This window comes from Bacillus sp. UMB0893 (assembly GCF_002858905.1).
In the GTDB taxonomy this organism is placed as follows: domain Bacteria; phylum Bacillota; class Bacilli; order Bacillales; family Bacillaceae; genus Bacillus_P.
On the sequence record NZ_PKLB01000016.1, the window covers coordinates 1 to 41,613 of the forward strand.

A 41,613-nucleotide genomic window follows, 5' to 3' on the forward strand; every position below is an offset into this window, starting at 1 on the left:
ACACGGAAGTTAAGCTCTTTAGCGCCGATGGTAGTTGGGGGTTTCCCCCTGTGAGAGTAGGACGTTGCCAGGCAGTATCAATTATTTATTACTATCGCGGGGTGGAGCACGATCGAATAATCTTCTTCGAATCAGCTTCAGCGTACCGATTGAGCCGCATCTTGGCTAAGCTTCCTGAAATCGGGACGGAAAACGCAAGCAATGAGCATAGAAAGTCAGTATAATTTATTATTATCGCGGGGTGGAGCAGTCTGGTAGCTCGTCGGGCTCATAACCCGAAGGTCGCAGGTTCAAATCCTGTCCCCGCAACCAAATGGTCCCGTGGTGTAGCGGTTAACATGCCTGCCTGTCACGCAGGAGATCGCCGGTTCGATCCCGGTCGGGACCGCCATTTACATATAAACGATAACGAAACTCGAGGTTTCGTTTTTTTTATGCATTTTTTAGGGTAGACTGATAAAGAAACTTGGACATACTAGGCAGATAAGATACACTTAATGACAAGGAACTCTCCTTAGAACCGCACTGTTCTAAGGATTTTTTATAATTCTTTAAGTGCTTTCGGCACTTCAATTACAATACTGCAGACAGACGGGTTCAATACCTCACTAGCAGATCTGCTTTTAAGGTTAAAAACCTTGCAGTCAGTATGCTGCTGCAGGAAAAAGTTACAAAATCAGCTTTCTGAAATCGGCAAAGGCGGTGTAGAGTGTGACCATTCAAGATGAATTTCATTTTATTGATAAAATTAAACAGAAAAGCAACCGCCACACTCTTTTAGTTGAAGGTATAGGTGACGATGCCGCTGTTTATCAAACTAAAAACGATTATCTTGAGATTGTTTGCGCTGATACAATGGTGGAAGGCGTTCATTTTCTAAAAGATGCTTCTTCACCTAAAGATATTGGATTTAAGGCAGTGGCTGTGAATATTAGTGATGTAGCCGCAATGGGAGGTACACCAAAGTATTATCTCGTCACGATTGCGGTGCCAAAATCATGGTCTGAAGAAGAATTAGTGGAACTGTATACAGGTATGGATGAGATTGCTGAAGTGTATCACATGGATTTAATAGGCGGAGATACAGTTTCGACATCTGATAAGCTGGTTATTACGGTTACCGTAATCGGTGAGGTAAAAAAGAACAGGCAGCGTTTGCGGAGAGATGCGCGCCCAGGTGATATTGTTTTTGTAACAGGAACGATTGGAGATTCTGCAGCAGGGCTACAGATTCTTTTAGGAAATCTTTCGGTAAATGATGAGAAGGATCGCTCTTTTCTTGTTAACCGTCATAAACGTCCCTCTCCTCAAGTTAAAGCTGGACAGATCCTATCCAGCATCAATCGTGTTTCATTAAACGATATTAGTGATGGACTTGCAAGTGAACTAAATGAATTGTGCGAAGCAAGCTGTGTTAAAATGGTTATTGAAAAAGATAAGATTCCACTCAGTAACTCTATTCGTTCATTGAATTCTAATCAGCTTGATGAATGGATTTTATATGGCGGAGAGGATTTTGAACTGGTTGGCACGGTTTCTCCATCATTATTTGAACAGCTTCAAAAACAGTGCATTGAAGAAGGCATTTATCTAACGGTAATTGGACACGTTGAAGCTGGTCACTCTGAAGTGTTTCTTTTGGATGATGGAAATGAAACGAAGCTGCATAAATCAGGATTCAATCATTTTAGATAAGGTGAGAAAATGACTAAACATGTAATAAAAACAAATAGCTCGGAAGAAACAACGAATATTGCAATCAGACTTGGTGAACTAGTGAAGCCCGGTGACGTACTTACATTAGAAGGAGATCTTGGAGCAGGGAAAACGACGTTCACAAAGGGTTTAGCAAAAGGGATGGGCATCCGGAAAAACGTAAATAGCCCTACTTTCACGATTATGAAAGAGTACCGTGACGGAAGATTGCCGCTCTATCATATGGACGTTTACCGAATGGAAAATAGCGATGAGGATTTAGGATTTGATGAATTTTTTGAAGGCGAAGGTGTCACTGTTGTTGAATGGGCACATCTCATTGAAGAACAGCTGCCAAAACAGCGTTTGGACATTCGCATTTATCGCACCGAAGATGATGCACGAAAAATAACATTTGAACCTATTGGCGATAAATATATTGGTTTATGTAAGGAGCTCATTTTAAATGAAAGCAATAGCGATTGATACATCCAATCTCACGTTAGGTATTGCCCTTTTAGATGAAACGAAAGTAATTGGGGAATATGTAACAAATCTTAAGAAAAATCATTCTGTCCGTGCGATGCCGGCTGTTGAATGGCTCATGCAAGAGTGCGATACCAAACCGGAGGAACTTGAAAGGGTCATCGTTGCAAAAGGACCTGGATCCTATACAGGCCTGAGAATTGGTGTAAGCATTGCTAAAACGCTTGCTTGGACTTTGAATATTCCGCTTGTCGGTGTCTCAAGTCTTGAGGTGCTTGCGGCCGGCGGAACTTTTTTTAATGGCTTTCTCTGCCCGCTCTTTGATGCGAGACGAGGTCAAGTGTATACAGGCTTGTATGAGTATGGAGAAAATGGCGTTTTTATGAATTGCAGAAAAGATCAAAATGTCTTGCTTTCTGACTGGCTTGAGGAATTAAAAAAGGAAGATAAAAAGATACTTTTCTTAGGGAATGATGTAAGCATGCATCATGAGGTAATTTTGGAAACATTAAAGAGTCAGGCAGTTATTGCAAGCATGACCGAGCATAACCCAAGACCAGCGATGCTTGGGAAAATCGGTTTAACGAAAGAACCAGAGGACATACATACATTTGTGCCGAACTATATCCGTTTAGCAGAGGCAGAAGTAAAATGGTTGGAACAACAGAAATAAGTGGGTGAGAAGGTTGGAGCAGAATACAATCATGATTCGGCTTATGAATGTAAATGATATCGATGCTGTTTACGAAATTGAAACTCAGTCCTTTGCGACTCCGTGGCTGAAGGAATCATTTCATAATGAATTAACGCAAAATCACTTTGCGAAGTACCTTGTCGTTGAATTCGATCAACAAATTATTGGGTACTGCGGTTTGTGGATTATTATGGATGAAGCTCAAGTTACGAATATTGCGGTTCTGCCAGGATTCAGGGGAAATAAGATTGGTGAAACATTGCTTAAACAGGCAATCGGAATGGCAAAAGAGTATGGAGCCGGTAAAATCTCTCTAGAAGTAAGGGTTTCAAATCATGTTGCACAATCTTTATACCGAAAGCTGGGTTTTCAGCCCGGGGGAGTTAGAAAAAGGTATTACACGGATAATGGAGAAGATGCTTTAGTAATGTGGGTGAAATTAAAATGACGAAAAAAGATCAATTTATATTAGGGATTGAGACAAGCTGTGATGAAACAGCTGTATCTATTGTGAAAAATGGACGGGAAATCATTTCAAATGTTGTTGCTTCTCAAATTGAGAGCCATAAACGCTTCGGCGGTGTTGTTCCTGAAATCGCTTCGAGGCATCATGTTGAACAGCTGACACTTGTGCTGGAAGAGGCAATGCAGCAGGCAGATATGACATTTAAAGATTTGGACGCGATTGCTGTTACCGAAGGGCCTGGACTTGTAGGTGCACTGCTGATTGGGGTAAATGCAGCAAAGGCACTCGCTTTTGCCCATCAGCTTCCATTAATAGGCGTACACCATATAGCTGGACATATATATGCCAATCAGCTAATTTCTGAAATGGAGTTTCCTTTGCTTTCGCTTGTTGTTTCAGGCGGGCATACTGAGCTTGTTTATATGAAAGAACACGGATCGTTTGAAGTCATTGGAGAAACATTGGATGATGCAGCAGGAGAAGCCTATGACAAAGTAGCAAGAACACTCCAGCTCCCATATCCGGGAGGGCCTCATATTGACCGAATGGCAATGGAGGGATCACCTGTCTTAAACTTACCGAGAGCCTGGCTTGAGCCTGACTCCTATAACTTTAGTTTCAGCGGTTTAAAATCGGCTGTTATAAACACACTTCATAATGCAGAGCAGCGCGGCGAAGTGATTGATCCAAACGATTTAGCTGCAAGCTTTCAAGCAAGCGTCATTGATGTATTAGTAACAAAAACAGCTTCAGCAGCTGAAAAATACCATGTAAAGCAAGTCCTGCTTGCGGGTGGAGTAGCAGCGAATCGCGGCTTGAGGGCAGCTCTGGAAAGTAAATTCAAAGAATTTCCGACTGTAGAATTGCTGATTCCGCCACTATCGCTTTGTACTGATAATGCGGCAATGATTGCAGCAGCAGGAAGTGTTTTTTATGATAAAGGGATTTCAGGAAATTTGAGAATGAATGCAAATCCAGGTTTGGAATTGCCAAGCTAATATGAGATATTAACACCTTATCCACATGCGTTCTAATAACATGAAGAAGCTTTAAAAAAAGCTTGATGTTTAAGCTCTGAATAACATGTGGATAATGTGGATAAAAGAGTGATATTTTGTGGATAATGTGAATAATAGAGTAGAAACCTTTTATAATAACATTTTTACGTGTGGATAACTAAAAAACAGTGCCAAATTTGGCACTGTTTTTTTGATCTTGCATCTAACTTACAGATTTTATTGATTGTGGATAATGAAATAAGGCTATTTATGATTTGCGCTTTTCGTCTATTTTCAGAATAATAATAATTTCCAGCATCAATGTCTAGCGCAAGCGCCTAACTCCTCGGTCAGAACGGCTCCGCCAAAAAAGTCAAAACCGGACTTTTCCGGCAGATCCTTATCTGCCTGTCGGAGCTGACCAAGGCGCTTACGCTTTTTTTATCAATCCTCTTGAAGCAATTCCCATTCGTTCATAAGGTTTTCTAATTCTGCTTGATAGCCGTCATTTTCAGAATTAATTTCCTGAACCTTTGTATGGTCTTGGTAGATGGCTGGATCACATAATAATTCTTCATTTTTTTCAATCTGCAATTCAATAATAGAGATTCGTTCTTCTACTTCCTGAAGTCTTCTCTGTTTTTGTCTCTCCAACTTTTTGGCTTCTTTATCTTGTTCGTATGATCGTTTATTCTGATTATCTTTAGGTTTGATATCTGGGACCGAATCAAGGTTTGCAAGCTCAAGCTGCTCTGCTTTTTTTGTTTGATAATAATCATAGTCACCTAAAAATTCATATATTCCGCCTGATGATAATTCATAAACTTTTGTAGCGATGCGGTTAATGAAATATCTGTCGTGCGATACGAAAAGAATCGTGCCAGGATAATCAATCAAAGCATTTTCAAGGACTTCTTTGCTGTCAAGGTCGAGATGGTTTGTCGGCTCATCAAGTATTAGCAAATTAGCCTTTTGAAGCATGAGCTTTGCAAGAGCCAATCTTGCTTTTTGACCGCCGCTTAAAGTAGAAACGTTCTTAAGAACATCATCACCTGAAAATAGGAAATTTCCAAGAACGGTCCGAATTTCTTTTTCAGGCAACAACGGATATTCATCCCAAAGCTCATCAAGCACACGTTTATTCGATGTTAAATTAGCCTGTTCCTGGTCATAGTAGCCAATTTTTACACCAGAACCAATTTCAAAAGCCCCACGAAAGGGAGTCATTTTTTGAATGATGGTTTTTAAAAGTGTTGATTTTCCAATACCATTTGGCCCTACAAGAGCAATGCTGTCTCCTCTATTGATTGAAAACGAGACGTTTGAAATGATGGGTGATTCCCCATCATACGAAACGGCAATGTCCTTTGCTTTCAAAACATCATTGCCGCTCTGCCTTTCAATATCAAACCTGAAATGAGCAGACTTTTCATCGCCTAATGGCCTGTCCATCAATTCCATTCGGTCAAGTTTTTTTCTGCGGCTTTGAGCACGCTTTGTTGTTGAGGCCCTCGCCATATTTTTTTGAATAAAGTCTTTCAGTTTCGCTACTTCATCCTGCTGTTTTTCGTATAGCTTTAATTCGCGCTCATAATTGTCAGCGCTTTGCTGCAGGTAGCTGCTGTAGTTTCCAGTATATTTGATGCTTGTCGTCCGGGAAATTTCATACACTTGACTGACCACTTTATCAAGAAAGTAGCGGTCGTGCGAGACGATTAAAATAGCGCCGGGATAACTTTGCAAATATTGCTCAAGCCAAGACAGTGTCTCAATGTCAAGATGGTTTGTCGGCTCATCAAGGACTAATAAATCCGGACTGGTTAAGAGTAATTTTCCGAGTGCCAATCGCGTTTTCTGTCCGCCGCTTAACGATTGAATCGGGGCAGAGACATCAAACTTGGAAAATCCGAGTCCGTGAAGGACAGAGCGGATATCTGCTTCGTATTGGTAGCCGCCTTTTTCCTTAAAATCAATCTGAAGACGATCGTACTCTTTCAGATATTGTTCAAACTCCCGTTCAGATGGATCTGTATTTGCCATCTTTTGTTCGAGATCACGCATCTTCATTTCCATATCTTTTAAAAATTGAAAAACAGACAGCATTTCATCCCAAATGGAAAGATTAGACTCAAGACCTGTATCCTGTGCAAGATATCCAATCGAAACGCCTTTAGGTTTAATAATCTCTCCGGATTCATAAGAAAGCTGGCCTGCTATAATCTTCAGCAATGTTGATTTGCCGGCGCCATTGCGTCCTACTAGTGCAATTTTGTCGCGTGTTTGAATTTCCAGCTTAATATTCGATAATATGAGATCAGCAGCAAAATATTTTGACAGCTGGTTTATTTGTAGCAAAATCATGTATTTTCACCTCAGGCTATGATAGTTTAAGTGTAGCTCATCAAAGAGGGAGCCGCAATGATTGTACCTCTTGCAGGGCAAACATTTGTAACAATAAGTAAAAAGACAGATTTGATAAAATAGTGTATAGTCTAGTATGAGGGGCGTAAAAGATGTCAAATTTTACTCATTTTAACCAGCAGGGCAGAGCCAAAATGGTTGATATATCGAATAAGCAAGATTCTGTACGTACAGCTGTTGCAAGGTCCAGCGTCGTAATGAAGAAACATGTATATGAACAAATCGTAAATCAAAAGCTTAAGAAGGGTGATGTGCTTGCTGTTGCCCAGGTAGCTGGTATAATGGCAGCAAAGAACACCTGGAATATCGTTCCGATGTGCCATCCAATTCCACTAAAAGGAATCAATTTAGAATATCAGTGGAAAATAGAAGGTGAACTCTATCATCTGGAGATTGCTTCGACTGTAAAAACAACAGGGAGTACAGGTGTTGAAATGGAAGCGCTAACTTCTGTTTCTGTCTGCGCACTGACTGTATATGATATGTGTAAAGCACTAGATAAAGGGTTAATAATCGGTCCTGCCTATCTGTCTGAGAAAACAGGAGGAAAAAGCGGGGATTATAAACGAGAGGAACCTGTAGCTTTGAATGTGGGGGATAGAATGTGAACAACATTGAACAATCGAAGATTCCGCAAGCTACTGCCAAGCGCTTGCCATTATACTATCGTTTTTTAAAAAACTTGCATGCATCCGGCAAGCAGCGTGTTTCATCTGCTGAGTTAAGTGATGCGGTCAAAGTAGATTCTGCAACGATCCGCAGGGATTTTTCCTACTTTGGAGCTCTTGGGAAAAAAGGATATGGGTATAATGTAAATTATCTTCTTTCTTTTTTCAGAAAAACGCTCGACCAGGATGAGGTTACGAAAGTTACGTTAATTGGAGTAGGTAATTTAGGCACAGCCTTTTTGCACTATAACTTCACTAAGAATAACAATACGGTAATCTCACTTGCATTTGATGTGGATGAAGAAAAAATCGGCACTGAAATTGGCGATGTTCCAATTTTAAATTTAAACGATTTAGAGGAAAAGCTTCCTAAAGACGTGACAGTCGCTATTTTGACGGTTCCTGCACACGTGGCCCAATCGATTACAGACAGGCTGATTGCAAAAGGAATAAAAGGAATACTTAATTTTACACCTGCCAGATTGAATGTTCCTGAAGAAATCAGGATTCATCATATTGATTTAGCTGTTGAGCTGCAATCGCTCGTTTACTTTTTGAAGCATTATCCAAACGCTTAAGAACAGGGGTGAATGAAATGCCGAATATCGGCTTTGGAAGTTTGTTGTTAATTGTTTTTGCAGCACTCTTAATTTTTGGTCCAAAGAAGCTGCCTGAGCTTGGAAAAGCAGTGGGCAACTCATTGCGCGAGTTTAAACAAGCGACGAAAAATCTAGCGGACGACGATGATGATAAAAAGAATGAAGAGAAGTAAGATAGGATGAAAGCTATCATGAAACAAAACGAAATGTCGGTTTACGATCACATTGCCGAATTGAGGAAAAGGCTGATCATAACGGTCTTTTTCCTGTTCCTTTCTGTGATTGCCGGCTTTTTAGTAGCAAAGCCAATTATTATCTATTTGCAGCATACGAATGAGGCTCAGAATTTAACGCTGAATTCCTTTCGTATGACAGATCCGCTTATGGTTTATATGCAATTCTCATTTATTATTGCTTTTATTATTACATCACCGATCATACTCTATCAGCTGTGGGCTTTTGTGAGTCCTGGTCTTTACGAAAAGGAAAGAAGAGTTACGCTAAGCTATATTCCGATTTCGATCGGATTGTTTCTTGCAGGCATTAGCTTTTCTTATTTTCTATTATTCCCCTTCATCGTAGACTTTATGGAAGAATTCTCCAACGATTTGGAGATTCAGCAGGTGATTGGGATTAATGAGTATTTTCAGTTTTTAATTCAATTAACCGTTCCGTTTGGTTTGCTGTTTCAGCTTCCGGTAGTTATCATGTTTTTAACGAGGCTCGGCATTGTAACGCCGATGTTTCTAGCGAAAATCAGGAAATATGCTTATTTTGCTCTGCTCGTAATTGCAGCATTAATAACACCGCCTGAGCTTGTCTCGCATCTGATGGTATCGGTGCCGTTGTTTATCCTTTATGAAATAAGCATAGTTGTATCAAGATTTGCTTATCGAAAGGCACAGAAGGTACAGTTTGAAGAAGCAAATAAAGAAGGGTGATCCAATTGGCTGCATTCAGCATGCCTTGGACCACCCTGTTTTTACTACTTGGCTGTTTTCGCATAGATTGTTGTTTCTATTAGTAAGATTTATTCACGTTTATCATGAGAATTTCGTACTCTTTTCTACTAATATTACTAGAAGCTATTCCTTAATTAACGATTGAATACACTAAATACGAAAGAACAGCAATAAACCCTTAGCAAAGAGCCTATTTCTTTTTCTTTTTAAAAGAGAGATTAAACATTCTAAGCGCTACTCCCAGATCAAACGTAGCGATGAGCATAAGCAGGATTGTCGGGAACGACCATAGTCCTTCACCTGAACTGTTAACCGCAAGATAGGTAAACAGAATGCCCATTGATAAGTAAAAAATCCCCATTGAAATTGGGCTTGTTCTCATTCTTACATGCCTCCAAAAATAAATTGCATTTGTTCCGCCTGCTTCAGCATCTCCTCAAGCTGTTCCCTGTTAGTTTGCAGAATGACGACAAACGTATTCATCGCAACATGCGCAAAAATAGGAACTAAGATTCGTTTCGTTTTTACATATAGAAAGGCAAACACAAACCCCATAGATCCGTATAGCAGAACGTGCTGAGGTTCACCATGGACCAGTGCAAACACAAGTGAACTGATTAGTGCGGATAAAAAGAAATTAATCCGCTGATACAAGACCCCGAATAAGATCTTTCTGAAAATAATTTCTTCCAAAATCGGCCCAATGATGGATGTGACGAGAATCAATAGAGGTGTAACCTGCAAAACCTCCATGATGACCTTCGTGTTTTCCGACTCGCCTTCAATTCCAAAAACCTGAATTTCGATATTTGCTGCCAGGACCTGAACGAACAGTGCCATAAAAACCCCGCCGACTGCCCACAAGACTGAAGTGCTGACAGGTGAGGCATCTCCTCTGAATTCATTGCTTTTAAAATGATTGCGAAGAAGGAGCAGAACAATGGCGAATGCAACCGCAAAGCTTGCAACCGTCCAGTAGCCTGATGCCGTAATCTGAGCCATCCGCTGTGATTCGCCTTCACCTATCCCCATCCGAAGCAATAAAGGAATGCCCAAAATGCCTGAAAACTGCATCACTATGTATGTCAAAATAATCAACCAATATTCTTTCTTCAAACTAACGACTCCTTTACTGGCTTTCAGTCAAAACATTAAAAAGAAGCAATTTCACTAGGCACTATTGTATCATAAATCATTAAAGGTGTAGGTAGATAACGATGTTAGAGTTTTCATAACAAGTATATAACATGTTAATTCAGCCATAATGATTGAATGGTAAAGGATTATAATTTTTTTAACTTATCACTTGAAATTGAATGAGAGATTATATAATATAGTACTTGTGTTAGCACTCGGGACTTCTGAGTGCTAATAAAAAGAATATTACAAAATCAATGAAAATTTGAGGAGGTTGTTTCACTTGTTAAAGCCATTAGGTGATCGTGTCGTAATTGAGCTTGTACAATCCGAAGAAAAAACTGCTAGCGGTATCGTACTGCCGGATAGTGCGAAAGAAAAACCGCAAGAAGGTAAAGTAGTGGCAGTAGGTACTGGTCGAGTGCTTGACAACGGTGAGCGTGTTGCTCTTGAAGTTGCAGAAGGCGATCGTATTATCTTCTCAAAATACTCTGGTACTGAAGTGAAGTATGAGGGTGCTGAATACTTAATTTTACGCGAAAGCGACATTTTAGCAGTTATCGGCTAAATAATAAATTCCAATATCATAGAACACTATTCTTAGGAGGTAATGGAAAATGGCTAAAGACATTAAATTCAGTGAAGACGCTCGCCGCGCTATGCTGCGCGGAGTTGATGCACTTGCTAATGCAGTAAAAGTAACACTTGGACCAAAAGGACGCAACGTGGTTCTTGAAAAGAAATTCGGATCTCCGTTAATTACAAATGACGGTGTAACAATCGCAAAAGAAATTGAACTTGAAGATGCATTCGAAAACATGGGTGCAAAGCTTGTTGCTGAAGTTGCAAGCAAAACAAACGACGTTGCCGGTGACGGAACTACTACTGCAACAGTTCTTGCTCAAGCGATGATCCGTGAAGGTCTTAAAAACGTAACAGCTGGTGCTAACCCAATGGGTATCCGCAAAGGAATCGAAAAAGCTGTTATTGTTGCAACTGAAGAATTAAAAGCTATCTCTAAACCAATCGAAAGCAAAGAGTCAATTGCTCAAGTAGCTGCAATCTCTTCTGCTGACGAAGAAGTAGGCCAATTGATTGCTGAAGCAATGGAGCGCGTTGGAAACGACGGCGTTATCACAATCGAAGAGTCAAAAGGCTTCACTACTGAGCTTGAAGTGGTTGAAGGTATGCAATTCGACCGTGGATATGCATCTCCTTACATGGTAACTGATTCAGATAAAATGGAAGCTGTCCTTGACAACCCATACATCTTAATCACTGACAAAAAAATCACAAACATTCAAGAGATCCTGCCTGTATTAGAACAAGTTGTACAACAAGGCAAGCCTCTATTATTAATTGCTGAAGATGTTGAAGGTGAAGCACTTGCTACATTAGTAGTTAACAAACTTCGCGGAACATTCAATGCAGTAGCTGTTAAAGCTCCTGGATTCGGTGACCGCCGCAAAGCAATGCTTGAAGATATCTCAGTTCTTACTGGCGGAGAAGTGATCACTGAAGATCTAGGCTTAGATCTTAAATCAGCGAACATCTCTCAACTGGGCCGCGCTTCTAAAGTGGTTGTAACAAAAGAAAACACAACAATCGTTGAAGGTGCTGGAGAGTCTGACAAAATTGCTGGACGCGTAAAACAAATCCGAGCTCAATTAGAAGAAACAACTTCTGAATTCGATAAAGAAAAATTACAAGAGCGCTTAGCGAAATTAGCTGGCGGTGTAGCAGTCATCAAAGTTGGTGCTGCAACTGAAACAGAATTAAAAGAGCGCAAACTACGCATTGAAGATGCATTGAACTCTACTCGCGCTGCAGTAGAAGAAGGCATCGTATCAGGCGGTGGTACTGCCCTTGTAAATGTATACAACAAAGTTGCATCAGTAGAAGGCGAAGGCGATTTCTCAACAGGCGTAAACATCGTATTACGCGCTCTTGAAGAGCCAATTCGTCAAATCGCACACAACGCAGGTCTTGAAGGCTCAGTTATCGTTGAGCGTCTAAAGCAAGCTGAAGTAGGAACTGGCTTCAACGCTGCAACTGGCGCTTGGGTGAACATGATCGATGCGGGTATCGTAGATCCTACGAAAGTAACTCGTTCAGCTCTTCAAAACGCTGCATCTGTAGCGGCTATGTTCTTGACTACTGAAGCAGTAGTTGCTGACAAGCCAGAACCAGCTGGTGCTGCAATGCCTGATATGTCAGGAATGGGCGGCATGGGTGGAATGGGCGGCATGATGTAATAATTAATTTAATCCATTGATATCAGTGGTTTGATTGTGTTGAAATTTGCTAATGCTCATAATTTGCTCATAATGGATTAATAATGATGAAATCTAAAAAGGTCTTTCATAAGTTCAATGAACTTGTGAAAGGCCTTATTTGTTGGTTTATAAAAAAGTTTGATTATTTTCTACCTGTGTTGCTCAGCAATCGCGCCCGATAGTGGAAAAGTGAAGAACGCGAAGGAGTTACATTAATAATCCTCAATTATTTTACTAAGCTACCGTGAACCCAAAAAGAAAAACGTCCACACATCTTGCAGGAACGCATAATAAACAGTTACTCTGCTGAGATTATTAAGAACATAGGTCTACGAAGTTCTTCTTTCATTTCGGGAATACTCTTTAACATTTCTTCGGAAGGAATTGGTCACTGGAAGCAGGAGTAAACCTCATTGTTTTCACACCAGAGAAACCGGGAACCTACATGTACAGCTGCTGGATGGGAATGATCCGCGGTGTAATCATTTTGAAAGAAGCATAGGAGGAGGTAAAAGCTCCATAAAGAAAATCGGCTGTATCCAATGGGGATAGCTGGGTTTTAAAAATATTTAGAAAATCCAGTTGACAGCACACCTACTACGTGTTACGATATACCTGTAGTAGGTCACACTGGATACCGACACCACTGAATAGTGAGGTTGTAAAATATTTTTAAGGAAAATAGTTGACACCCCCTGCTACTCGGTGATACAATGTACATGTAATAAGCAATACTTAATAGCTTGATTTCCCAAAAGCTATTAAGTAAAAAAATTTCCCTTAGTACTAAGTTATACTGAATATAAGTCAGACGAAATAGAGGAGGCTCTGAACATGGAAAATTTAACTGAAATGCTGAAGGGTTCGCTGGAAGGCTGCGTGCTGGAAATCATCAGCCGCCAAGAAACCTATGGCTACGAGATCACCCGCCGCCTGAACGAGCTTGGGTTTACCGAAGTCGTGGAAGGGACGGTCTACACCATCCTCGTGCGATTAGAAAAGAAAAAACTGGTGGACATAGAAAAGAAACCGTCAGATATGGGGCCGCCCCGCAAGTTTTACTCACTTAATGAGGCTGGCCGCCAGGAACTTGAATTGTTTTGGAAAAAATGGGATTTTGTCTCATCGAAAATCAACGTCTTGAAGTCAATCTAGCTTCATAAGATATTCCGTCCGATATTTTTGGAGTGTCTTGTTCAGCTTTATAAAAAAAGGAGGAAAAATAAAATGATGGAAATGTTCAAAAAAATGATTGGTGATAAAAAAGAGTACAAAATGATGATGGCACGGGTTGAAGCTCTGCCAGAGGACTACCAGTTTGTATTTAAGAAAATTCAAAACTACATGTGGAATTTCTCAGCGGGCAACGGGATGGATATGCTGCACATTCAGTATGAATTAATCGAGTTGTTCGAAGCCGGTGCGGCAGAAGGCAGACAAGTGCTTGAAATCACTGGGGACGACGTGGCGTCCTTTGCCGACGAACTAGTGGCAAACGCTAAAACCTATGTCGCCAAATATCGTGAAGATTTGAATCAGAGTATCAGGAAGCGATTGGGAAAAAAGTAAATTCAATAGAAAATACCGACTGAATAGCTGGTTACAAATGTAAATTACCACCTTCGCTATTCAGTTATATTTTCAACCTGGTAATAAGTTATACAGATTATCAGTCAGACTAAATAGAAGTATAAGGAGGAAAAAAGTATGAGCAATGCAGCGATTTCTGTAAAAGGGTTAAAAAAATCCTTTAAAGACAAGGAAGTCTTAAAGGGGGTGGATTTTGAGGTGCGGCGTGGCGAAATTTTCGCACTGCTGGGCTCAAATGGAGCGGGCAAGACGACGACGGTCAACATCCTCTCGACGCTGATGAAGGCCGATGGCGGCGAAGTAGGTATTTGCGGCTTTGACGTCCAGCGTCAACCGGATCATGTTCGCCAGAGCATCAGCCTGACAGGGCAGTTCGCAGCTTTAGACGGCATGCTCACCGGGCAGGAAAACCTGATGATGATCGCCAAGTTGCGGGGAGTTTCCAATCCCGCTCAAGTCGCCGACAATCTGCTGGCAAGATTCAGCCTGACCGATGCGGCCAACCGCCGGGCGGACAAATATTCCGGCGGGATGAAGCGCCGGCTTGACATCGCCATGAGCCTGATCGGGACGCCAGCAGTCATTTTTCTCGACGAACCGACGACAGGGCTTGACCCCGAAGCGCGGATTGAAGTCTGGGATACCGTCAAGGAGCTTGCCGGCGGCGGCACGACCATCTTGCTGACGACCCAGTACCTGGAGGAAGCTGAACAACTGGCGGACCGTATCGCCATCCTGCATGGCGGAAAAATCATCACAACCGGTACCCTTACCGAACTTAAAGAGATGTTCCCGCCAGCGAAAAAGGAGTACATCGAGAAGCAGCCGACATTGGAGGAAATTTTCCTCGCGATCATCGGCAAAAAGGAGGAGATGTAAATGAAAAGCAAAACAGGGGTATTACTAGGGCGTTTAATGCGCAACATCATGCGCAGCCCGGATACGATTATCACGGTTGCGATAACGCCGATTATGATGATGCTGCTGTTTGTCTACGTATTTGGCGGCGCCATAGAGACAGGAACGGACATCTACGTCAATTATTTATTGCCGGGAATCTTGGTGATGGCTATCGCATCCGGCGTCGCTTACACTTCACTGCGGCTGTTTACGGATGTAAAGAGCGGGCTGATGGCGCGTTTCATTACCATGCCGATCAAGCGCACGTCGGTATTGTGGGCTCACGTGCTGACCTCGCTTGTTTCCAATGCGCTTACTGTCGTGGTGGTTATCCTCGTCGCGCTCTTGATGGGCTTCCGTTCCAGCGCTGATATCCTTGATTGGCTCGCGGTAGCTGGGATACTCGGATTGTTTACGCTGGCGCTGACATGGCTGGCGGTCATTCCCGGATTGACAGCGAGGTCTATGGAAGGGGCGACAGCTTACTCGTACCCGCTGATTTTCCTGCCGTTTATCAGTTCGGCCTTTGTCCCCACCGAAACCATGCCTAAAATTGTCCGTGTGTTCGCTGAGAACCAGCCCGTGACTTCAATCGTGAATACGATTCGTGCCCTCTTGTATGAAGGGTCTGTTGGCAACGGTATCTGGATCGCGCTTGCCTGGTGCCTCGGCATTATGGTCATCGCTTACTTCTTCGCCAATAAACAATTTAAACGCCAGTTAGGGTAAGTACACCATTATAGGATTAGCCATATCAATTGTCAGCCGCTGCGATGAATGCATTTGCTATCATATTGTATATCATCGCAGTGCTGTTGTAATTTTGGTTGTAAATTTTGTGCAACCGGAGATATAGGTTTAAAACGCAACTTAACGTCAGATGAAATTACTAACCAAATTTTGTACTTTCACTTACAAGGGCATTCAATTGACAGTATTTCTTTTATGGGAATGAGAGAAGCATAAGCGAATAGGTCTTAAAAACCTTTGATTTATAGAAGTTTCTCATTTATTTGAAAATAAATGCTCACCTATTTTCTCACCTAACAAGTAAATAGCTTTAAAGTTGAAGGTCTTCCATCAGTTTCTGTACTTATGGGAGGCCTTTTCTTCCATGTTGTCAGTCATATGCTCATAGATGTTCATTGTATCTGTATGTCCTAATCGTTGTTGAATTTCTTTCAACCCCACCCCTTCATCGATCAGTAACGCAGTGTGAGTATGCTGAACGAATGCAACGTAATTTCCTTGTTGATAAAAGGTAACTTCTTAAGAAGACGTTGTTAAACGTATTGCAGCCAGTTTTTGCACTAAAGGATAGCCCTCTGGTGAAAGTGAAGACAAAGTTTTCATCCTTATAATGATGTCTGTTTTGAATTTTTATTTCAATTTGCTTGAGAAGATGATTTTTAAATAACTTCATGACCTGATCGTCCATTTTGATTGTACGCATAGAACCTTTTGTTTTCGGCGTAAGCAATGTATACTTCACCTTATTGTTGACGGGATAATATAAAGTTTTGGATATTTTTATAGATCCTCGTTTAAAATCGACATCCGGCCATTTTAGAGCTAACGATTCACCTATCCGAATTCCTGAACAAGCTAAAGCGAAAAAGCAGCTTAAATTTCCAAAAGATATATCATTTGATATTAGTAAAATGAGCTGGGTTGAACCTGAAATTTATTTTAAAGGTGACGAAGTATTGAAAAAGACCTTTGATGGTACTCGAACTTGGTATGAAGGACAACCCCGTATAAACCCACGTAACAAAGACAATACCATTGAACCGATAGAATTCATCATCCAATCGAGAACAGAATTCACATCTACTTTTGGAGATTTTGATGGATATTAAATATCAAGAAGGAAAATTGGTGGCGATTCCTATTTTAAGCTATCTTGGTTTCGAGTCTTCAAGATAAGGGGGAGTATGCTGAAAATAACAATCAGTCTTTGGGAAGCCTTTTTTTCATCTCTTTTGTTAGATGTAATCTTGTACTAATGAAAAGAACTACACAGAAAAATGATGGGATCTTAGAATGACCGACGAAAATAATAGGGAATAAAAATTGGATGACTGTAATAAATGTTTCTATAGTACCTCTATATTAATCTGCATTATTCACCTATGTTTAGGAGGGTTTATCTTGAAAGGTAATAATGGATATTCACAGCAATATTCTGAGATGGTGAGAACATGTCCAAATCCAGATTGTAATAATCCACATTGTCAATGTGGAGATCAATGCCGATGTACACCAGAACGGCAATGCGGAAATCAAACAATGGGTTCATTCCAATCGATTTGTGAACAGTTCGCACAAACACTGGGTGGGAAAGCAGAAATAAAACAAGGTGTTTGTTCTGTTTCCTTGAAACGAAGATTCAATGCTAGCGTGCAAGGTAAACACAGTAAGACCGTTACACCAGTCGGAATTGAATTTGAATCATTGGATCAAAATGGAAATGCCTTGAACATCTTGGAGATCGCCATTTTACAAGAAGAGATACCATCATTCATGTGGGCAGTCACACAGCAAGGCCTGATTGTCAGTGCTTTGCATAATCACTGGATTTTTATAGAGCCTATGATACTATATATGCACGTTCAATCTGTTGAACCGCCATTACAATTTGCGATAAAGGTTGAAAGAGCTTTCTCCTACTTAAGCACCCGCCCGATTCCATCATAATAAACAATTGAAGAATTAGCATCACCATTTTAATTTTGGGTAATTGGTTTTTTTATCAGTAATTTTAAAAAACTGGATTTACCACCATATATAACTCTTTATTACATCCTATTTCTTTCTATTTTCCTAGCCTGCAAGTAGCTGCCTACCCCTGAAAATTGATAACTAGTTGATCTATTCAATCCGTTAAAAAAGAGGGTTATCCACCTTTTTTTATGTTGTTTCATGTTTTTCGGTGGCGCAAATATCCTTCAGTGTTGAGTATGAATGGTCCTTTCTATTATAGGTTTCATTAAAAGAGAGCGTAGTAGATCATTTTTTTTCTGCTGATACAGTCACTTATCTAAAATGGGCGAATATCCTGCTGATGGAAAGAACAATAAAGGGGGCTGAATTTTTTGATTCCTAAGTATCCCTATTTCGGATATGAGACCCATTGCAAGCAGGTGCCGATTACATTTCCGCCGCAGCATCAGAAGGTTCAACCCGGGTTAGAGTATTTAATGAAACCAATACCAATTTCAGACAATCCAGAGTATAAAGGAAGCGGAAAATTGAAGGGGAAAGTTGCCATCATCACTGGGGGTGACAGTGGTATCGGCCGTGCAATAGCAATCGGTTTTGCTAAAGAAGGTGCGGATATTGCAATTACTTACATGCCGCACGAACACGTTGATGCAGAAGCCACTAAGCAGATGGTGGAGTCTTACGGGCAAAGAGTTCTGCTGATTCAAGGCGATTTGAGGCAACCTGACTTTTCGAAAGAAGTTGTAAGAAAAACGATAGAATACTATGGAAAACTTAATATTTTGATTTTGAACCAAGCTGTCCAATTCCCTCAGGAAAGCATAATGGACATTACGGAAGAACAGCTCGAGAATACTTACCGAACAAATATTTTGCCTCATTTCTACATGACCAAAGCAGGGCTTCCTTACCTAAAGCAAGGAAGTTCCATTATTTCCACGGCATCCGTCACTGCTTACGCTGGGGCCCCTCTACTTGTCGATTATTCTTCGACAAAAGGTGCGATTGTATCGTTCACTCGTTCATTATCACTGCAATTGGCCAGCAGGGGAATTAGGGTCAATGCGGTGGCCCCGGGACCAATATGGACCCCGCTTATTGTATCTAGTTATTCAGCTGAATATGTGAAAACGTTTGGGCTAGAAACGCCCATGAAGCGTGCTGGACAGCCGTTTGAGCTTGCTCCCGTCTACATTTATTTGGCGTCAGACGATTCCTCCTTCGTTTCTGGGCAGGTCATTCACGTTAATGGCGGTATTATGAAAGAAACATAAGACAATTATTTTCGAATGACGTTTCACTAGCTAGAAATGGAAACAGGTAGAAGAAAAACATTCATTTATTTCAAAACGATTTCTGTATTTAATGACTTGGGGATATATCTGAATTTAAACCAGACTTTTTCGTCATACCAAGGCTATACTTCTTAGTGGTAAAGCCTATTCTTCTTAACTAAGGTTTTAATTGAACAAGGAACCAAGACACATTAATGAAAAAAACTCGCCAATTATGCGGCGAGTTTTTGCATTTTATATACTAAAGTCCTGTTTCTAGAATTTATTGGGTATTATCCTGAAAATGAACGTTTTTCATATAAGACATCAGAGAAATTTACAATTGATTATTAATTCTCGTTTGCAGCATGAGTTGGTGCTAAGCATGCTGGCACCTGAAGGGTTTTTTATGATCTGCTATTTGGAAAATAATAACAGTCCCATTAAACAACATCTGCGGCAGAGCTGGATTGATCAAATGACAGCAGTAACTGCGTATATTAATTCTAATCCGATTTAGTTTTGATTGATTTCTAGGATTAGGCCAAATAGATAAAAATTAAAAACTCGCCATAATGAGCGAGTTTTTTGTGTATTTAGATACCATTGATCGTACCAAACCGGCATTCTCTAACACAAAACGATTATTCTATAAGGGGTGGTTTGAGCGGGAATACTTTTAGTGGCAGGTCCATAAATAACAATTAGATCCCGGTTCGCCGGGTTTCGTGTAAATGATTGCCCATTTGTTAATAACAATTGAGTATATGGAGATAGATTTACTTGTAATTGTCCATCACTGCTCACCAACTGACTATTAAAATAGTCTACTTTTACATTCTGATTTGGGCTTTCTTTTACCATAACCAGTGCTTGATATTGCGGGGGGTATATAAGGGGAACAGGTGCATTCCCATCATAATATCCAGTTACGCGGTTTCCAGCTGCCACCATTGCTTGGTCTACAAAGTAAGTAGCAGGTGACACGACAAAATTTACTGATGCGCCTATTTCGTTTTCTACAGATATTAATTTATAACAGCCGTCACCATTTTGCCCTGTATTGAAATCACTGATCCTAGTAACGATTCCTTGAAAAGAATAAAAATTTGTCATACACATACCTCCATTGATATAAAAAGCATGCTTTTCTTATAAAGCGAGCTTAAAAGAAACATCCTCAAGGATAGCTTAGGATTGTATTCTGCATTATTTTTAAATTGCCTGCTCAAAAAAACAAACCAGCAAACACCTATGTACAATATGTAGGTTACTACCTAAATGACTGTACAGGAGCCTATGTAGGGGAGGAGATGTTCTGTTCACCCCAGATTCCAATGAAACTTGGTGACTTGGTAGAAATTTAAAAGCCCAATACAAGAGTCATTGAAATGGGCTTTTTTCTATAGTCTATTAGCTGTTGGCATCCTTTTTTGTTTCGTATCGCCGGGCGATATAGCTTGCAAATAAGTTCAAAAACCTTCATATTTAATAGAAAAGGAGGTCCGATATGCGACGTGATATACAACCGAATGAACGAGCTTTCTCTTCCAAGGAAGCGGCAGAAGAAGTAGGGATTGCAACTCCCACTGTCCGTAAGTATGGCCAAATCTTAGAGCGGAATGGATATGAGTTTTTGAAAGATGGCGATCGGCGTATCTTTGTTCAATCTGACATCGGGGCACTTATAGCGTTACGCGATACGGACAAGCCCCTGGACGATACAGCTAAAGACCTTGTGTATCGACAAAAAGAAAGATTAGAAGTATCCGATATAACAGAGATTACGATACCCGATACATATGAAAATCTACCGAATGACCCCAATCAATTAAAAGATGTCTTAATGTTTTTAGTCAATGAACTCGCAGCAACACGTGAAATCAATATCCAACTGACAAACGATATGTCACAGCTTAAAACTAAGGTTTCCACACTCCAGCAAGATCATCATGTTATAAGTTCTACTATCGGAAATTCAGCTCATAAAACGAATGCTAAAATTGAAAGATTAACTGAACAACAAAATACCCATTACGAAACATTGCTGGAACAAGAAAAACAAAAAAGTGAACTCTTACAAAAAGAAATACAAAATATGAGGGACGAACAGAAAAAAGAATGGAGTTCACAAAATGATTTTAATAAACGTTTAGAAGAAGCGATACAAAAACCTAAAGAAAATTTTGGGTGGCTTTTCTCTATATTCCGAAAATAAACTTGAATAAATCCTATTGAAATATTTGATTATCATAGATAAACAGCGTTCAATTAATTAACAGGATTTGGTGCCTGCTTACAAAGCAAACGAAGGCACAATTGAAATGCATAGTAGATCGATATGCATTTAAGCAAAATACATAGCTTGATGAGTTTGAGGCGATTTCCTCTTTCCAGAACAAGATTCATTCCTTAATGGAGCTGTTCAAGAAAGTGGAGATCGGCTCTTTTTTTATATCGTATCGCTGGGCGATATAACCTGCTAATGAATCCCCAGAATCTTCATCTTTAATAGAAAGGGAGATTCGATATTCCACATGATATACGTCTTAATGAAAATGCATTCTCTTCAAAGGAAGTGGGATGCAAAACAAAGCATGGTTAAAAATCGGAGCGAAGTGGAAATGAGTTTTAATGGCGAATGGCGTATCTTTGTTCACTCAGACATCGAAGCGCTTATAGCGTTACGCGATATGGACAAGTCCCTAGACGATACAGCTAATGACCTTCAGTATCAACAAAAAGAAAGTTTTGAAGGAACCAATTAAACATAGATTGCGATAGCGATACATGATACATATGATAATTTCATCCCAATCAATTAAAAGAGACCTTTTTAAACCTAAGGAACCAAATGAAAAGTAAGATTCCTTTGTTCCGAGTATTTTAGTCACCATTTTTCAAATTTCAACTAATTCCCGGGAAATATCTACAAATTCTGAGTAGATATCGCAAAATAAGAATCTAGCCACTTGCTTATGCTGATAAGAAGATATACATATCATATGATTCAAACTCTACCCATTGTTTCTTAAGAAATAACTCTTTAAACGGGGAGTTTGCAAAGAATGTATTACTAACTTATAGAGGACTTAATAGTATTTTCAGAGTCGAGATATGGCTGGAAGATGATTTATAAAATATTCTACACATACAAAGAACCCGATTCCAACATTTGTTGAATCGGGCATTTCTTTATAGGCAAACATTTAATGCAATGACTTAAAATGACGAACCTCCACATTTTGAAACACTGCTTTCCCACTCTCAGAAAACATCGTAATCCCCTTATCACCAGGCTCCGGGAAGACCAAATTAGAGTGAGCAACCCTTCCATCATCCACAAACACTTCCACACTCGTTTTATCAACTAGAATTTTCAAATGAACCTTCTTCTTGCTGGCATCAAACGGTGCATTGCTTTCTATGAGCTGATTGCTGTCGTCAGGATGGCCGGTGAACCCGCGATTCACAAAGGAATAATTTCCTTCTGCTGATATCCCAACATCAACATGCCGTTTTCCATCGGGTGATTCCAGCACCCTGAAGCCTGCATGCTTGAGATCTGACCATGCGATGTCTGCCTCAAGTTGGTAGGTATCATCTCTGACATCAAGGGTTTTTGAGCCATCAACTTCGATTTTGTCATAGGACTTCGTGATGCTGGTTAATTCATTTAGCTTTTCATTTGGCTTAGAGGAGAGGAAGTACTGATTTTCTCCTTTATGCTTTAGTTCAATCTCCCTCAAAATTGAATCCATTCCATTAAATCCTTCTTTTACTGTCGGCGTAATATCGGCATAAGCCCAGTTATTCATCCATGCAAGCCCATAGCGTTTATCCAATGGATCGCCTTCTGGATCTTCAAACGTTACTCCGCCGTACCAGTCGAAACCGTAGTCTAACCATTGCGGTTCTTGCTGATCGTGGATAAATTCAGTTCCATTAAACGTTCCAGTCCAGTATGCATAGGTGTTTGGTTTGCCTGCAGCTTTCCCGTTAGCGCTGACACCAAGTACCCATTTTTCAGTTCCAACATCAGCACGCATCCGATAAAGATCAGGGCATTCCAACACACCAATGCCCTCAGTAGAAAAGCTGCTGATGTAGTGCCAGTCTTTCAGATTGTCTGATTCATAAAAGCCGATTTTCGATCCTTCGGCCATGGTCATGATCCATTTTTGATTCGTGTCATCCCAGATGATTTTTGGATCTCTGAAGTCTTTTGTTCCCGGATTTGTCATAACCGGATCCACATTGAAGGGTTTAAAGGTCTTTCCCTTATCCGTGCTGTACCACAGGAATTGTTCCTGTTTTTGCCCATCCTTAGAGGGCTGGGTCACGATGGCGATAAAGGCATCCTTTCCAAACCCTGCAGTGTTTTCCTTATCTATGACAACAGATCCAGACCATGGATCTCCGTTTTCGTTCGTATATTTAGGAATGGCAATGCCTTCATCCTTCCAGTGAACTAAATCTTTAGAGGTAGCATGGCGCCATTCTGTCCCGTTGCCATCTGGGTAATCTCCATTATAAAGATAGTAATAATGATAAGTTCCTTCATAGTATACTGGCTTTTGCGGATCGTTTTTCCAATGATCAGGAGAAGTAAAATGGTAGGCAGCCCGGTATGAATGCTTCTCCTGATCCACTGGAGGTGTAACTTCTTTTGTTTTATAGAATGATTGGATCAGTATTACTGTACTAATTACAATCCATGAACCAAGAATTAATAATCCGAACATTTTGAATTTTCTTTTGTTCAATTAAACTCACCTCGCTTATCTATTAAAATAAAAAAAGAAAATGCCAAGTTTCCTGACATTTTCTTTTTCATTCTTACTTAGCTGTAATCTGACCTTGTTCAAGAATACTGTCTTTTACGACTGATGTTTTGTTTCCTTTGATGTTGAGCTTAAAGCTCGGTGCAAACGTTGATTTGTGGTCTTCAAAGAAGCCTCTGTTCGTCATGTAGCTTGTAACAACAGTATTGTCGCTGCCTTCCTGCGGAATTGCATAGTGAGCATAGTTCCAAGTGATATCATTTGGATCCAGATCCTGATGCAGTACAATACCAGTTTTGTTCAGCGGCTTGTAATTGCCAGTAAGTGAGTTGGATACATAGCCAAGCAGATAGATATCCTGGTTATCCATGCCGTCAATTGTCATTTTTGAACCGCGTGAGCTTGTGAACAGGTACCATTTGCCGTCCTTTTTGAAGATGTTCGGACGCTCAATTTCATCTGTTACTGTGTTTGAAACAATCAATGGTTTCATTTCTTTTTTCAATGAATAATCATCGTTTACTTCAATAATTCCAATTGCGCCGTTAGCCACTTCAGCCAGCTCTTTTTTATCGCTGTTTAAAAGCTTGTTTTTTTCATCCTGGAAGAATTTGTTGCTATTTCCGTAGTAGGCTTGGTTATAAAGAGATTCTTCCCCTTGGTAGCCATACTCTGTGCCTGTATTTGCTTCAAATACAAGATACTTGCGGCCGTCTTCTTCAATGTAGTGAGGGTCTCTGAACGTATGGTTATCAGAAGGAGCTCCGTCCTCTGCAAACTTGTCTACTGTTTGATAGTACTTGCTGTCTTTGCCTTCATAGATGGATTTGTAATCCGAAACGTCATCTACTTTTAATGTTTTAGTATCCGGCTGCGAAAGATTCACTTGAGCAGTCGTTAACGTTTGTTTGCCGTAATGTCCTGACTCAGGTGTGAACGCTTCACGGTTCGTGTAGAACAAGCGGACTTCGCCATCTTCAGTGAATGTTGCAGAACCGGACCATTCTTCCGCTTGATGCTTTAAGTATGGATCGTTCGGAACGTTTTTATCGTTGTTATCGAATACTCGTCCTGCATTCTTCCAAGCTTCAAGGGAGTTGTCGCCTGCTTTTTTGTAGAACATGTAGATGAATGTGTCGTTCGCGTTTTTAGGATCGCCGGCTAAACCGAAAACAATATGATACCCTTTATATTCTGCAACTGTGCCATCAGCATTCTGCAATGGCCATGTATCCCATACATCCATATCGATGGTTTCGCCTGATTCCGTTATTTTTTTTGCAGAAGGGATGTTTTTAATTGTGGATTCGTCAAACTTTGGAACGGTATATTTAGCATCACCGTGCTGATTAATCAAATCTTTCATAGCGGAACGAGTGATTTGTGAAGTACCGTACGTTTCTTTGTAATCTCCCGGATTCTTTGGAGCTGCAAATGATTGGGTAACAGTACCGCTTAATAGAATGCCCGTACTGAGTGTTACTGCTGTTGCCTGTTTGGCAAGCCTGCTAAAGTTCATAAGTCTTCCTCCTCGTTTTATGTGTTTTGTTCCTACAAATAGAATTATAGGCCAGTCCTAAAAGGAGAGGTATGGCACATATTGATTGGAATTTAGTCGTATATTGATATTGGATCCAAGAAGGGCTAATACTCTTTTTGTAGAATTTACAAAGGACAAAACGTTTAAGGAGGCATCAAATGGATAAAAGAGTTCAATTCGACTTTGAAATCGAGTTTACTAACGGGGGCGGACTCCAGGGGCAGGAATTCCGGCTTGATATTGAGGGTGATGACATTTCTGAACAGGAGCTGGCTGAATATATTGTAGAAGATATGAGGCTGCTGATGGTTGGAGAAGTGAGAATTCTTAACAAAAAAATCATTACGGAAAAACATAAACGAAAAGCAGCGGAAGAAAACACAGAACAGTAAATGTGTTTATGGATTCTGGGCCGGTTATGAAAGGAGTAAAAAATGGTTGATTTGAGGATTAAACCAATTCTGGCGGGCGAAAAAGTGGTGCTGAGACCTTTTAAGTCAGATGAAGATTTTCCCTTTATAGAAGAATGTTTAAAGGATCCTGTTGTTCTTAAATATACTGGCAGTTCTAACGAGTACGACAGAGAAGAGGTTTACAATTGGTATCATTCCAGAAATGAACAATCCGATCGTCTGGATCTTGCGATTGTTGATAAATCCCGAAATATCCTAGTCGGAGAAGCCGTAGTCAATCTTTATGATGAGCAAAAACAAAGCATGAATTTCAGAATCCTTATTGGTCCGAAAGGCAGGGATCGCGGCCTGGGAACTGAAGCATCTCAGCTAATGATCGAGTATGTTTTTAAAAATACGGACCTGAAATCCCTAACGCTGAGTGTTTTTGCTTTTAATCCAAGAGCAAAGAAAGTGTATGAAAATCTTGGATTTGTTATCCATAGTGTCGATAAAAATGAATTAGAGTTTGAAGGAGAATGGATTGATTCAATTAATATGAAATTGACAAGGGAGGATTGGATGAAGAGTCAAGAAATAAAAGATAAGGGGAAGTGACATAAGGGCGGAATTGCAAAAACTCCTGATCCGCCTATTATTCAGTGATTTTCGCCTCACAGAGACCGGAGGCGGACAAAGGATACGGGATCATGGCAGATAAAATGGGAGATATCTGCTCAGCAGAGCGGTTTTTAGTGGTGGAAAGTGCACGTGATGAAGGATTAGGGATTCCCGTTTCGTATTGGGACTCTTTGGACTCCATCCAAAAGTGGAAGGAGCATTCTGTCCATGCAGTAGCTCAGGATCCAGGAAAAGCTGAATGGTACAAAGCGTTTTCTCTCAGGGTGTGCAAAGTAGAGAGGCAAAGCTTTTTTGAGGTGTGATATTGGAGCGATTGTGAAAAAGGTTGGTTAATTCTGGTATTAGAGCAAATTTATCAGCGGTTGTCCTGAAAAAAGTGCGTTAATCCTGATATTAGAGCAATTTTTTTACCTGTTGTCCTGAAAAAAGTGCGTTAATCCTGGTATTAGAGCAAATTTATCAGCGGCTGTCCTGAAAAAGTTGCGTTAATCCTTGTATTAGAACAATTTTATCAGCGGTTGTTCTGAAAAAAGTGCGTTAATCCTAGTATTAGAGCAATTTTATCAGCATTTCCATCAGAAAAGAACGTCAATCGTCGATATGATCATAAAAAGCATACCACCTGCAATGTGGTATGCTGATTCCTATGTTATTCCTTCGAAAACCTCTCCCAGGACTTTTGATATTCATCAAGCAATTGATTTCGGTCCAATTGTTTTCCGACATAGAGCTGAGTGGCGGCTCCAAATTCTTCTCTTATACCTACAGGGAAGTCAAACCAATTTGAAGGGACTGTTTTACCTTTTTTGTAATTTAGGAGCGTTTCTTCAGCGAGCGGTCCTAAATCATCAGACTTAATGTTATTAAATGCAGGGATAAATTTAAATTTTTCCGTCATGAATCGTTTGCCTGTTTCAGACGAGACCATCCAATTCAAGAACTTTTTCGCTTCTTTTTTCTTTTCAGGTGTTGTTTGTTTGTTCACTGCCCAATAATTCGGAACATTGACAACCAGGGTTTCATTTACAGGCTGATCATTAATTGGAATTGGCATAAATCCGATGTTCATATTCGGCGAAGCTTGATCAATCATGGGCTGAATCCAGTTGCCTTGCTGAATGATCGCTGCTTTTCCTGATGTGAATAAATTGACTTCCATTGTGTAATCCGTTGTCAGCGGGTTGTCGTTTCCATATTTTATGGTTAGATCTAGTAAATTAAGCAGATCATTAAATTTTTGATTCGTATCGATTTGTTCCGTGCCGCTATTCAGATTATTAATAAAAGCTGCTGGATCCTCCTGCTGGGCAAACGCGATATTCATTAGGTGGTCGCCTAATTTCCAGTCTTCATAATATCCTGTTGCGAAGGGAATAAAGCCTGCTTTCTGCAATTTTTCGGCCGCTTCTGTCAATTCTGATAGTGTCTTAGGCAGTTCGTTTATGCCGGCTTGCTTAAATAGATCCTTATTATAAATAAATCCATATCCTTCAAGGTTGATTGGCATCCCGTAAATGTTACCGTCCAATGACACTGGAGCTAACGCATCTTTATAGGCGTGTTCAACCCAGGGCTCGCCTGAAAGGTCCTCCAAATAGGTCTGCCACAGCTTGACATTTTCGTAGCCGGTGTTTGTAAAAATATCCGGACCAGTGCCGGTCGCCATTTCAGCTTTTAAATCGGCTAGATCATCCATCGCACCGCCAACAGTGTGGACCCTGATCTTAACATGAGGATTTTCCCTTTCGTAAGCAAGTGTCATCTCTTCAAATTGGGTCGAGATTTCTACTTTTGGATTCCTTACATCCAAGGTGATTTTTCGCTCTGCCTTTTCCGGTCTTTCGGGTGAAGCTTCATCTGCTGTTTGACATGCGGAAAGAGACAGGCTCACTATTCCAATTAAAAAGGTGGATAGTATCTTATTTATCATCAAGTCACCTCTTTGGATTGTCTTCGCTGTTCCGGAACTCAAATGGTGTTTGGCCAACGACTTTTTTAAATAGTTTTGAAAAGTAGATTTCATCCTGATAGCCGAGCATGACAGAGATGGAGTAAATACTTTTTCCAGTTTCTTTTAACCATGTTTTTGCCTGATCGATTCTCAGCTGAGTGATGTATTTGGACAGGGTCATTCCGGTTTCTTGTTTAAACTTTCTTGAGATATGCTCGCGGCTTAAAAAAAACACATTTGATAACTTTTCCAGACTTAAATCTTCCATGTAATACATTTCAACATATGAAACAATGTCTTCCATGCGGCGGGCAGCATCTATATCGTTCAGCTGGTGGATGGATCTGAACTTTTGTTGCTCCAGATCTTTTTGCAAGGACTGAAACGAACTCCTGATATCTGCTAGAGATTCCAATGGCTCACCAGTAACAAGTCGTACAGGAATATCAAACTGCTTGCTGATCCACTCTTCGACGGACAGCCATTGATCGCTTATCGTGATGACAAGGCACAGGTTTAGTTCAGTCTGAAGAGAAAATGCATTTCCTAATTTCCGTTCCATAAGCTCATCTGCAAGTAGCTGGATATATGGATCAGGATGGTGCATTTGGTAGAAGGAGAGTAAAGTGAGTTCATATCCATCAGCTTTTGGAAGAAACTCCGCTATTCTGCTTGCATCTGAAGGTTCCCCGAGACAAACCGCTGTTACTAGCTGGTTTCTCCGCAGCTTTTTTACATCTTCATATACACTAGCTTCTTCGAAGTCATCCTTCCAGGCTTGTACGGACTTTTCCAAAGTGTGATTGAATGCTTCTGCTTCAATTGGCTTCAGCAGGTAATCAAAGCTGCTGTGCTGAATCGCTTTTCGCATAAACGAGTAGTCATCATAACCGGTAATTAAAATCACTTTGCCCTGATAGGAAATGGAATCGAGCCACTCAATCAGCTCGATTCCGCCCATACCAGGCATTTTCACGTCTGTAAAGATAATCTCCGGACGTTCCTTCTCAATCAGCATTTTTGCTTCATGGCCATTTTTGGCTTCTATCAGCTTGGTTATGCCGTATTTTTCCCACTGACCTAAATGACGTATAACGTCCCGTACATTAAATTCATCATCAACTAGCAAAGCTTTCACAGTGAACATCTCCTTACAAGAATTGAGCAGCTTTCAATTGTCATTTTTAGAATCATGTCAAAGCCTTGACCCAATAGGAATGATCATGTCTACTGAAAATCCTTGTCCATTTATCGAGTTCACTTCAATTCCTGCGCTTGGACCATAATTTAGAAGCAGCCTGCCATGAATATTTTTCAACCCGATATGCTTATGTGAATAACCTTCGTTAGCTGGTGCATATATATGTTCTCTTAGTGTCTTAAGCTCTGCATCGGTTAGACCCGGACCATCATTTTCTACAGTGATGTGCAGATATTCTCCTTGTTTTTCTCCAGAGATTGATAAATGAGCGTTAGAGAAACCTTCTTCATAAGTGTGTTTAAAGAAATTCTCTGCGAGGGGCTGCAGAATCATACTTGGTATGGTCATATCCATGATGGACTCATCAATTTCAATAGAAAAGCTTATATTCTCTCCAAAACGTTCTTTTTGAAGAGTTAAGTATGCTATTACATAATCTATTTCTTCTCTAATCATCACCCATTGATCAGCCTGAATAGAGTAGCGCATCATTCTGGATAATGATGTGAGTAATTCATAGACCTTTGGTGCATTTGAACGCAGGGCAACAGCACCTATCGATTGTAAGGCATTAAACAGGAAATGGGGGTTTACTTGTGATTTTAATGCCCTGAATTGGTTTTTCCTGTTTTCAATTTCAAGTTTATATTCTCGGTCAATGTGAGAATTGATTCGGTTCATCATTTCCTTTATATGTTTTTCGAGATGGCCGATTTCATCTTTTCTGCTGTCATCAAAAGGGACATTCATATTTCCGCCTTCAATAGAACGGACTTTGTCGCTCAGCTGCTTTATTGGACGGGTAATTCTGTTTGAAATAATCCCGATCATTAAGAGACCTAATAACCCTACGCCTATTCCAACAAGTATATTGGTATATGCGGTCTTTCTTACATCATCATATAACGCCTGACTGGAGGTTATCTTAATTAGTTTCCATTCATTCAGTGAACCTGATAAGGTTTTGGATAAAATAATATCTTCATCGTGACGATTTTTTGTCCGATCCAGCTGCTGTTTCATTTCTGGAGAGAGTGGTTTTCCAATCAGGGCTGATTCATTTGCATACATGACACGATCTTTCGAATCAATAAGCAAAACAGAGGACTCGTCTCCCTGGACAAGATTATTGCATAAACGGGCATATGCATTTAAATCAATGTCAATCGTGATTATTCCAAGAAACTTTTTAGAGAGCACATCCGTTATTTTATGATGAAAGGTCATAACCATCGTTTTGTCCGATTCGGGAATAATGGCAGCGTTATTGTAATTTTCAATGGGGCGGGGCGGCTCAATCATATAACTTGAGTCAGAGTTAAGCAGTTGTTTCATTTGTTTCTGTTTCAATAGTCCGGGCTGAGATTTCCGTGCGCTGATTATCGCATTATAAACTGTAAATGTTTCTTTGTTTTTATAGATATAAAAACGCACCTGACGGATTTCGTTTCTCATTAAATAAAAGGTTTCGATGCTTTTTTCCATCGCAATCGGATTAAAATAAATAGAATCTTCAAAGCCGGTGTTAAAAATCCGGAATAAATCAGGATTGCGGTACAGGATATAGGGAAAATCAATCATGTCATCAAAATACTGCTCCAGTTCATCAGCATTCTTCTGAAGCTGCTCACGGCTGTTTTCGAGTTCATGCTTTTCTACACTGTTTTTTGTATAGCTGTAGATTAAAAAAACAGATAAGAAATAGGGTAAGACTATGAAAACAAGTAACATGATCAATAAGCGGCTTTGAATGCTTTTCACAGAAGGCACCTCTTTCACTATAGAACCAATTTATTTCATGCCATTGGCAAGCAATATGGTTATTTTACCTGCAAATGACTATTCATATGCTGTTTTCAACAATTGAAAACGCTGCAATCACTGAAAATGAATCGAACATACTAGCAAATGGGTAATTGTTACAACAGGAATTGTTTGAAACCTATCTATTTCTTAAAAACGATTGTGTCAGCAAGAGTAAAAGGATGATAATCTCGTAAAATTCGAGCGGAGTCAAAGACAATTCATTAGAGTGAACATTTCCAGATGACGTTATTAGAGAGTAAAGGATGGGTTAAAATTTCTCATTGAATCTGATACAAATTATGTGCAACGCAAAAAAATCACTGAAATCCAGTGGTCTTAAAAAATTTACATAGTAAGCTTAAAGATACATTAAATAGTATATTTACCCATTTATAGGTACTGTTAATCTATTTTTAGCTTTACTAGTCAGAAAGTTATACCTGTTCTCACTGACAGCTGTGAACATAGACTTATTTCCGCCATCCATTCCAATCATTTATGTAAAAACCTTCCTTATTCCTATAAAATAAAAGATAACAATTGATTTGATGCCATCCATTAGGAGGACAACTAAGTGAACCGGAAAAATAAACTAATCATATCCAGCTTGGGTTTTTCATTACTACTTGGAGGGTGTTCTGATATGAATAATGCAGGTACTGAAAAAACTACCGATAAACAAACGGCAGCACAAGAAGCAACTCAGACTGAAGATGTTTTCGTGAGTGTTCAAGATTACAAGGGTGAAGGCTACGAACTTGATAACGGCGAAAAGACAGACAAAATTGCCGAAGACAATCGGGAAGAGATTGATGAAGCAGTGAAGGCGTTCTTCCGGGATACATATAAAACAGAGGTGAAAGTGCACAACATAGTAGGCGCTGTTGATGGAGCTACTGTATTTGTAGAGTCAATTGGGGAGCCGCATTTTTATACATTTGCTATTGTGCCAATAGATATTAAGGAAGAGAAGGTTATAACTGATCAGGTCTGGTCGCAGGAAGGTCAGGTAGAAGATGCTATTATGACGGGCTTATTCGCTATGATTTTTGATGAGGAAATAGCTGTCCTAGATAAGTATTTGGAAAAAGTGGTAAGTGAAAATGAGGTTACTGGTATTACTGAAGAGGCTTTGCAGTACGTGCAAGCAGGCGGATACAGTACACCATACTACTATATTGATACCACAAGTGACAAGTTTAATCCCCTTCTAGAGGAGTATTTGAAAAATCCGGATAAAAGCAAAAAAGAATGGAAAGCTGTGTTCGATGAAAGCATGTATATTCCAGAAGATATTATTACAACAGTCTATCTATATATGACAGAAGAAGGAATGGAACCTGATAAAGCTGTTTTTGATCAGATTGTTTCTGATATTGAAAAAATGGAAGGTTTAGCGAAAGGAAGCTACAGTGTAATCCTTAATGACAATTTAATAGATAAGAGAAATGCAGACGGTACTAAAGACAATACTCTAGAGAGGTCTTACCCAGAATATATTGTTAAAGAATAGCAAGAGGGTGTGAAAAAATGGCTTCCGTATCAACGAATATTTCAACTCCTACTGATGATAAAGATCTTGTAGAACTCTCTGGATATCACGCTTATTTAAACTACAAGGTCAATAATAAAGTAAATGTTAACGGAAATAATTACTTGGTGATTGATAAGGTTGATAACCCTGTTACCGGACTGAATGCTCTAACAGTTGTGAACATGGAAAATAAAGAAATTTCCATCGTCTACGTCGGCACAGACCCTGGACAAAAACAGGATATCCTGACAGATATCCAGCTAATGAGCGATTTAACACCCGCTCAGATTGCTGATGCCAGAAATTATTTCAATGAGATGGATAAAAAGTATCAGAGTGCCGGAGGAATTAAGTCGATTTCCGGAAATTCCCTCGGCGGGGCGCTCGTTGGGTCAGTCGCCACCCAACACCCTGATGTAAAAGCTGTCACCCTAAACCCTGCTCTCCTGCCGGAGGGTATGATGGATCCAGCCAAGAAATATGATAATATCACCAATTATTTCAGCAGCTATGACGCTTTAACAAAAGGATTGTCTGCTCTTGACCTTCATACACGAATTCCTGGTCATCAGTATGAAATCTTCAATGGAATTCCTGTACCTTCGTTTGGACATATAGGGACTAATCATACAGGTTATCTCAAAAATGATGATGGTTCTCAATCCTATAAAATTGGGATACCAGGACAGCCTGGAGCGGGAGAAATTTTTATAGATGCCGATGCACACATCGTGACTAGCCTTTGGACGGGGAGTCCTCTCTATGGAGGGAATACAGAATACATTGAAATTAATAAGGAAAATCTTCTTTTGCTTGCTGAACGTCTTGAAAGTCATGTTAAGGCAAGGCTTGATACAGCAAACCTCTACCTTGCCCATTCAGTGGACATCGTTGAAGATGAGGGGAGCAGGCTGTATGAACGGATTACCAAGCTGCAGGAAATTTTTGAGGAGTCATTTGAAAACTTGATTGGGGATCCTCTTTTCGCGGGAATTACAGCTGCAGGCAGTCTTTTAAAAGGAGAAATAGATGATCTGATATCGCTTCTCGACCAGGCCGAAAGCTGCTGCAGATCTCTGAACTCTGTTTTAAATTCCCCTCCGGCAGAACTGGTGGAGCACTTGTTTAAAATAGAGTTCAGTGTTGAAGGATTATTTGGAGAAGCGAGAAACCAGCTGTATGAGATGAAGGCTGAAGTTGACGGGCTCTCAAAAGTGCTTGCAAATATGATTTCTGAGCTCATTCCCGAACTGTTCAAAGGCGGAACCGACCTTTGGTATGACGCAGTAGTGGGTGAACTTAGAGCACATTATGGCATTATAAATGGCAACAAAGATAAGCTTATTAATCAGATTTTCGAATTTAAGACCCAAATAGAGGGGACTGCATCGTCATTTGAGAGCAGGGACCATTCCATTGGGGGAAGCATAAGATCAGGTAGAGATATACCAGATGCGGCGGGGCCTGTCCAAAAAACAACCGCACTTGTTTTAGAGGAATCTCCTTATCTAAAAGTAAGAATGCGAATCAAGGAGGTGCAGCTTGACCTTGCTTTCAATACGTTCACAGGATTTGCTTACACGCAGCTTTTTCCATGCCTTGTTGCTTTGGAGGCTCTTACCGTTATCGTGGAAGCTACCCTTGAAAGCATCTCTTCAGCGATAAAAGGGGCGGCTCATCTTGGTATGAACTACACGCTGCCAGGGAAATTGATTGGTATGTTTACTGATTTTGACGACAAAATCACAGCCTTTGTACATGATGCGTTAAAGCCCTTGGATGATATGGCGGCTACAATCGAAGGGATCCGAGAAGGTGCTGGAAGGCTCATCATTCAATTCCCATCCCTCCTTGCAAATTTCAGACCCTATCTCGATCAAGCCATTTTCAATACTACGAGTTATGCAAATGTCCAATTATACAATCTGGCAGCCTTCTCCATTCTTAGAGAAATGGAAATGACCTTTACAGATGTAGTCACTCAGCTTGGCCAAAACAAGGCGAATGCCATTGACACCCTTTGTGAGGTCTCAGAAAAGGTGACTGCCAATATGGGTATTTTAGGAGAACAAGTCGATCGCGGAACAATCAACTAAACGTATAAACTGACATGAAAGGCGCTTCTATCCAGAGAAGCGGCTTTTTCTCATTTTTAACCTGCAGAAAATGTGCTAAAAAAGTTTCCTTTCTATCATTCCGGATATTGTTAAAAGAATATTAAAAATCACTAGTGTTGCACTAATTAAATCTGATGATTCGAAATAACTTGTATTTAGATGAGGAGTAGATAAAATGCTCTTTTCTGCATTTTCGTTTCATCAGAGGCTGTAAACGCAATGCTACTTGTTTCATATTTAACCCCATTTGATTACGTTTGGAAAAGTTGCGAATCTATCATCATGATTATTCAGATGAATTTGAAAAGACAAAAAAGGCACCAATTCTGTGCCTTTTTATTATGGACAAATAAAAAGGGAATTCATCATTTCTATTACCAAGTGAAAAAGATAAAATATTCCATTTAAATATTCTAAATTTTCAAAATATAATTTGTTTGGTTTGTTTTTGTATGTTATTATCAAATAAACGAACATAAACGAACATAAACAAACATTATTATTCATAAAGTAACTTTAAATGAGTTAAGATCACATTGAAAGGAAGGGGATTGTAAGGGGAATTATTGATAAAAGGCTAAAATGACTTGAAATTTGGGTAGAAAAGGCTTAGATCATGGAATGGCTCGTGCACTTGGGAAATTTGGGTAAATTATCGTCGTGAGTGAGGAGAGGTGAATATATTTGGAACTTTACAAGCAAACGATAGAGGAATTTAAAAATTATAAACCTGCACTGACAAAAAGAAATGATTTTGATGATTTTTGGGACCAAACGATTCATTTGTCAAATTCGACACCTCTTGATGAGTCAGTAGAACATGTGGATTATCCCATAAAAGAGGTGTTGGTTTACAAAGCAAGGTATAAAGGGATCGACGGGACCCCTGTTCATTCCTATTTTATATTACCCAGAGAGAGAAACGAAACTCTACCTTGTCTGATTCGTTTTCATGGGTATGGTGGAACTAAAGGCACTCCTGCTCAATATATGCATTGGTTGATTCAAGGATATGCAGTCCTAGCCGTTGACTGCAGGAGTCATGGAGAAACTGGCGATGAATCTGATTATACGATTGGGAGTGCAGGCTCATGGGCAACACAAGGGCTTCTTGATAAAAAAGAATATTACTACTATAAAGTATTCACAGATGCCAAAAGAGCCGTTGACTTTGTTATAAATCGTCCGGAAATTGATCCAGACCGCGTAGGAATAATTGGTGCAAGCTTTGGCGGGGGAATAAGTTTAGCTGTTGCAGCATTGGATCACCGTCCAAACTTGGTGATTGCAGATGTCCCAAATATGTGTAATATCGAGCTCGCAATGCAGCAAAAATTAGAAGGCTCACTCACTTATATTGAAAAGTATATATCAAGATACCCTGAACAAGTAGAGAAGGTGTTAGATACATTGTCTTACTTCGACAATCTTAATCTAGCTAACCGTATACAAAAAAGAGTAAGTGTGTCTGTCGCCTTAAACGATACGATTTGCCCTCCTAAATCAATTTTTGGTGTATATAATCAAATCACATCAGAGAAATCACTGATTGTTCATCCTTTCTCTGGTCACGATGCACCAGGGACTGCTCATCATGTAAATCAAACACTCGAGTTCGTAAGGAGGCATTTGTAGTGACAAATGTAAACATGCAGCCCTAAACTTTTATTTGATAGGACTGTTTGTTTACTGCTAATTTCGATCATCATGATTTCATTTTTTGTATGCGCTTTCATCTTGGTAGCTATAAATTAATTTAAGGGCATTATTTAAGCATGGTTGATTAAAATGACCCCAACCAACTCAGTCACATTATTATGGTTGTTTTCCCTCTCTTCTATAAGGCATGAAAGTTACAGGCATTGATTAATACCGGATAGCCGCAACACAACAACATGCACAAACGTGAATCGCTCAGAGAGGACGCTACCACCTTTCATACGTATTACTTTGAAGTGGAAACAGAAGAGCCGAAGATGGTATGACTCATCAAGGATATTACGATTCTTCTTGTAAGTCCTTGGGACAGACGTGGGGAATTATGTTTTTCTACATAATTATTAGTACGTCCAACAAAACAAAGATTATCAAAATGGCTGAAAATTTGGCAATCTACTATTTGAAACGTCTCAGAGAAGAGTACCTTTACTGGGACCTATCATTTATTGATAAGCAATGATGAAAGTGATAGAGCTTCTTCATATACATTGTACAGGTGATTTTAATTAACTTACAGAAATTTTATCTTTGCAAAGTTGATAATAGAGAGGGAAAGCAAATGCGGAACTCTTTTAAATCAAGAAGTTATTAAAATCATTACTTTACAAATTTTACGAACTTGCAAAGATCAGCTAAACGCGGAATAAAGTACTATTGCCTCAATGAACTTGCAGACCCTCCTTACTATTTTCGTTTAATAAAAAAATTTAAAGGGGAGCTTTTGATGATTAAAAAAGTTCTGTGTTTTTTCCTCGTTTTGATGTTGTTCAGTGCTGCTCTACTTGCGGGATGCAATGTAGAGGAATCAAGTAAGAATTCTAAAAAGACAACTGTAACGTTAGGTTATTATTCTTCGGGTTCGACAGATGCCAGTATGAAAGAAGTAATAAAAAATTTCCAAGAAAAAAATCCGAATATCGAGATTAAAACGCAAACAGCACCTTATGGACAATTCTTTCAAAAGCTGGATACACAGATAGCCGCAGGAAGCCAGCCGGATATTTGGCTTTCAGATGGTGTGTATGTCCAAAAATTTGCTGAAAGAGGAGCAATTCGTGATTTAACTCCGTGGATTAAAGAAAATCTTAACCCTGATGATTACTTTGGTTTTGAATATAATAAGGATGCAAAAGAGAAGTACTGGGCGGTACCAGAAGGAATTCAGATTGCAGCTTTGTTTTACAACAAGGACATGTTTGACAAAGCAGGAGTGGATTATCCTACCGAAGACTGGACTTGGGATGATTTAAAGGAAATCGCCGCAAAACTGACAATTGACAGCACAGGAAAAACAGCGGAAGACTCCGGGTTTAACCCTGACTCTGTACAGCAATATGGTTTTTCATTTTTTAATATAACAGAAGGCTGGCTCCCCATTTTGGGTGCCTTCGGTGGTGATGTACTAGATGAGTCGATGAAAAACTCTGTAGTTAACTCAAAAGAAAATAAAGAAGCATTAAATTGGATAGTTGATGGTATGGAGAAGGGGGTCATTATTGATCCTTCCGATCTAAAAAGCTTCCAAAGTCCTTTTTCTCCTTTCCCTAGCGGAGGAGCAGCAATGGTTACTGGAATTTATGCAAGAACGATGGCAGCAAATGAAGCAGGTATCAATTATGATGTAACATTGCTTCCTAAAGGACCATCAGGCGAGAGAGCAAGTTCGGTTATTGCTAACTCTTGGGTAATCAGCAGCAAAACAGACGATGAAAAAGCGGAGGCTGCATGGAAATTCATTGAAAACTGGGTGACCAACGATGAAGTACAAAAAGAATGGGCAAAACTAGGGGCGGCAGTGCCGGCGAAAAAATCCGTTGTAAACTCTGATGCATTCTTAAATACAGGTGATAAGCCGGAAAACAAACAGGCGTTTATAGATAGCTTTGATTCCGCAAAAACACTTTATACGAACGCTGTATGGAATGAATGGAATCAAAAATTTACCGATAGTATTTATCCAGCTTTTAGAGGAGAAACCACGGTTGAAGAGGCGTTGAAAAACGCTGATAAGGAAATTCAGAAGGTTTTAGATGAATTTTATAAAAAGTGATCGAGGTGACGAGTCAAAAACAATAAAGAGAGAGTGACGTTGGATGCAAACAAACAATGAAGTGAAACAGCATGATTTCGAGTTAACCCATGTTACCAGAGAGAAGAGAAGAAAATGGGGAAGTAATGATCGCAAGTGGGGACTAATAATGGTCTCCCCTTACCTTTTCCATTTAGTTTTTATTGCAATCACATTTTTCACCTCGTTTTATTTTAGTTTTACTGAATACGATTTACTTACAACTCCAGAATTTACCGGCCTTCGAAACTATGAAAAACTAATTTACGAACCATTGTTCTGGAAATCGTTTTGGAATACCGTCTATTTTACAGTTTTATTTGTTCCCTTGCAGGCGATTATAGCACTCGTATTAGCTGCTGCCCTAAACCAGAAACTCAAAGGATTAAATTTATTTAGGATGTCCCACTTCATTCCGGTCATATCATCCTGGGCTGTCATAAATTTTGTCGCTGATGCCATCTTTAATCCGCGATTCGGGTTGGCGAATGAGATATTAAAGAATTTTGGCTTTCCAGCACAACAATGGTTGAATGATGAGACCATTGTTATACCTCTTCTAGTATTCATTGCTGTTTGGAAGGGCGTTGGTTACATGATGATTATTTTCCTTGCCGGGTTGCAAAATATACCCGGAGAGCTTTATGAAGCTGCAGATATTGACGGGGCAGGTGTAATAAAAAAATTTTTCAAGATCACGATGCCGCTTATTTCAGGCACTACATTTTTAGTATTAATTTTAAGTACCATTTCAACGTTCCAGTCTTTTGAACAGATATATGTAATGACAGGCGGTGTTCACGATGTTGGGCAAATGGGCGGACCAAACAATGCCAGTCTAGTGTTAATGCTATATTTGTATCGCGAAGGTTTCTCATTCTTAAATATGGGCTATGCTTCTGCCATTGCCTGGGTGCTATTTATCGTTCTCCTGATGTTTACCATGATTCAAGTTGCAATGCAAAAGAAGTGGGTGTACTACGATAAATAGACGAAAGGAGAGACATCTTATGCAACATCATTCCCTGGCTAAACGGTCAATTGCTTATATTATTATCGGGATTAGTGCACTCATTATGGTCGTGCCGTTTTTAACAGCACTATCCAATTCGTTAAAAACTTACGCTCAATATACGAAAGTTCCTCCAGAGTGGATTCCAAATCCAATACAATGGAGCAATTATGTTGAAGTGTTTAAATTATCGGACTTTGGCCAGTACACTATAAACAGTACAATTGTTTCGGTAATAGCCATAATAGGAACTATTCTTTCAAGCTCTATGATTGCCTATGCCTTTGCGCGTCTTGAATTTCCTTTTCGAAATACGCTGTTTATTATTGTACTTGGAACAATGATGATTCCACAGGTTGTGACGATCATTCCGCAATTTATTATTTTTAAGGAATTAGGCATGTTAGATACATTAACTCCGCTATGGATTTTAGAATGGTTTGGTCAGCCTTTTGGGATCTTTCTTATGAGGCAGGCATTTATGAATATACCTCGAGATTATGAGGAAGCCGCGAAACTTGACGGTTGTAATCCGTTTCAAACGTACTTGAAAATTTTTATGCCGATGTGCAAACCACACCTTGCCACACTTGCCATTTTTACTTTTATGTCAAAATGGAATGAAATATTGGCACCTGCAATCTTTATCTCCTCAGAAGAAAATTATACGCTGCCTTTAGGGGTCCTTTCACTTGGCGGTCAGTGGTATGGCAATGAGCAATACATGGTCGCAGCAGCACTAATGAGCTTGGTACCCATCTTAATCGTCTTTTTGTTCGCGGAAAAATACTTCGTTCGTGGCGCCAGCTCATCAGGGTTGAAATAGGACTTAGTTATGAAAGCGTATACAATTGCAATCGTTGGGGCGGGGTCTATTTTTCAACATCATGTTTTAGCAATTAGCAATATTGCAAATCTGGAACTTGTAGCGGTGGCTGATCTTAACTCAAGCAAATCCAGTATGATTAAAGAGTGTGGTCTCAATTTTTACACAAATTATAAGGTTATGGTGCACAGAGAGAAGCCAGATGCTGTCATCATTGCATTGCCGCATTACCTACATAAACAAGTTTCTGTTTGGTGTGCCAACCAGGGTTGTCATCTTCTTGTGGAAAAACCAATGGCGATATCTTATGTGGAATGTGAGGAAATCATGAGAGCTTCCCAAAATAATAAGGTGGTCGTCATGGTTGCAAACCTTCAGCAATACTTTCCAGAAAATATCGCAGTAAAGGATGAAATAACACTTCAACAGCTTGGACCATTAATGATGATTCACGATAAGCGGTTTTTACCGTATTTCCATGAAGATCGGCCAGGTTGGTTTTTTGAGCGGGCAAAAGCAGGAGGCGGTATATTCATGAACCTTGGCGCTCACTCCATCGACAAAATTCAAATGCTAACAGACAGCAAGGTAAAGAAAGTTTCCGCTTCCCTTCATTGGGATGAAAGATACCCTGGGATTGAAGGAGGCGGACTCGTAAGTTTGAGGACGGAAAGCGGGATACCCGCCACTATTTCTCTGTCAGGATACCAAGATTCCTTTGTTAACGAGACTGAGCTAATTTTTCAAAGAGGGATCATAAAGCTGCAAACCGGAGCAGGAGCCCAGCTTTATCAGCATCAAAAGTGGCGGTCCCTTAAGATTCAAAGAAAAGATCCCTTTACAGCCCTTTACAATAGTTTTCTTCATAATATAACAAGTCCTGAAAATAATAAGGCTACTGCCACGTATGCCATGCAAATCATGAAGGTGATTGAGTGTATCTACAACTCTGATAAAATAAAAGGTGAAATCACGCTATGAATTGATACAAGATCTTCCCTTTTGTGAAAAATAGGGTCGTATTATCTGTAAATGTATACCGATAAAAAAAGGAGCATTCCTGTTAGAAGGATTTTCGGGCACTTGAACAAAAAAGAGCCCTCTTGGTATGATACGGGGTGTCAAATCGTG

39 protein-coding genes, 2 tRNA genes, 1 rRNA gene and 3 pseudogenes are annotated in these 41,613 nt (G+C 39.9%); 34 read left to right on the forward strand and 11 right to left on the reverse strand.

What is annotated here, in order from left to right; translation table 11 throughout:
* From rrf to tsaD, 8 genes are all read left to right on the forward strand, one after another.
* Window positions 1-73, forward strand: a 5S ribosomal RNA gene (gene rrf / locus CYJ36_RS24995); the annotation flags it as partial.
* A 162-nt stretch (window positions 74-235) separates the two neighbouring features.
* Window positions 236-312: transfer RNA gene (locus tag CYJ36_RS22790), tRNA-Met, on the forward strand.
* Between the two features lie 3 nt (window positions 313-315).
* A tRNA-Asp gene (locus CYJ36_RS22795) sits at window positions 316-391 on the forward strand.
* Between the two features lie 320 nt (window positions 392-711).
* Complete coding sequence (gene thiL / locus CYJ36_RS22800; protein WP_101569475.1) at window positions 712-1,695, forward strand: thiamine-phosphate kinase; 984 nt, start codon at window positions 712-714, stop codon at window positions 1,693-1,695.
* A gap of 9 nt (window positions 1,696-1,704) precedes the next feature.
* On the forward strand, window positions 1,705-2,181 hold the full coding sequence (tsaE, locus tag CYJ36_RS22805) for a tRNA (adenosine(37)-N6)-threonylcarbamoyltransferase complex ATPase subunit type 1 TsaE (protein ID WP_101569476.1): 477 nt from the start codon (window positions 1,705-1,707) through the stop codon (window positions 2,179-2,181).
* A complete protein-coding gene (gene tsaB, locus CYJ36_RS22810) occupies window positions 2,162-2,854 on the forward strand; it encodes a tRNA (adenosine(37)-N6)-threonylcarbamoyltransferase complex dimerization subunit type 1 TsaB (RefSeq protein WP_101569477.1) in 693 nt (230 codons plus the stop codon). Before tsaE ends, tsaB begins: the two co-directional genes overlap by 20 nt.
* Window positions 2,855-2,885: 31 nt before the next feature.
* Entirely contained in the window at window positions 2,886-3,323 is a 438-nt protein-coding gene (rimI, locus tag CYJ36_RS22815) for a ribosomal protein S18-alanine N-acetyltransferase (protein WP_224768117.1), read from the forward strand.
* Window positions 3,320-4,339 (forward strand): tRNA (adenosine(37)-N6)-threonylcarbamoyltransferase complex transferase subunit TsaD, encoded by a 1,020-nt coding sequence (tsaD, locus tag CYJ36_RS22820; RefSeq protein ID WP_101569478.1) that lies wholly within the window; start codon window positions 3,320-3,322, stop codon window positions 4,337-4,339. The genes rimI and tsaD overlap by 4 nt, the downstream gene beginning before the upstream one ends.
* Window positions 4,340-4,783: 444 nt before the next feature.
* Here the strand turns inward: tsaD and CYJ36_RS22825 are convergent, their stop codons facing one another.
* The gene (locus tag CYJ36_RS22825) at window positions 4,784-6,700 is read right to left on the reverse strand and encodes an ABC-F family ATP-binding cassette domain-containing protein (protein ID WP_101569479.1); all 1,917 of its coding nucleotides are present in this window, start codon (window positions 6,698-6,700) and stop codon (window positions 4,784-4,786) included.
* A 152-nt stretch (window positions 6,701-6,852) separates the two neighbouring features.
* On the opposite strand from CYJ36_RS22825, the gene moaC reads away from it, so the two are divergent.
* The 4 genes from moaC to tatC are packed head-to-tail and all read left to right on the forward strand — an operon-like array spanning window position 6,853 to window position 8,968.
* Window positions 6,853-7,368, forward strand: coding sequence for a cyclic pyranopterin monophosphate synthase MoaC (gene moaC / locus CYJ36_RS22830; RefSeq protein WP_101569480.1), 516 nt, complete (start codon window positions 6,853-6,855; stop codon window positions 7,366-7,368).
* The gene (locus tag CYJ36_RS22835; RefSeq protein ID WP_101569481.1) at window positions 7,365-8,006 is read left to right on the forward strand and encodes a redox-sensing transcriptional repressor Rex; all 642 of its coding nucleotides are present in this window, start codon (window positions 7,365-7,367) and stop codon (window positions 8,004-8,006) included. Before moaC ends, CYJ36_RS22835 begins: the two co-directional genes overlap by 4 nt.
* A 17-nt stretch (window positions 8,007-8,023) precedes the next feature.
* Complete coding sequence (locus CYJ36_RS22840; protein ID WP_101569482.1) at window positions 8,024-8,200, forward strand: twin-arginine translocase TatA/TatE family subunit; 177 nt, start codon at window positions 8,024-8,026, stop codon at window positions 8,198-8,200.
* Between the two features lie 18 nt (window positions 8,201-8,218).
* Window positions 8,219-8,968, forward strand: a complete 750-nt coding sequence (gene tatC, locus CYJ36_RS22845; protein ID WP_101569510.1) for a twin-arginine translocase subunit TatC — start codon at window positions 8,219-8,221, stop codon at window positions 8,966-8,968.
* Between the two features lie 211 nt (window positions 8,969-9,179).
* Here tatC and CYJ36_RS22850 read toward each other — a convergent pair whose 3' ends face one another.
* Both CYJ36_RS22850 and CYJ36_RS22855 read right to left on the reverse strand, forming a co-directional pair.
* On the reverse strand, window positions 9,180-9,371 hold the full coding sequence (locus CYJ36_RS22850) for a YdiK family protein (protein WP_101569483.1): 192 nt from the start codon (window positions 9,369-9,371) through the stop codon (window positions 9,180-9,182).
* A 2-nt stretch (window positions 9,372-9,373) separates the two neighbouring features.
* Window positions 9,374-10,105, reverse strand: a complete 732-nt coding sequence (locus CYJ36_RS22855; protein WP_101569484.1) for a CPBP family intramembrane glutamic endopeptidase — start codon at window positions 10,103-10,105, stop codon at window positions 9,374-9,376.
* A 304-nt stretch (window positions 10,106-10,409) separates the two neighbouring features.
* On the opposite strand from CYJ36_RS22855, the gene groES reads away from it, so the two are divergent.
* Together groES and groL are read left to right on the forward strand one after the other, a co-directional pair.
* The gene (groES, locus tag CYJ36_RS22860; protein WP_029286198.1) at window positions 10,410-10,694 is read left to right on the forward strand and encodes a co-chaperone GroES; all 285 of its coding nucleotides are present in this window, start codon (window positions 10,410-10,412) and stop codon (window positions 10,692-10,694) included.
* 49 nt (window positions 10,695-10,743) lie between these two features.
* Window positions 10,744-12,381, forward strand: a complete 1,638-nt coding sequence (groL, locus tag CYJ36_RS22865) for a chaperonin GroEL (protein ID WP_101569485.1) — start codon at window positions 10,744-10,746, stop codon at window positions 12,379-12,381.
* A 319-nt stretch (window positions 12,382-12,700) separates the two neighbouring features.
* On the opposite strand, the pseudogene CYJ36_RS24590 reads toward groL, so the two are convergent.
* Window positions 12,701-12,790: pseudogene (locus CYJ36_RS24590) on the reverse strand (class I SAM-dependent methyltransferase); the annotation flags it as partial.
* Window positions 12,791-13,236: 446 nt separating this feature from the next.
* Between CYJ36_RS24590 and CYJ36_RS22875 the strand changes: the two are divergent.
* The 5 genes and pseudogenes from CYJ36_RS22875 to CYJ36_RS25000 form a co-directional block, all read left to right on the forward strand.
* Window positions 13,237-13,557 (forward strand): PadR family transcriptional regulator, encoded by a 321-nt coding sequence (locus CYJ36_RS22875; RefSeq protein WP_101569486.1) that lies wholly within the window; start codon window positions 13,237-13,239, stop codon window positions 13,555-13,557.
* Window positions 13,558-13,629: 72 nt separating this feature from the next.
* Window positions 13,630-13,971, forward strand: a complete 342-nt coding sequence (locus CYJ36_RS22880) for a DUF1048 domain-containing protein (protein ID WP_101569487.1) — start codon at window positions 13,630-13,632, stop codon at window positions 13,969-13,971.
* 138 nt (window positions 13,972-14,109) lie between these two features.
* Window positions 14,110-14,871 carry an ABC transporter ATP-binding protein gene (locus CYJ36_RS22885; RefSeq protein ID WP_101569488.1) on the forward strand — a complete coding sequence of 254 codons (762 nt, stop codon included), beginning with the start codon at window positions 14,110-14,112 and terminating at the stop codon, window positions 14,869-14,871.
* Window positions 14,872-15,621 (forward strand): ABC transporter permease, encoded by a 750-nt coding sequence (locus CYJ36_RS22890; protein ID WP_101569489.1) that lies wholly within the window; start codon window positions 14,872-14,874, stop codon window positions 15,619-15,621.
* A 60-nt stretch (window positions 15,622-15,681) separates the two neighbouring features.
* Window positions 15,682-15,855, forward strand: a pseudogene (locus CYJ36_RS25000) (Cfr family 23S ribosomal RNA methyltransferase); the annotation flags it as partial.
* A gap of 232 nt (window positions 15,856-16,087) precedes the next feature.
* Here the strand turns inward: CYJ36_RS25000 and CYJ36_RS24960 are convergent.
* The gene (locus tag CYJ36_RS24960; RefSeq protein ID WP_374702853.1) at window positions 16,088-16,486 is read right to left on the reverse strand and encodes a hypothetical protein; all 399 of its coding nucleotides are present in this window, start codon (window positions 16,484-16,486) and stop codon (window positions 16,088-16,090) included.
* Here CYJ36_RS24960 and CYJ36_RS24595 point away from each other — a divergent pair.
* From CYJ36_RS24595 to CYJ36_RS22910, 3 genes are all read left to right on the forward strand, one after another.
* Complete coding sequence (locus tag CYJ36_RS24595; protein ID WP_257962598.1) at window positions 16,413-16,751, forward strand: hypothetical protein; 339 nt, start codon at window positions 16,413-16,415, stop codon at window positions 16,749-16,751. The two genes, CYJ36_RS24960 and CYJ36_RS24595, sit on opposite strands and share 74 nt — an antisense overlap.
* Window positions 16,752-17,181: 430 nt before the next feature.
* Complete coding sequence (locus tag CYJ36_RS22905) at window positions 17,182-17,589, forward strand: DUF1259 domain-containing protein (protein ID WP_101569511.1); 408 nt, start codon at window positions 17,182-17,184, stop codon at window positions 17,587-17,589.
* A gap of 398 nt (window positions 17,590-17,987) precedes the next feature.
* Entirely contained in the window at window positions 17,988-18,890 is a 903-nt protein-coding gene (locus CYJ36_RS22910; protein ID WP_101569492.1) for an SDR family oxidoreductase, read from the forward strand.
* A 630-nt stretch (window positions 18,891-19,520) separates the two neighbouring features.
* On the opposite strand, the gene CYJ36_RS22915 is transcribed toward CYJ36_RS22910, so the two are convergent.
* The gene (locus tag CYJ36_RS22915) at window positions 19,521-20,006 is read right to left on the reverse strand and encodes a hypothetical protein (protein ID WP_101569493.1); all 486 of its coding nucleotides are present in this window, start codon (window positions 20,004-20,006) and stop codon (window positions 19,521-19,523) included.
* Between the two features lie 394 nt (window positions 20,007-20,400).
* On the opposite strand from CYJ36_RS22915, the gene CYJ36_RS22920 reads away from it, so the two are divergent.
* The gene (locus CYJ36_RS22920) at window positions 20,401-21,108 is read left to right on the forward strand and encodes a hypothetical protein (RefSeq protein ID WP_101569494.1); all 708 of its coding nucleotides are present in this window, start codon (window positions 20,401-20,403) and stop codon (window positions 21,106-21,108) included.
* Between the two features lie 334 nt (window positions 21,109-21,442).
* Entirely contained in the window at window positions 21,443-21,658 is a 216-nt protein-coding gene (locus tag CYJ36_RS22925) for a hypothetical protein (protein ID WP_219621156.1), read from the forward strand.
* 441 nt (window positions 21,659-22,099) lie between these two features.
* Here the strand turns inward: CYJ36_RS22925 and CYJ36_RS22930 are convergent, their stop codons facing one another.
* The gene (locus CYJ36_RS22930) at window positions 22,100-23,635 is read right to left on the reverse strand and encodes a glycoside hydrolase family 32 protein (protein WP_101569512.1); all 1,536 of its coding nucleotides are present in this window, start codon (window positions 23,633-23,635) and stop codon (window positions 22,100-22,102) included.
* A gap of 94 nt (window positions 23,636-23,729) precedes the next feature.
* Window positions 23,730-25,193 carry a glycoside hydrolase family 68 protein gene (locus CYJ36_RS22935; protein WP_101569496.1) on the reverse strand — a complete coding sequence of 488 codons (1,464 nt, stop codon included), beginning with the start codon at window positions 25,191-25,193 and terminating at the stop codon, window positions 23,730-23,732.
* Between the two features lie 179 nt (window positions 25,194-25,372).
* On the opposite strand from CYJ36_RS22935, the gene CYJ36_RS22940 reads away from it, so the two are divergent.
* The 3 genes and pseudogenes from CYJ36_RS22940 to CYJ36_RS22950 all read left to right on the forward strand — a co-directional run bounded on the left by CYJ36_RS22940 (window position 25,373) and on the right by CYJ36_RS22950 (window position 26,550).
* The gene (locus tag CYJ36_RS22940; protein ID WP_101569497.1) at window positions 25,373-25,606 is read left to right on the forward strand and encodes a cyclase; all 234 of its coding nucleotides are present in this window, start codon (window positions 25,373-25,375) and stop codon (window positions 25,604-25,606) included.
* 42 nt (window positions 25,607-25,648) lie between these two features.
* Window positions 25,649-26,224, forward strand: coding sequence for a GNAT family N-acetyltransferase (locus CYJ36_RS22945; RefSeq protein ID WP_101569498.1), 576 nt, complete (start codon window positions 25,649-25,651; stop codon window positions 26,222-26,224).
* A gap of 12 nt (window positions 26,225-26,236) precedes the next feature.
* A pseudogene (locus CYJ36_RS22950) lies at window positions 26,237-26,550 on the forward strand (antibiotic biosynthesis monooxygenase family protein).
* Window positions 26,551-26,897: 347 nt separating this feature from the next.
* Here the strand turns inward: CYJ36_RS22950 and CYJ36_RS22955 are convergent.
* The 3 genes from CYJ36_RS22955 to CYJ36_RS22965 are packed head-to-tail and all read right to left on the reverse strand — an operon-like array spanning window position 26,898 to window position 31,161.
* Window positions 26,898-28,178, reverse strand: a complete 1,281-nt coding sequence (locus tag CYJ36_RS22955; protein WP_101569500.1) for an ABC transporter substrate-binding protein — start codon at window positions 28,176-28,178, stop codon at window positions 26,898-26,900.
* A gap of 4 nt (window positions 28,179-28,182) precedes the next feature.
* Window positions 28,183-29,337, reverse strand: coding sequence for a response regulator (locus CYJ36_RS22960; RefSeq protein WP_101569501.1), 1,155 nt, complete (start codon window positions 29,335-29,337; stop codon window positions 28,183-28,185).
* 57 nt (window positions 29,338-29,394) lie between these two features.
* Window positions 29,395-31,161, reverse strand: coding sequence for a sensor histidine kinase (locus CYJ36_RS22965; protein WP_101569502.1), 1,767 nt, complete (start codon window positions 31,159-31,161; stop codon window positions 29,395-29,397).
* A 619-nt stretch (window positions 31,162-31,780) separates the two neighbouring features.
* Here CYJ36_RS22965 and CYJ36_RS22970 point away from each other — a divergent pair.
* The 7 genes from CYJ36_RS22970 to CYJ36_RS23000 all read left to right on the forward strand — a co-directional run bounded on the left by CYJ36_RS22970 (window position 31,781) and on the right by CYJ36_RS23000 (window position 41,463).
* Window positions 31,781-32,719 (forward strand): DUF1672 family protein, encoded by a 939-nt coding sequence (locus tag CYJ36_RS22970; RefSeq protein WP_101569503.1) that lies wholly within the window; start codon window positions 31,781-31,783, stop codon window positions 32,717-32,719.
* A gap of 17 nt (window positions 32,720-32,736) precedes the next feature.
* Window positions 32,737-34,836, forward strand: coding sequence for an SA1320 family protein (locus CYJ36_RS22975; RefSeq protein ID WP_101569504.1), 2,100 nt, complete (start codon window positions 32,737-32,739; stop codon window positions 34,834-34,836).
* 705 nt (window positions 34,837-35,541) lie between these two features.
* On the forward strand, window positions 35,542-36,492 hold the full coding sequence (locus CYJ36_RS22980) for an acetylxylan esterase (RefSeq protein WP_180850545.1): 951 nt from the start codon (window positions 35,542-35,544) through the stop codon (window positions 36,490-36,492).
* 808 nt (window positions 36,493-37,300) lie between these two features.
* Complete coding sequence (locus CYJ36_RS22985) at window positions 37,301-38,626, forward strand: ABC transporter substrate-binding protein (protein ID WP_101569506.1); 1,326 nt, start codon at window positions 37,301-37,303, stop codon at window positions 38,624-38,626.
* Window positions 38,627-38,669: 43 nt separating this feature from the next.
* Complete coding sequence (locus tag CYJ36_RS22990) at window positions 38,670-39,635, forward strand: carbohydrate ABC transporter permease (protein WP_180850547.1); 966 nt, start codon at window positions 38,670-38,672, stop codon at window positions 39,633-39,635.
* 19 nt (window positions 39,636-39,654) lie between these two features.
* On the forward strand, window positions 39,655-40,482 hold the full coding sequence (locus tag CYJ36_RS22995) for a carbohydrate ABC transporter permease (protein ID WP_101569507.1): 828 nt from the start codon (window positions 39,655-39,657) through the stop codon (window positions 40,480-40,482).
* 9 nt (window positions 40,483-40,491) lie between these two features.
* A complete protein-coding gene (locus CYJ36_RS23000) occupies window positions 40,492-41,463 on the forward strand; it encodes a Gfo/Idh/MocA family protein (protein ID WP_101569508.1) in 972 nt (323 codons plus the stop codon).
* Window positions 41,464-41,613 lie beyond the last annotated feature (150 nt).

Excerpts from the sequence above, each read along its gene's own strand:
- CYJ36_RS22990 (WP_180850547.1), top strand. The coding sequence starts at position 38,670 with ATGCAAACAAACAATGAAGTGAAACAGCATGATTTCGAGTTAACCCAT.
- moaC (WP_101569480.1), top strand. The coding sequence starts at position 6,853 with ATGTCAAATTTTACTCATTTTAACCAGCAGGGCAGAGCCAAAATGGTT.
- rimI (WP_224768117.1), top strand. The coding sequence starts at position 2,886 with ATGATTCGGCTTATGAATGTAAATGATATCGATGCTGTTTACGAAATT.
- tsaB (WP_101569477.1), top strand. The coding sequence starts at position 2,162 with ATGAAAGCAATAGCGATTGATACATCCAATCTCACGTTAGGTATTGCC.
- CYJ36_RS22905 (WP_101569511.1), top strand. The coding sequence starts at position 17,182 with ATGGGTTCATTCCAATCGATTTGTGAACAGTTCGCACAAACACTGGGT.
- CYJ36_RS22975 (WP_101569504.1), top strand. The coding sequence starts at position 32,737 with ATGGCTTCCGTATCAACGAATATTTCAACTCCTACTGATGATAAAGAT.
- CYJ36_RS23000 (WP_101569508.1), top strand. The coding sequence starts at position 40,492 with ATGAAAGCGTATACAATTGCAATCGTTGGGGCGGGGTCTATTTTTCAA.
- CYJ36_RS22840 (WP_101569482.1), top strand. The coding sequence starts at position 8,024 with ATGCCGAATATCGGCTTTGGAAGTTTGTTGTTAATTGTTTTTGCAGCA.
- CYJ36_RS22890 (WP_101569489.1), top strand. The coding sequence starts at position 14,872 with ATGAAAAGCAAAACAGGGGTATTACTAGGGCGTTTAATGCGCAACATC.
- CYJ36_RS22885 (WP_101569488.1), top strand. The coding sequence starts at position 14,110 with ATGAGCAATGCAGCGATTTCTGTAAAAGGGTTAAAAAAATCCTTTAAA.
- CYJ36_RS22935 (WP_101569496.1), bottom strand. The coding sequence starts at position 25,193 with ATGAACTTTAGCAGGCTTGCCAAACAGGCAACAGCAGTAACACTCAGT.
- tsaD (WP_101569478.1), top strand. The coding sequence starts at position 3,320 with ATGACGAAAAAAGATCAATTTATATTAGGGATTGAGACAAGCTGTGAT.
- CYJ36_RS22985 (WP_101569506.1), top strand. The coding sequence starts at position 37,301 with ATGATTAAAAAAGTTCTGTGTTTTTTCCTCGTTTTGATGTTGTTCAGT.
- groL (WP_101569485.1), top strand. The coding sequence starts at position 10,744 with ATGGCTAAAGACATTAAATTCAGTGAAGACGCTCGCCGCGCTATGCTG.
- tsaE (WP_101569476.1), top strand. The coding sequence starts at position 1,705 with ATGACTAAACATGTAATAAAAACAAATAGCTCGGAAGAAACAACGAAT.
- CYJ36_RS22920 (WP_101569494.1), top strand. The coding sequence starts at position 20,401 with ATGCGACGTGATATACAACCGAATGAACGAGCTTTCTCTTCCAAGGAA.
- CYJ36_RS22875 (WP_101569486.1), top strand. The coding sequence starts at position 13,237 with ATGGAAAATTTAACTGAAATGCTGAAGGGTTCGCTGGAAGGCTGCGTG.
- CYJ36_RS22925 (WP_219621156.1), top strand. The coding sequence starts at position 21,443 with ATGAAAATGCATTCTCTTCAAAGGAAGTGGGATGCAAAACAAAGCATG.
- CYJ36_RS22940 (WP_101569497.1), top strand. The coding sequence starts at position 25,373 with ATGGATAAAAGAGTTCAATTCGACTTTGAAATCGAGTTTACTAACGGG.
- CYJ36_RS22850 (WP_101569483.1), bottom strand. The coding sequence starts at position 9,371 with ATGAGAACAAGCCCAATTTCAATGGGGATTTTTTACTTATCAATGGGC.
- CYJ36_RS22955 (WP_101569500.1), bottom strand. The coding sequence starts at position 28,178 with ATGATAAATAAGATACTATCCACCTTTTTAATTGGAATAGTGAGCCTG.
- CYJ36_RS22825 (WP_101569479.1), bottom strand. The coding sequence starts at position 6,700 with ATGATTTTGCTACAAATAAACCAGCTGTCAAAATATTTTGCTGCTGAT.
- tatC (WP_101569510.1), top strand. The coding sequence starts at position 8,219 with ATGAAACAAAACGAAATGTCGGTTTACGATCACATTGCCGAATTGAGG.
- CYJ36_RS22995 (WP_101569507.1), top strand. The coding sequence starts at position 39,655 with ATGCAACATCATTCCCTGGCTAAACGGTCAATTGCTTATATTATTATC.
- CYJ36_RS22880 (WP_101569487.1), top strand. The coding sequence starts at position 13,630 with ATGATGGAAATGTTCAAAAAAATGATTGGTGATAAAAAAGAGTACAAA.
- CYJ36_RS22915 (WP_101569493.1), bottom strand. The coding sequence starts at position 20,006 with ATGACAAATTTTTATTCTTTTCAAGGAATCGTTACTAGGATCAGTGAT.
- CYJ36_RS22945 (WP_101569498.1), top strand. The coding sequence starts at position 25,649 with ATGGTTGATTTGAGGATTAAACCAATTCTGGCGGGCGAAAAAGTGGTG.
- CYJ36_RS22930 (WP_101569512.1), bottom strand. The coding sequence starts at position 23,635 with ATGTTCGGATTATTAATTCTTGGTTCATGGATTGTAATTAGTACAGTA.